Origin of the sequence: Vreelandella massiliensis (assembly GCF_900155385.1) — a bacterium.
GTDB classification, from domain to species: Bacteria; Pseudomonadota; Gammaproteobacteria; order Pseudomonadales; family Halomonadaceae; genus Vreelandella; species Vreelandella massiliensis.
In genome coordinates, this window is record NZ_LT699745.1 from 1,622,924 (window position 1) to 1,680,594 (window position 57,671).

The 57,671-nt window shown below is 57.6% G+C and carries 49 protein-coding genes and 1 rRNA gene (2 of these 50 running past the window's edge); 20 read left to right on the forward strand and 30 right to left on the reverse strand.

From position 1 onward, the window contains the following. From BQ9846_RS12280 to BQ9846_RS12290, 3 genes are all read left to right on the forward strand, one after another. Positions 1 to 695: the 3' portion of an argininosuccinate synthase gene (locus tag BQ9846_RS12280; protein WP_075881243.1), read on the forward strand. The gene continues 526 nt to the left of window position 1, outside the view; only the last 695 of its 1,221 coding nucleotides appear in the window; the start codon falls outside the window, past its left edge; it ends in the stop codon at positions 693 to 695. A gap of 68 nt (positions 696 to 763) precedes the next feature. Then, entirely contained in the window at positions 764 to 1,099 is a 336-nt protein-coding gene (locus tag BQ9846_RS12285; RefSeq protein ID WP_075881244.1) for an HlyU family transcriptional regulator, read from the forward strand. A gap of 7 nt (positions 1,100 to 1,106) precedes the next feature. Further along, positions 1,107 to 2,252, forward strand: coding sequence for a DUF294 nucleotidyltransferase-like domain-containing protein (locus BQ9846_RS12290; protein WP_075881245.1), 1,146 nt, complete (start codon positions 1,107 to 1,109; stop codon positions 2,250 to 2,252). Here the strand turns inward: BQ9846_RS12290 and BQ9846_RS12295 are convergent. From BQ9846_RS12295 to msrP, 17 genes are all read right to left on the reverse strand, one after another. Next, entirely contained in the window at positions 2,221 to 4,953 is a 2,733-nt protein-coding gene (locus BQ9846_RS12295; RefSeq protein ID WP_075881246.1) for a sensor histidine kinase, read from the reverse strand. The two genes, BQ9846_RS12290 and BQ9846_RS12295, sit on opposite strands and share 32 nt — an antisense overlap. Positions 4,954 to 4,985: 32 nt before the next feature. Further along, on the reverse strand, positions 4,986 to 5,186 hold the full coding sequence (locus BQ9846_RS12300) for a hypothetical protein (RefSeq protein ID WP_075881247.1): 201 nt from the start codon (positions 5,184 to 5,186) through the stop codon (positions 4,986 to 4,988). Beyond that, positions 5,183 to 7,240, reverse strand: a complete 2,058-nt coding sequence (locus BQ9846_RS12305) for a 3'-5' exonuclease (protein WP_075881248.1) — start codon at positions 7,238 to 7,240, stop codon at positions 5,183 to 5,185. Before BQ9846_RS12305 ends, BQ9846_RS12300 begins: the two co-directional genes overlap by 4 nt. Continuing rightward, complete coding sequence (locus tag BQ9846_RS12310; RefSeq protein WP_075881249.1) at positions 7,237 to 7,611, reverse strand: response regulator transcription factor; 375 nt, start codon at positions 7,609 to 7,611, stop codon at positions 7,237 to 7,239. Before BQ9846_RS12310 ends, BQ9846_RS12305 begins: the two co-directional genes overlap by 4 nt. A 146-nt stretch (positions 7,612 to 7,757) precedes the next feature. Continuing rightward, positions 7,758 to 8,837 (reverse strand): carboxysome shell carbonic anhydrase, encoded by a 1,080-nt coding sequence (locus BQ9846_RS12315; protein ID WP_075881250.1) that lies wholly within the window; start codon positions 8,835 to 8,837, stop codon positions 7,758 to 7,760. A gap of 19 nt (positions 8,838 to 8,856) precedes the next feature. Then, positions 8,857 to 9,495, reverse strand: coding sequence for an endonuclease III (gene nth / locus BQ9846_RS12320; RefSeq protein WP_075881251.1), 639 nt, complete (start codon positions 9,493 to 9,495; stop codon positions 8,857 to 8,859). A gap of 61 nt (positions 9,496 to 9,556) precedes the next feature. Further along, the gene (locus tag BQ9846_RS12325; protein ID WP_075881252.1) at positions 9,557 to 10,258 is read right to left on the reverse strand and encodes an electron transport complex subunit E; all 702 of its coding nucleotides are present in this window, start codon (positions 10,256 to 10,258) and stop codon (positions 9,557 to 9,559) included. Next, entirely contained in the window at positions 10,255 to 10,905 is a 651-nt protein-coding gene (gene rsxG / locus BQ9846_RS12330; protein ID WP_075881253.1) for an electron transport complex subunit RsxG, read from the reverse strand. The genes BQ9846_RS12325 and rsxG overlap by 4 nt, the downstream gene beginning before the upstream one ends. After that, positions 10,902 to 11,951, reverse strand: a complete 1,050-nt coding sequence (locus BQ9846_RS12335; RefSeq protein ID WP_075881254.1) for an RnfABCDGE type electron transport complex subunit D — start codon at positions 11,949 to 11,951, stop codon at positions 10,902 to 10,904. Before BQ9846_RS12335 ends, rsxG begins: the two co-directional genes overlap by 4 nt. Before the next feature lie 40 nt (positions 11,952 to 11,991). Beyond that, the gene (gene rsxC, locus BQ9846_RS12340) at positions 11,992 to 13,656 is read right to left on the reverse strand and encodes an electron transport complex subunit RsxC (protein WP_075881255.1); all 1,665 of its coding nucleotides are present in this window, start codon (positions 13,654 to 13,656) and stop codon (positions 11,992 to 11,994) included. After that, a complete protein-coding gene (rsxB, locus tag BQ9846_RS12345) occupies positions 13,640 to 14,248 on the reverse strand; it encodes an electron transport complex subunit RsxB (protein ID WP_075881256.1) in 609 nt (202 codons plus the stop codon). Before rsxB ends, rsxC begins: the two co-directional genes overlap by 17 nt. Positions 14,249 to 14,279: 31 nt before the next feature. Then, a complete protein-coding gene (rsxA, locus tag BQ9846_RS12350) occupies positions 14,280 to 14,861 on the reverse strand; it encodes an electron transport complex subunit RsxA (protein ID WP_075881257.1) in 582 nt (193 codons plus the stop codon). A 5-nt stretch (positions 14,862 to 14,866) separates the two neighbouring features. Then, positions 14,867 to 16,903 (reverse strand): methionine--tRNA ligase, encoded by a 2,037-nt coding sequence (metG, locus tag BQ9846_RS12355; RefSeq protein ID WP_075881258.1) that lies wholly within the window; start codon positions 16,901 to 16,903, stop codon positions 14,867 to 14,869. A gap of 92 nt (positions 16,904 to 16,995) precedes the next feature. Then, entirely contained in the window at positions 16,996 to 17,277 is a 282-nt protein-coding gene (locus BQ9846_RS12360; RefSeq protein ID WP_075881259.1) for a hypothetical protein, read from the reverse strand. Between the two features lie 264 nt (positions 17,278 to 17,541). Next, positions 17,542 to 19,075, reverse strand: a 16S ribosomal RNA gene (locus tag BQ9846_RS12365). Between the two features lie 273 nt (positions 19,076 to 19,348). Next, the gene (locus tag BQ9846_RS12370; RefSeq protein ID WP_075881260.1) at positions 19,349 to 19,948 is read right to left on the reverse strand and encodes a protein-methionine-sulfoxide reductase heme-binding subunit MsrQ; all 600 of its coding nucleotides are present in this window, start codon (positions 19,946 to 19,948) and stop codon (positions 19,349 to 19,351) included. A 29-nt stretch (positions 19,949 to 19,977) separates the two neighbouring features. Beyond that, complete coding sequence (gene msrP, locus BQ9846_RS12375) at positions 19,978 to 20,946, reverse strand: protein-methionine-sulfoxide reductase catalytic subunit MsrP (protein WP_075881261.1); 969 nt, start codon at positions 20,944 to 20,946, stop codon at positions 19,978 to 19,980. 248 nt (positions 20,947 to 21,194) lie between these two features. Between msrP and BQ9846_RS12380 the strand changes: the two genes are divergently transcribed. Beyond that, the gene (locus tag BQ9846_RS12380) at positions 21,195 to 22,193 is read left to right on the forward strand and encodes a cytochrome-c peroxidase (RefSeq protein ID WP_075881262.1); all 999 of its coding nucleotides are present in this window, start codon (positions 21,195 to 21,197) and stop codon (positions 22,191 to 22,193) included. Positions 22,194 to 22,316: 123 nt separating this feature from the next. On the opposite strand, the gene BQ9846_RS12385 is transcribed toward BQ9846_RS12380, so the two are convergent. Then, positions 22,317 to 23,291, reverse strand: coding sequence for a calcium/sodium antiporter (locus BQ9846_RS12385; RefSeq protein ID WP_075881263.1), 975 nt, complete (start codon positions 23,289 to 23,291; stop codon positions 22,317 to 22,319). Positions 23,292 to 23,541: 250 nt separating this feature from the next. Between BQ9846_RS12385 and BQ9846_RS12390 the strand changes: the two genes are divergently transcribed. From BQ9846_RS12390 to BQ9846_RS12425, 8 genes are all read left to right on the forward strand, one after another. After that, the gene (locus BQ9846_RS12390) at positions 23,542 to 24,858 is read left to right on the forward strand and encodes a paraquat-inducible protein A (protein WP_235818958.1); all 1,317 of its coding nucleotides are present in this window, start codon (positions 23,542 to 23,544) and stop codon (positions 24,856 to 24,858) included. After that, on the forward strand, positions 24,851 to 26,530 hold the full coding sequence (pqiB, locus tag BQ9846_RS12395; protein ID WP_075881264.1) for an intermembrane transport protein PqiB: 1,680 nt from the start codon (positions 24,851 to 24,853) through the stop codon (positions 26,528 to 26,530). The genes BQ9846_RS12390 and pqiB overlap by 8 nt, the downstream gene beginning before the upstream one ends. Before the next feature lie 32 nt (positions 26,531 to 26,562). Then, positions 26,563 to 27,183, forward strand: coding sequence for a PqiC family protein (locus tag BQ9846_RS12400; protein ID WP_075881265.1), 621 nt, complete (start codon positions 26,563 to 26,565; stop codon positions 27,181 to 27,183). 161 nt (positions 27,184 to 27,344) lie between these two features. Continuing rightward, positions 27,345 to 28,595: a DEAD/DEAH box helicase gene (locus BQ9846_RS12405; RefSeq protein ID WP_075881266.1), complete on the forward strand. Its 1,251-nt coding sequence runs from the start codon at positions 27,345 to 27,347 to the stop codon at positions 28,593 to 28,595. 89 nt (positions 28,596 to 28,684) lie between these two features. Next, entirely contained in the window at positions 28,685 to 29,188 is a 504-nt protein-coding gene (locus BQ9846_RS12410) for a hypothetical protein (RefSeq protein ID WP_075881267.1), read from the forward strand. Positions 29,189 to 29,197: 9 nt separating this feature from the next. Beyond that, positions 29,198 to 30,397 (forward strand): MFS transporter, encoded by a 1,200-nt coding sequence (locus tag BQ9846_RS12415; RefSeq protein WP_075881268.1) that lies wholly within the window; start codon positions 29,198 to 29,200, stop codon positions 30,395 to 30,397. A gap of 34 nt (positions 30,398 to 30,431) precedes the next feature. Next, positions 30,432 to 31,502: an asparaginase gene (locus BQ9846_RS12420; RefSeq protein ID WP_075881269.1), complete on the forward strand. Its 1,071-nt coding sequence runs from the start codon at positions 30,432 to 30,434 to the stop codon at positions 31,500 to 31,502. A 134-nt stretch (positions 31,503 to 31,636) separates the two neighbouring features. Continuing rightward, positions 31,637 to 31,876 (forward strand): DUF2789 domain-containing protein, encoded by a 240-nt coding sequence (locus tag BQ9846_RS12425; RefSeq protein WP_075881270.1) that lies wholly within the window; start codon positions 31,637 to 31,639, stop codon positions 31,874 to 31,876. Positions 31,877 to 31,957: 81 nt separating this feature from the next. On the opposite strand, the gene BQ9846_RS12430 is transcribed toward BQ9846_RS12425, so the two are convergent. Further along, on the reverse strand, positions 31,958 to 32,389 hold the full coding sequence (locus BQ9846_RS12430; RefSeq protein WP_075881271.1) for an SRPBCC family protein: 432 nt from the start codon (positions 32,387 to 32,389) through the stop codon (positions 31,958 to 31,960). A gap of 107 nt (positions 32,390 to 32,496) precedes the next feature. Continuing rightward, entirely contained in the window at positions 32,497 to 33,909 is a 1,413-nt protein-coding gene (gene trhP / locus BQ9846_RS12435; protein ID WP_075881272.1) for a prephenate-dependent tRNA uridine(34) hydroxylase TrhP, read from the reverse strand. Between the two features lie 150 nt (positions 33,910 to 34,059). Between trhP and queC the strand changes: the two genes are divergently transcribed. Together queC and BQ9846_RS12445 are read left to right on the forward strand one after the other, a co-directional pair. Next, the gene (queC, locus tag BQ9846_RS12440) at positions 34,060 to 34,749 is read left to right on the forward strand and encodes a 7-cyano-7-deazaguanine synthase QueC (protein ID WP_075881273.1); all 690 of its coding nucleotides are present in this window, start codon (positions 34,060 to 34,062) and stop codon (positions 34,747 to 34,749) included. Next, positions 34,749 to 35,033 carry a YkgJ family cysteine cluster protein gene (locus BQ9846_RS12445; RefSeq protein WP_075881274.1) on the forward strand — a complete coding sequence of 95 codons (285 nt, stop codon included), beginning with the start codon at positions 34,749 to 34,751 and terminating at the stop codon, positions 35,031 to 35,033. Before queC ends, BQ9846_RS12445 begins: the two co-directional genes overlap by 1 nt. Positions 35,034 to 35,075: 42 nt before the next feature. On the opposite strand, the gene BQ9846_RS12450 is transcribed toward BQ9846_RS12445, so the two are convergent. Then, positions 35,076 to 38,975 carry an ATP-binding protein gene (locus BQ9846_RS12450; RefSeq protein ID WP_075881275.1) on the reverse strand — a complete coding sequence of 1,300 codons (3,900 nt, stop codon included), beginning with the start codon at positions 38,973 to 38,975 and terminating at the stop codon, positions 35,076 to 35,078. Positions 38,976 to 39,005: 30 nt separating this feature from the next. Beyond that, positions 39,006 to 39,662, reverse strand: coding sequence for a MiaE family protein (locus tag BQ9846_RS12455; protein ID WP_075881276.1), 657 nt, complete (start codon positions 39,660 to 39,662; stop codon positions 39,006 to 39,008). Between the two features lie 447 nt (positions 39,663 to 40,109). Here BQ9846_RS12455 and acnB point away from each other — a divergent pair, with 447 nt between their 5' ends. From acnB to BQ9846_RS12470, 3 genes are all read left to right on the forward strand, one after another. After that, the gene (gene acnB / locus BQ9846_RS12460; protein ID WP_075881277.1) at positions 40,110 to 42,713 is read left to right on the forward strand and encodes a bifunctional aconitate hydratase 2/2-methylisocitrate dehydratase; all 2,604 of its coding nucleotides are present in this window, start codon (positions 40,110 to 40,112) and stop codon (positions 42,711 to 42,713) included. 168 nt (positions 42,714 to 42,881) lie between these two features. Then, on the forward strand, positions 42,882 to 43,394 hold the full coding sequence (gene rraA, locus BQ9846_RS12465; RefSeq protein ID WP_075881278.1) for a ribonuclease E activity regulator RraA: 513 nt from the start codon (positions 42,882 to 42,884) through the stop codon (positions 43,392 to 43,394). A 78-nt stretch (positions 43,395 to 43,472) separates the two neighbouring features. Then, positions 43,473 to 45,356, forward strand: coding sequence for a glycerophosphodiester phosphodiesterase family protein (locus BQ9846_RS12470; RefSeq protein WP_075881279.1), 1,884 nt, complete (start codon positions 43,473 to 43,475; stop codon positions 45,354 to 45,356). A gap of 9 nt (positions 45,357 to 45,365) precedes the next feature. Here the strand turns inward: BQ9846_RS12470 and ggt are convergent, their stop codons facing one another. Beyond that, positions 45,366 to 47,162 (reverse strand): gamma-glutamyltransferase, encoded by a 1,797-nt coding sequence (gene ggt / locus BQ9846_RS12475; RefSeq protein ID WP_075881280.1) that lies wholly within the window; start codon positions 47,160 to 47,162, stop codon positions 45,366 to 45,368. A 135-nt stretch (positions 47,163 to 47,297) separates the two neighbouring features. Then, positions 47,298 to 49,670, reverse strand: a complete 2,373-nt coding sequence (ppsA, locus tag BQ9846_RS12480) for a phosphoenolpyruvate synthase (RefSeq protein ID WP_075881750.1) — start codon at positions 49,668 to 49,670, stop codon at positions 47,298 to 47,300. A gap of 231 nt (positions 49,671 to 49,901) precedes the next feature. Between ppsA and ppsR the strand changes: the two genes are divergently transcribed. Next, positions 49,902 to 50,735: a posphoenolpyruvate synthetase regulatory kinase/phosphorylase PpsR gene (gene ppsR, locus BQ9846_RS12485; protein ID WP_075881281.1), complete on the forward strand. Its 834-nt coding sequence runs from the start codon at positions 49,902 to 49,904 to the stop codon at positions 50,733 to 50,735. A gap of 22 nt (positions 50,736 to 50,757) precedes the next feature. On the opposite strand, the gene BQ9846_RS12490 is transcribed toward ppsR, so the two are convergent. The 4 genes from BQ9846_RS12490 to BQ9846_RS12505 all read right to left on the reverse strand — a co-directional run bounded on the left by BQ9846_RS12490 (position 50,758) and on the right by BQ9846_RS12505 (position 53,632). After that, positions 50,758 to 51,336 (reverse strand): hypoxanthine-guanine phosphoribosyltransferase, encoded by a 579-nt coding sequence (locus tag BQ9846_RS12490; protein ID WP_075881282.1) that lies wholly within the window; start codon positions 51,334 to 51,336, stop codon positions 50,758 to 50,760. A gap of 30 nt (positions 51,337 to 51,366) precedes the next feature. Further along, a complete protein-coding gene (gene nagZ / locus BQ9846_RS12495) occupies positions 51,367 to 52,386 on the reverse strand; it encodes a beta-N-acetylhexosaminidase (RefSeq protein WP_075881283.1) in 1,020 nt (339 codons plus the stop codon). Between the two features lie 72 nt (positions 52,387 to 52,458). Continuing rightward, positions 52,459 to 52,977 carry a L,D-transpeptidase gene (locus BQ9846_RS12500; RefSeq protein WP_075881284.1) on the reverse strand — a complete coding sequence of 173 codons (519 nt, stop codon included), beginning with the start codon at positions 52,975 to 52,977 and terminating at the stop codon, positions 52,459 to 52,461. Next, positions 52,955 to 53,632 carry a TetR/AcrR family transcriptional regulator gene (locus BQ9846_RS12505; protein ID WP_075881285.1) on the reverse strand — a complete coding sequence of 226 codons (678 nt, stop codon included), beginning with the start codon at positions 53,630 to 53,632 and terminating at the stop codon, positions 52,955 to 52,957. Before BQ9846_RS12505 ends, BQ9846_RS12500 begins: the two co-directional genes overlap by 23 nt. Before the next feature lie 341 nt (positions 53,633 to 53,973). Between BQ9846_RS12505 and lexA the strand changes: the two genes are divergently transcribed. Beyond that, positions 53,974 to 54,642 carry a transcriptional repressor LexA gene (gene lexA, locus BQ9846_RS12510; protein WP_075881286.1) on the forward strand — a complete coding sequence of 223 codons (669 nt, stop codon included), beginning with the start codon at positions 53,974 to 53,976 and terminating at the stop codon, positions 54,640 to 54,642. Positions 54,643 to 54,652: 10 nt separating this feature from the next. On the opposite strand, the gene BQ9846_RS12515 is transcribed toward lexA, so the two are convergent. Continuing rightward, positions 54,653 to 55,324 (reverse strand): energy-coupling factor ABC transporter permease, encoded by a 672-nt coding sequence (locus BQ9846_RS12515; RefSeq protein ID WP_075881287.1) that lies wholly within the window; start codon positions 55,322 to 55,324, stop codon positions 54,653 to 54,655. 20 nt (positions 55,325 to 55,344) lie between these two features. Beyond that, complete coding sequence (gene purU, locus BQ9846_RS12520) at positions 55,345 to 56,214, reverse strand: formyltetrahydrofolate deformylase (protein ID WP_075881288.1); 870 nt, start codon at positions 56,212 to 56,214, stop codon at positions 55,345 to 55,347. A 262-nt stretch (positions 56,215 to 56,476) separates the two neighbouring features. On the opposite strand from purU, the gene BQ9846_RS12525 reads away from it, so the two are divergent. Then, a protein-coding gene (locus BQ9846_RS12525) for a ribonuclease J (RefSeq protein ID WP_075881289.1) crosses the window boundary here: on the forward strand, positions 56,477 to 57,671 show its 5' portion. Its footprint extends 386 nt past the window's final position; only the first 1,195 of its 1,581 coding nucleotides appear in the window; the start codon lies at positions 56,477 to 56,479; its stop codon lies off the right edge, out of view.

The following is a 57,671-nucleotide window of genomic DNA, read 5'->3' on the forward strand; positions in this document are numbered from 1 at the left end:
AATCCCCCTACTCCATGGATGCCAATCTGCTGCACATCTCCTACGAGGGCGGCATTCTGGAAGATCCGTGGGCCGAAGCCGAGGAGGACATGTGGCGTTGGAGTGTCTCGCCAGAAGCCGCGCCGGATACACCCACCTATATCGAGCTCACCTTTGACCAGGGCGACATCGTGGCCATCGACGGCCAAGCAATGAAGCCCCACGCAGTGCTGGAAAAGCTCAACAAGCTCGGTGGCGACAACGGCATCGGCCGCTTGGATATCGTTGAGAACCGCTACGTGGGCATGAAGTCCCGCGGCTGCTACGAAACGCCGGGGGGCACGATCATGCTGCGCGCCCACCGCGCGATTGAGTCCTTGACGCTTGACCGCGAAGAGGCGCACCTGAAAGACGAGTTGATGCCGAAGTACGCCAAGGTGATCTACAACGGCTACTGGTGGAGCCCCGAGCGGCGCATGCTGCAAGCCGCCATCGACGAAACGCAGAAAAACGTTAACGGGGTGGTGCGCATGAAGCTCTACAAAGGCAGCGCGACGGTCGTGGGGCGTAAGTCCGACGATTCGCTGTTTGACGAGTCGATCGCCACCTTTGAAGACGATGCCGGCGCTTACGATCAAAAAGACGCGGAAGGCTTTATTAAGCTCAACGCGCTGCGTCTGCGTATTGCCGCGGGTAAAGGCCGTAAGCAAAGCTGATATAAAAACGCCTGGCCGCAAGGCGAGCGGCAGCCCTCGGGCTGCCGCATGGCGTATAAGGAGCCTTTATGCTGAAAAAGCTATTTGCCGGCCTGTTTGGCGGTGACAAAACAGAGCACGGTAGCCGCGCCCAAGCGGCAGAGGCGGTGGAGTATAACGGCTATGTGATCATCTCCGAACCGGATGACCAGAGCGGCCAATACCGCGTTAGCGGGATTATTCGTCAGCGCCTGGACGATGGTGACGTCCGCGAGCACCGCTTTGAGCGCTCCGATATGCTGCCAAGCCGCGAAGGCTGCGATGAGATGATGGTGGCCAAGGCGAAGCGCTATATCGACGAAGTGGGCGAGGCGATGTTCGAGCCCGACCCGCGGCAAACATCTTCCGACGCCTCCGACAGATAGGTCTACCGTGCGCTGGATTCATCGCTTCTCGCCGTGGCGACGCCTGTTTGACCATGCGCATCCTTCCGCTGTGACCGAGCTTTTCGCGCCGCTAAAGGATGTACTCGACGCGGCGCCGTCAGCCGAAAGCCCGCTCACCCATGCCTACCAGTGGCAGCAGCGCCTGGTGGAGACGCTTTCGCGCTACGATTTGCCCGCCTGGCGAATGGCGCAGCTGATTAGCGACCATAACGCCTGGCTTTACCGCCATGCCATTAGCCGCTCCCTGGAAGAGATGCAGAGCCAGGGCTGGGGCCCCCCGCCAGCGGATTACTGCGTGCTGATTCTAGGGTCTGGCGCTCGCGATGAGAGTCTGCTGGGGCCGGATCAGGACAATGCGTTGATCATCGAGGATTATCCCGATAGCCGCCACGTGGAAATCGACGGTTACTTTCAAGCCCTGGGCGAACGCTTTACCCAGCGTTTGGCCGAGGCGGGGATTCCGCTCTGCCAGGGGCATGTGATGGCGCGCTGGCCGATGTGGCGCAAACGCCTCGGCGAGTGGCGTGCGCAATTGGATTTGTGGACCCAGGAGCGCCGGGTCAAGCGCGTGCAGCAGACCAATATCCTACTGGACTTCACGCCCGTTGCCGGGGAGGCGCGCTTGGCGCAAACGCTATCACAAAGCGCGGCGGATATTGTGCCTAAGCGTGCGCTCTTTATGGATGAGATGGCCGCGCTGCTCGACGAGCTGCCGGTGGCGCTGGATCGCCTGGGGCGTTTGAAAGGCAGCGTCGAGGAAGCGCCTTATGCCGATGCGATCAACCTCAAGCGCCAAGGCTTGATGCCGCTTGTCAGTGCCGTACGGCTTTTAAGCCTTCATGCCGGCGTGAGTGAGGTGAGTACCCGCAAGCGCTTGCAAGCCCTGGGGCATCACAGCGCCAGCGGGCTGACGCGCGGGCAAGCCGAGGAACTCGTGGCCATACTCGAGCGGTTGCAGCAGCTAACGCTAGATCAGCAGCGCCACAATCTTGCGCTTGGCCAAGTGGCCGACGGCTGGGTGGATAGCGCTCGGCTGCGCGATGATCAAACACACATGCTGAAGTACGATCTTAAGCAGATTCGCCACTGCGTGAGTCATGTTAAGTCTCGGGTGCGTGCGGGAGCTCCATGACCAAGCAGGCGCCGCCGAGCGTGGCGCCTTCATCGACCCACAAACGCCCGCCTAAATGGGCGACAATGCCTCGGCTAATGGGTAGCCCCAGCCCACTGCCCTTGGGGCGTCCGCGCTTGGCGCTATCGCTCGACTGCTCGATCTGGTGAAACTTCTCGAATACCCGCTCGCGTTCATTGGCGCTAATGCCGGGGCCGTTATCTTCGACGCTAAGGCGGTAGTTCTTTTTGTGCCGGTAAAGGCGCAGCAACACCTGCGGGTCGTCATGGTCGGCGAACTTACCCGCGTTATCCAGTAAGTTGATAATAACCTGCTCAAGGCGGTCTGGGTCGCCGACAATCATTGCGGGTGTGGCCTCAATGTTGACGTCCAGCGTCACCCCGCGCTTCTCTTGCAAACGCGAGATGGCATCGACGCTATGCTTGGCGAGCGCGGCGAGGTCGAGGGTTTCGGGGTTGAGCGTCAAGCGGCCGCTTTCCAGACGTGCCAGGTCGAGAATTTCTTCGATTAAGCGCGAGAGACGCTGGCTTTCATGCACGATAACACCCAGAAAGTGGCGGCGCTTCTCATCGGTGAGCGTCTCGCCGTCGCGCAGAATTTCGGCGAAAGCGCGGATCGAGGTGAGCGGCGTACGCAGCTCATGGCTCACCATGGCCACAAACTCATCCTTTAGCCGGTCGAGTTCGCGCAGGCGCTCATTGGCCGTGCGCAACTCTTCCCCTATACGGGCAAGCTCCTGGGATTTCTGCTTGAGCTCGCGGTTGTACTCCAGCGTCTGAGACGTGGTATCGAGAATGCTCAAAATTGACTCGAGATCGAGCGCTTCACCGCGCACTACCGAGTTAATCAGCACGCGCGCCGAGGCGCTACCGAGCGACCCCGCCAGTGCCTGCTCGGCCCGGGTGATTAACTCGGTGGTGGCCGGCTCGTTAGTGGCGCTATCGCTTTCCGGCACTTTAGCAAAAACGCGCTGAGTGGCCGTTGCCCCCAAATAACGCTCAAGGAGCTCGCGCAGTTCGCCCTGGGTAGTTTGGCCGCGCCAGAGCGATGTGGTTTGCAGGTTGGGGTGCAGGGCTTGCGTGAACAGCGCGGCTTGGGTTTGTTCCAGCGGCGTCTGCCGGGTGAACAGCGAGACGCCGACCAGTAAGCCCACGTTAGCCAGCATGCTCCACAACAGTGAATGGGTATAAATGTCCCACCCCTCTAGGCCGAACAGCGCGTAAGGCGTGAGCCAGGCGATACTCCCGGGGCCTTCGGTGAGAAGTGTCGCGCTTAGCCAGCCGGACTGTGCAAACCCTGGCAGCAGCAGCGTGTAGCCCCAGACGGCAAAGCCAGCAATGAGCCCAAGCGTTGCCCCTTGGCGGGTAGCCCCGCGCCAATAAAGCCCCAGCAGCAGGGCCGGCGCGAGCTGGGCGGCGCCGGCGAAAGAGACAAGCCCAATGGTGACGAGGCTATAGGAGTCACCAATCAACGCATGGTAGAGGTAGCCCAGCAGCAGAATCAGCACGATCGCGATACGGCGGATACCCAATAGCCAGCCCGCCAGCCGCCCTTGGTGACTGATATGCAGGTGTTTGATCCGTAGCAGTAACGGCATGACGAGTTGGTTGCTCACCATGGTGGAGAGCGCGATGGTTTCGACAATCACCATGCCGGTGGCGGCGGAGAGCCCGCCGATAAACACAAACAGCGGCAGCGCATCAATGCCGGCGAGCAAGGGGAGCGTCAGTACAAAACTATCGGGGTTGCCGGCCGCGTCCCCGAGCAGTAAGCCAGCCATGGCAATAGGGATAACAAAGAGGTTGATCAGCAGCATGTAGAGCGGGAACAGCCAGCTGGCGCGCTTGAGGTGGCGCTCATCGACGTTCTCGACCACCAGTACCTGAAATTGGCGGGGCAGGGTGATAAAAGCCAAGAATGCCAAGACCAGCATGCCTACCCAGCCGGTGGCACCCCCCGGCACGCTCTCCAAGCTCATTAGGTTTTCAAGCTCGGGCGTGAGCGCGACTTGGCGAAACAGATCCCCTGGACCGGCGAATAAGCCGAAAACCACAAATAGCCCCACGGCGAGAAACGCCGCCAGCTTGACCAAGGACTCCAGGGCGATCGCCGCGACCATACCTTCATGCCGCTCGCTGGCATCAAGGTGGCGAGTGCCGAAGAGAATAATGAAAACGGCAAGGACCAGGGCGACCCAGAAGGATTTATCCACCCAGAAGCTCTCATTGGTCAAGGTGGTGTCTGCGCTATCGGGGTAGTTGATCAGTATCGCGTGGCTGACGGTGATCGCTTTAAGCTGCAGGGCGATATACGGTGTGATGGTGATCAGCGCCATCAGGGCGACCAGTGCGCCTAGGCCGGTGCTTTTGCCGTAGCGTGCGCTGACAAAGTCGGCAATCGAGGTGATGCGCTCGCGGGCGGCAATGCGCACCATTTTGCGTAGCAGAAAGGGCGCGGCCAGCATTGCCAGAGTGGGGCCGAGGTAAATCAGCAAGAAGCTCGGCCCATGCGCCGCCGCGCGCCCCACGCTGCCGTAAAACGTCCAGGCGGTGCAGTAAACCGCAATCGAAAGCGCGTAGACCGTCGGCGAGCTAATGACCGTGCGGCCCGCCTCTGCGCGCCGATCACCCCACGCCGCCACCACGAAAAGCAGGGCCAGATAGCCAAAGGCGGCGGTGAGGATAATCGGGTCAGTGCGCATTGGCGCGGCTCCTCAACGGCAGTAGGCAAGCGTCAGTGCTTGGCGGGGCGCTCCATGAGCCAGGCGGCGAGTCCAATCACCAGCGCCCAAGCGCCAAACAGATAAAGCGCCAGGCTTGCCGTGCCGGGAAGGTGGTTAACCACCACCAGCAGCGGCGGGCAAAACAGCAGCAGGGCCAGAAGGATTAGCGCGATCAGGCGCGCATGGTGACGCGAGTCTTGGGTAGGGGTCATGCGCTGCCATCCTCTTTATCAAAGGCGTTGGACTGTAGTGCCAATAGCTTTTCAAGGGTGTCGATACCCCGGGCTTCCAGGCGCGGAAGCAGCGCAAGCCAAAGCTCCGCAGTGACCCGTGCGTCGCCCAGCGCCGTGTGTCGTGTGCCGGGGGGGAAGGTCAGGTCGTATCGCTTGGCCAGGCTGTCGAGGTCGTGGCCATCGATGGCTTCATCCAGCGCGCGGGAAATCAGCAGCGTATCCAGCACCGGAAGGTCGAAATCAACGCCGTGATGGCTGATCGCGAGCATATCAAACGAGGCATTGTGCGCGAGCAGTACCGCATCGCTGACGTACTGGCGAAACCGCGTGAGGACAATATCCAGCGGTGGCGCCCCCTCAACGTCGGCGTCGGTCAGCCCGTGAATCGCCGTGCTCTCTGGGGGGATTGGGCGTTTGGGGTCGACTTTTTGGTCAAATACTTCGCTTGCCAGCAGGCGTGCGTTGACCACGCGGCAGGCGCCCACGCTGATCACGGTATCTCCGCGACGCAGCTCAAGCCCGGTGGTTTCGGTGTCAAAGGCGACGACTTCCAGGCTTCGCAGTGAACGATGCGCGAGCTCCTCGTCGGGTGCGGGTAAATCGGCGATGCCAAAATCGTGGAATTCGGGCCGCGGTGGGGTCGCTTCGCGGGGGGCGCCGACACGCTCCGTGGCGGGGAGAGGCATGCGAATACGCGCGTAGCCGCTGTTTTCGTCGGCCAGGCTCCAGATGTCACTGGCGTGCTGGCGCAGGACGTCGGCGGCGGTCGGCGAGAGAGGAAGGCTCTCGAGTGTTTTCTGTCGCCACTGCGCGAGCTCACGCTCAGGCAGGGGCTTGCCGCGCCAGATAAAGTCGAGATAGACGCGCTTATTGCCAAGACAGACCTCACCTTCAAAGCCGTTATCCGGCAGATAAGCGTTGAGGTGCTGAACCAGCGAGGCCAAAAGCGCAATCAAGGCCGGCGCGTCCCCCTTGAACCAGGCTGGCATGCCGATGGGAGTGATCAGGCGGTGCTCGGGGTCAAGGCGCTCGTCCAGCGCCTGCCAGAAGTCATTCGACCACATCGGGGTTAAGCGCTCGCCCTGATGCTGCATATCATCGAGTAGCGTGCCAATACGCGCGACGCTATCACCAAGCGTTGCCCCCTCTTCCTCGATCACACGCTCAAGGCGGTCGCGCAGGGAGTCGGTCGCCTCGCCGCGTTGGCGAAGCTGAATCAGGGCATCGGCAGCGCTGGTTAGGCTCGCCGTATGCTGACGCAGAGGCGTTAACATGGCGGCGAGTTCCGCGCGCACGCCCATTTCGCTCGACCAGGAGGCCGTGGCATCGGTGAACGTCAGCAACGCCTCGCCGTCGCTACCCGGCACGCGGCGAAGGATGATTTTTAGCCAGCGCTCATCGCACGGCGCGAGTAGCTCGCGCGGTGAGCCGTCGTAGGGGAGCTGGGAAAGCGCGTGTTCCAGGCTGGGGCTTGGCAGCAAGGTCTCGAGCCGCTTGCCAAGACCCAAGCCGTCATGGTTTGAGAAAAAATCTTCCGCCGCCTGATTGAAGAGCATGACGCGACGGTGGTGGTCGCACAGCAGCAGCGGGGTTTCCAATACTTGCAGCAGGGTTTCCAGCTCTTGGCGGATGCGTGCCGCGCTGCGGGCGCCTTCGGCGTGCGCCGTGGCTAAACGCGCGCGGTCGTTACGCCAGCTTTCATGCACCCGCCGAAGGTCGGGACCCAAGCCTTTCAACCAGCCTTCGGGCGGATGCTCGTCGCGGGCGTCGGGGTTGGCGACCAAGCGTGCAAGCTGCACTTGCAGATGGCGAAGGGGGGTAAACAGCATACGCTCAAGCAATAGGCCAACAAGAAAAATCGTACCGCCGCCCGAGAAGCTCCCCAGCCACAGTACGATGCGCTGCCAGCCTTCTGGGTTGAGATGGGTGTCGAGCCAGCCGGCGAAAATCGCACCGCCCAGCAGGCTCACACCGCTTAGCAGCAGCCAAAGGCCAATCAGTCGCTGGCGCTTGGGTAGCCCGCGACGTTTCATGAGGGGGCCTCGTTTAGCAGCCCTTTGACTTTTTCGACCAGCGTTTGGGTCGAAAAGGGTTTGGTGATGTAGTCATCGGCCCCTAGCGCCATGCCCTTTTCACGCTCCACCTCACGGCCGTGGGCCGTGAGCATGATAATGGGCAAACGCTCGGTTTCCGGCTGAGCGCGAAGCTGCTCAAGCACATCGAAACCGCTGATACCCGGTAGGCTAATATCGAGCAAAATTAAATCGGGCTGGGCGCTTTTAACGCTTTCTAAGGCTTGTTCGCCGTCCTCGGCCGTCGTGACCTCAAACCCCGCCTGCTCCATCAAAAACTCTAATGACAGAACGATATTGGGCTCGTCATCGACTACCAACACATTGGCCATGTCGCTCTCCCGGGATGCTATGTTTTATTGTTAAGTCGTACGCTCGCAAAGGCAGTGCGTTATTGCTGTTATAGGGTTAAGTGTATGAGGGGGAGCGCATTCGGCCAAGACGACCTTGGCCGAATGCGGCTAAAGTCGCCCGCGCGTTAGCGGCGGGGGCTGAGCGTATGTAGCTCTCGTGTGGGCCAATGCACAACGGCGGTATGGCGATGCATCTTGGCGGCCAATTCGGGGTGCTGCTGGGTAATCACACCCTCGGCAAAGTCAGAGAGAAAGTGCGATTTGAGCTCAGCGCGTGCTCTATCGACGCCGTTTTGGTGGTAGGGCGTCGAGGCAAGCAGCATAAAACCGTCGTCTGGGATACGCCCACTGCGCATGTTGGCTTCGATGATCGCCGCGGCGGTGCCAATCGGCTTGGCAAGGTCGGGCTCGTAAGGGCCGATAATCAGTGCGGTATTGGGAAGATGCAAAAAATCGAACCCACGCCCAATGCAGATGACCCATTCACGGTGCTCGATGTCGAGCTCACGGGTAGCGCCTTCCAGCGCTGTCACGTGGGCGAGGTTGCCTTCTAGCAGCGGGAGCACGTCGCGGCGAATATCGGCCGGCATATCCGGGCAGACATCCGCCAGGGCGGCGGCTAAGTCGTCACGTGAGTGGCCAATCCAGGTGCTGATATCCAGCGTTTTGTCATTTTCGCCGTGCAGAATCAGCGCGTCTCGGTCCGTCTCAAAGCCGCACACCAGCGGATAGACGTGGTGTCGTTCGTGGCCAAAGAGCGCATCGGCCTGCTCGGCGAGGCGGTAGGCGTGGGCCTTCGCGGCCTCGACATCACACTGAAAACCGGCGCAACCGCGACGCCGCTCGCCGCGTGAAAAGTGATAGGTGATCATCATCAACGAGGCGCTGCCGCGTTTCGCCGCTGAGGTCACGGCCTCGCTGACAAGCTCACCGAGATAGGGCCAGCCGAGGTGGAAAATGCCCCCGAGGTTGCGAAACGGGGTAATAATCCCGAGCGGCGTCCGCGTGGCATGGGGGATATGGATGCGCCCGTCCATGCACTTCATCACCAAAATGTTCGTGGGGTGTTTCGCCAGGTAGCGCTCGCGCGCAAGCCAAGCACCGGGGCTGCCGAAGTGTTTGGCATGCTGGTGCGATAGGGCAAGCAGCGCGTCGATGCGCTGCTCTATAGGTTGGTCGTGCAGCAGTCGGGCGGGGCTAGGCACGCTCACTCCTTGTGGTGGGTCAGGCGATGTCGGTTTTATCTTGATATTCGCACAAATCCTCGATAATGCAGCTACCGCAGCGGGGTTTACGGGCCACACAGGTATAGCGGCCGTGCAGAATCAGCCAGTGGTGGGCGTCTTGCTTGAATTCACGCGGCACGTGGCGCAAAAGCTTTTTTTCGACTTCCACCACATCTTTGCCCTTAGCGATGCCGGTACGGTTGGCAACGCGAAATATGTGCGTGTCCACGGCGATGGTGGGCTGGCCAAAAGCGGTGTTCAAGATCACGTTGGCGGTCTTGCGCCCCACGCCGGGCAGGGCTTCCAGTGCCTTGCGCGTTTTGGGGACCTCGCCGTCATGTTGCTCCACCAAAATATGGCAGGTTTTCATCAGGTTTTCGGCCTTGGTGTTATAAAGCCCGATGGTCTTGATGTGCTCTTTGAGCCCATCGATCCCCAGATCAATGATCGCCTGCGGTGTGTTCGCCACCGGAAAGAGCCGCGCGGTGGCCTTATTGACGCCCACATCCGTGGCCTGGGCGGAGAGCAAAACGGCGGCGAGTAGCTCAAAGGGGGTGGACCAGTTGAGTTCGGTGGTTGGCTGCGGATTTTCTGCCTTGAGGCGAGCAAAAATCGCGTAGCGTTTTTGTGCGTTCATAATGTCCTATGGGCGATTGGCCAGGTTCTATTGGTCGTCGACTCTCTGCGCTGTTGGTCTGCTACTTGATCGTGCCCGTTACGCGCACCCGCCGTTCGGGCTTCGGGGCGGCCTCGATGGGCTTGGCACGTGCGGCGCTGGCCTGATCGATGGCGTTTTTCAGCGCGATGAGCAGGCCCGCGACAAAAAAGGCGCCGGGTGGCAGCAGGAAAAACAGAAATTGGTAGTCGGCGAATAGGATGATTTCCCAGCGGCTGGCGCCGGTGCCAAACAGTAGCTCCATGTCGCTGAACAGCGTGCCTTGTCCGAGACTCTCGCGTAGCGCCCCCAGCACGATCAGTACCGCGGCGAAGCCTAACCCCATCATTAGACCATCCACGGCGGCGGCAAGCGGTGGATGGCGCGAGGCGAAGGCGTCCGCACGACCTAAAATCGCGCAGTTGGTGACGATCAGCGGAATAAAAATACCCAGCACCTGATAGAGCGGATACGCATAGGCAGCCATCAAAAGCTCCGCGCAGGTGACAAAAGCCGCGATGATCATCACGAACGCCGGTAGACGCACGCTACCGGGTACTTGATGGCGCAGCAGCGAGACCGCGCTACTCGACCCCACTAGCACTAGCAGCGTGGCGATGGCAAGCCCCAGTGCGTTCACGACACTGTTGCTAACGGCAAGCAGCGGGCAAAGACCCAGCAGTTGCACCAGTGCGGGGTTGTTGCGCCACAGGCCCTCGCGGGCGAGGTCAGAAAACAGGCTCATAATGCAGACTCCTCTACGTCTTCCCGGTCACTCACGCCAGGCAGCGGGGTGCGGTCGGCATACCGCAGCGCTTGATGCACGGCGTTCACGATGGCGCGAGGGGTGATCGTCGCGCCGGTGAAAGCCTCAAATTCACCGCCCTCCTTTTTGACCGCCCAGCCGCTCGTCGGCAAACTTTCCAGTCGCAAGCCGTTGAAGGTGGTGATCCAGTCGCTGCGGCGGCGTTCGATGTTATCGCCAAGCCCCGGTGTTTCTTGATGCGCCGTCACGCGTACGCCACTTATGCGCTGCTGGTCATCGATCCCCACCAGGAGGCGGATTTCACCGCTGTAGCCTTCACGGGTCACCACCGGCAGAATCACGACGTTTTTGTCTGCGCTTCGCACCGACCAGCCCTGTGTCGGCGCGCGATGACCGAGCGCCTGCGGCTCAGGGAGGGGGAAGGCGCCTTCAAGAATGCGCGGGAGAGGCACGTCCGCGAGTGCCGGCGGCAGCACTTCGCGCAGCTGCTGATGCTGATACACCTGAACATTGGTGGCGATACGCTCGGCGGTGAGCGCGCGAATCAGGCCGACGCTTCCGGCGGTGACCAGGGCAAAGGCCCCGAGCGCGAGCGCTCCCTGCTTGATGGCCGCGTGCAGGTTCATGCCTCACCTTCCGGGGGTCGCTGGCCGCGCACCGCTTGGGTGTGCCCCATGACGCGCGGGTCGCTGTAGAGATCCAAAAGCGGCACGCACAGGTTCATTAATAGCACGGCGAAGGCTACCGCATCGGGGTAGGCGCCGAAGGTGCGAATCAGCATGACCAGCGTGCCGATACCCGCGCCATAAATGAGCTTGCCACGACGGCTGGTGGCGGCCGATACCGGGTCGGTGGCAATAAAAAAAGCGCCAAAAATAGCCGCCCCGGTCAAAAGGTGAAAGCTCGGTGAGGCAAAGTGGCTAGGATCGCCGGCATAAAAAAGCGCACTGAAAAGCGTCATGCTGCCCAGCATCGCCACCGGTATATGCCAGCTAATAATCCGCTTGTAGAGCAGCACGCCCCCGCCTAGTAGCCACGCCCAGCCGGCGTGCTGCCAGGCATCCAGCGTGCCCGCTGGTAACGGCTCGGCGGCCCAAAACTCGCTGGCCAGCACGGCCTCGCCTTTGTGCTTGAAGGCATCCAATGGCGTGGCGCCGCTGAGGGCATCGAGCTCGCTTGCAGGCAACATGCCCGCGACCTGGAGCCACAGCGTGTCGGGTAACAGCGCCTGCGGCGGTGCCCAAAGGGTCATGTAAGTGGGAAACGACACCAACAGCAGCGCGTAGCCCACCATGGCCGGATTAAAAGGGTTTTGCCCCAGCCCACCGTAGAGTTGCTTGGCGACCACCACGGCGGCGACCATGCCGACACCAATAAGCCACCAGGGGCTGGCCGGCGGCAGTGCGACGCCTAGCAGCACGGCGGTGACCAAGGCGCTGGCATCGTTCAACGCCGGGCGCAGCGGGCGATGGCGCAGACGGAGTACTCCCGCTTCCAAGGCCAAACCAAACAGGGCCGCAAGGGCGATATTGGTGAGCACGCCAACACCAAAGTAGACCGTCATCACCACGATGCCCGGTAGCATGGCGAATAGCACCCAACGCATCAGATTTGGGGTGCTGGACGGCGCCTGAGCCGAGGCGGGTGTCGCGCTGTGGTGGAGAAAGCTCATCGCGGAAAACTCATGGTAGTGTGACTCATGGCGAGGTACTTCAAGAGGCGCTCTCCTCACGGGCAGCGTGCAGCTTGGCATCGGCGGCTTTGAGGTTTTCCTGGGCCGTGGCGAGCTGCGTTTCCAGGTCCGTGAGGTCTTGATGCGGGTCCTGTTCGGCGGCGCGGGCGAGGGTTTTTTCCGCTTTGCGCACGGCGGCTTTGGCGGCGGTTTGCGCGATACGCAGGCTGCGCAAATCCGCTTGGGCACTAGCCCCGTCGTTTAGGCCCGTTTGCGCGGGGCGCTTGGCCTTGGCAAGACGCGCTTCGCGCCGGGCCTGTTTTTCTGCTTCCTCGCGGGCCAGGCGCGCTTGGCGGAACTCAAAGCGGTGTTTGGCGTGCTCGGCTTTCGCGGCTTCGATGCGCTTAAGGCGTAGGCGCGCTTTGGCCTCGCGGTAATCCTCTACCAGCGGGATGTGGCTGGGGCAGACATAACTGCAGGCGCCGCACTCGATGCAGTCGAAAAGATGGTAGCGCGTAAGGCGCTCGTCATCCCCCGCGCGGGCGTACCAGTGCAGCAGCTGCGGCAGCAGGGATACCGGGCAGACTGTTTCGCAGGCACCGCAGCGAATGCAAGGCGACTCTGGCGGCGGGGTGGGGAGCTCATCCTTTGTTGCGGCAATCAGGCAGTTGGTGGTTTTGCCCACCGGTACGTCCAGATTCGCGAGCGCCTCACCCATCATCGGCCCGCCGTGAATCACCTGGCTGAGTTGCGTGGCGTTTAAACCCGCATGTTCCAATAGCTCACGAATGGGCGTGCCGATACGCACGCGGTAGTTGCCGGGGCGCTCCAAAGCGTCGCCGGTAAGCGTGACAATCCGAGAGGTCAGGGGGGCGCCGTCGCGCACGGCGTGGAGTGCCGCCAAAAGCGTGCCGGGGTTGTGGCAGAGCACGCCCACATCGGCGGGCAGGCCTTCGCTTGGCACTTCACGACCAAGCAACTTTTGAATCAGCTGGCGCTCGCCCCCGCTGGGGTAGCGGGTTTCGATCACCCGTATTTCGATGGGGTGTGGTGGGCTTTTCGGCAGCGCCGCTTCAAGCGCGGCCAGGGCCTCGGGCTTGTTATCCTCGATACCGATGATAATCCGCGCGGCGCCGGCAAGTGTGGCCATAAGCTGCGCGCCTTCGAGCACGTCATGTGCAAAGTGGCGCAGGGTGATGTCGTCGGCGGTGATGTAGGGTTCGCACTCGGCGGCGTTGACGATCAGCGTATCCAGCGCGTGGCGCTCGCGCACCCGGGCTTTCACCTGAGTGGGGAAGCCCGCGCCGCCTAGCCCGACAAGGCCGCTCGCATCCAGTCTTGCAAGTAGTTCGTCATGGCCTGCCGTACGCCAATCCAGTGGCTCAAAGCGGGTCTCGGCATCGTCGCCGTCGCTTTCGATGACGATCTGAGCGTCGTTTATGGCCACCACGGTACCACTGATGCTCGCATGTAGGGCGCTTGAGATCATGCCGTCGGGCTTGGCGATCAGCGCACCTCGGCGTAACGTATCGCCGACTTGCACGCAGGCAACGGCGGGACGGCCGCTGTGTTGGTTGAGCGGTAGTATCACGCGCCGGGGCAGAGGGGCGTCGCTTAAGGGGCGATCGGTTGAGCGTGCCTTGCGCTCAGGGGGATAAATACCGCCGGGAAAATCGCGTTTGTGAGCGTCAAGTGCGGACGACATGCGGCGGCTCCTCGGTACGGTCGCTGGCAATGATATCGGCGGTGGAGGCACTCACGACCGGTTGCCACCGAGTGAGCGGTGCGCTTCGGGGGAGCATGTCGATGCAGTCAACCGGGCAGGGAGCCACGCACAGATCGCAACCGGTACACTCATCCTCGATCACCGTGTGCATGAGCTTGGCGGCACCAATAATGGCATCCACCGGGCAGGCCTGAAGGCACTTGGTGCAACCGATGCACTCCTCCTCACGGATAAACGCGACCCGCTCCTCGGCGTGGGCTTCGCCGTCTAACGGCTCGGGCTCGCGCCCCAACAGGTCCGCTAGCTCAGCAATGGTGGTCTCGCCGCCGGGCGGGCACTTGTTGATGGCGTCGCCTTGGTTGATGGCCTCGGCGTAGGGGCGACACCCCGGGTAGCCGCACTGGCCGCACTGGGTTTGCGGGAGCAGCGCGTCGATCTTGTCGACCAGCGGGTTGCCTTCCACCTTGAAGCGCTCGCTCACAAACCCCAACAGCGCACCAAAGCCGATGCCCATGCCAGCCAGCACGGCAACGGCGGTGAGCATTGACATCAGCGTGTTGGATTCCAGCATGGCGGCATCCTCGCGGAAGGCATAAACAGTGTCAGAGCTGAACGAGGCCGGAAAAGCCGAGAAACGCCAGCGACATCAGGCTTGCGCTGATCATTGCAATGGCCGCGCCCTGAAAAGGCTTGGGAATATCGGCGCCGCTTAAGCGCTCGCGCAGCGCGGCAAACAGCACCAGGATGAGCGAGAACCCGAGTGCCGCGCCCAAGCCGTAAAGCGTGGTGTGAAAAAAACTCAGCTTGCGATTGAGCGATAACAGCGCCACGCCCAGCACCGCGCAGTTGGTGGTGATCAGCGGCAGAAAGATGCCCAGCACCTGGTGCAAAAGCGGGCTTATGTAGCGCACCATGACCTCGGTGAACTGCACGACCGCCGCGATCACCACGATAAAGCTGATAGTGCGCAGGTAGGTCACGTCCAGCGGCACCAGCACGCCGTGATAAACCACAAAGCTCGCCGCCGAGGCGAGCGTAAGCACAAAGGTCGTTGCCGCCGACATGCCGACCGCGGACTCCAGCTTATTGGAGACGCCCATAAACGGGCAGAGCCCCAAAAACTGGACCAGCACAAAATTGTTCACCAGCGCGGTGCCGATCAGGATGACGAACAGCTCGCTCATGCGGTTTAGGTGACCCGCTGCCCCGGCTCGGCGCCGGCGTCCGGCGAGAGCAGATAAATGCCGTCGTTATTGGCACTGGCGAGCACCATGCCTTCGGAGATGCCAAAGCGCATCTTGCGCGGGGCGAGGTTGGCCACCATCACCGTGAGCCGGCCCTCCAACGCCTCTGGGGCGTAGGAGGAGCGAATGCCGGAAAAGACGTTGCGCGTCTCGCCCCCGAGATCCAGCGTCAGCTGTAACAGCTTGTCGGCGCCTTCGACGTACTGCGCCTTGGCGATACGGGCAATGCGCAGATCCACCTTGATGAAGTCGTCGAAGCTGATTTCAGGGGCAATGGGGTCATCGGCGAGCGCCCCTTTGGGCGCGTCTTTAAGTTTCTGCTCTTCCACTAAATCCTCCTTGGAGGCGTCGATCATGGCGTCGATTTTGTCGCGCTCAACGCGGGTCATCAGCGGCTTGAACTTGTTGATGGTGTGCCCCGTCAGCACGTCGTGGCGGCTGTGCCAGTCGAGGGTATCCACGTTCAAGAATGCTCGGGCTTGCTCGGCCATGGCCGGAACCACCGGCGCGAGGTAGACCATGAGTTGGCGGAACAGGTTGATACCCACCGAGCAGATATCCAGCACCTCTTGCTCGCGACCCTCTTGCTTGGCCAGCACCCACGGCTCGGCGTCGGCGATGTAGGTGTTGGCTTCGTCGGCGAGCTCCATGATGTGGCGCATCGCGCGACTGAACTCGCGGGCTTCATAATCTGCGGCGATCGCATCGCCGGCGGCGATAAAACGCGCCAGCATCTGCGGCTCGGCGCAGCGGGACGCCAGCGTGCCGCCCCCGAGTTTTTTCACGAAGCCGGCGCAGCGGCTGGCGATATTAATGACCTTGCCCACCAGGTCGCTGTTCACTCTCGCGGCGAAGTCGTCCAGGTTCAGGTCGAGATCGTCCACCTTGGAGGTGAGCTTGGCGGCGAAGTAGTAGCGCAGGTACTCGGGGTTGAGGTGGTCGGCGTAGGTGGCGGCCTTGATGAAGGTGCCGCGCGATTTTGACATCTTGGCGCCGTCGACGGTGACAAAGCCGTGGCAGTTGACCGCCGTGGGCGTGCGGAAATCGGCGCCGTGCAGCATGGCGGGCCAAAACAGGGCGTGGAAGTAGACGATGTCCTTGCCGATAAAGTGATACACCTCGGCATCGCTGTCTGGCTGCCAGAAGCTATCGAAGTTGATATTGTCGCGCTCGCACAGGTTTTTAAAACTGGCGAGGTAGCCAATCGGCGCGTCGAGCCAAACGTAAAAATACTTGCCCGGCGCATCGGGAATTTCAAAACCGAAATAGGGCGCATCGCGGGAGATATCCCACTCGTTGAAGCCTGATTCAAACCACTCCATGAGTTTGTTGCGGATCTGCGGCTGTACGTGACCGTCATTGATCCACTGCTGCAGGAATTCGGCGAAATCGGGCAGCTTGAAAAAGTAGTGGGTGGAGCTGCGCACTTCCGGCGTGGCGCCAGAGATCGCCGAGACAGGGTTAATCAGCTCCGCCGGCGTGTAGGTGGCGCCGCACTTTTCGCAGTTATCGCCGTATTGGTCGTCGGCCTTGCACTTTGGGCAAGTGCCTTTGATGAAGCGGTCGGCAAGAAATAGCCCCTTCTGCGGGTCGAACATCTGTTCAATGTCGCGGGTAGCGATATGGCCCTTGTCGCGCAGCCGGGTATAGATCAGCTCGCTGAAGTGGCGGTTCTCGTCGGAGTGAGTGGAGTGGTAGTTGTCGAAGTTGACGCCAAAGCGGGCGAAGTCGGCTTGGTGATCGCGGGAGACGCGTTCGATCAGCGCTTCCGAGGTGATGCCCTCCTGCTCGGCGCGCAGCATGATCGCCGTCCCATGGGCGTCGTCGGCGCAGACGTAGTAGCACTGCTGGCCACGGCTTTTCTGGAAGCGCACCCAGATATCGGTCTGAATGTACTCTAAGAGGTGACCGAGGTGGATGTCGCCGTTGGCGTAGGGGAGGGCGCTTGTGACCAGAATCTTGCGCGTGGCGGTATGAGACATGGGTAATGATACTTCCGTTGACGTCAGCAGACTGTAATCAAAGACGGCGAAGCAGACGCTTCGCCGGTGAAAAGATAAAAGATAAGGCGCCGTTAGTAGAGCGCCTGCTCCTCAAGCACGACTTCGCGCAGCAGGGCCAAAAAGAGCCGGTCGGCTTCAGAGTGCTCGGCCGGATCTTCGGGGATATGCACACTGGTGGTGTCAGATATCTCATTGGCCACCCGTGCCATTACTTCCGGCGAGCTGCCGTTGGCGAACTCTTTACGCGCCACTTCAAGCGACTGCTCAAGAATTTTGGGGTCTTGCAAAAGCTTACGAATGAAGCCTTGCAGTTCGTTGATAATACGTGTTTTTTGAATTTCTGACGCAGACATAAAGGTTCTCCTTAAAGGCCCAGCGTGCCCTTACCCATCAATGCGTTGACCATAGCATTTTTTATCGCCTACGACATGATCGACGCGCGTTTGCTGTCTACAAAGATAGCAGGCTTATAGCTTGAGTCGCCCAGCCTTGTGTTTTACCGGGTTGGCGTATTGCGCAAGCCAGTAGGGCCTTAAGTGCGCGGGTACCGTGGCCAGGCGCGCTTGAATGATCAGGTAATTCATTGTGAGCGCTTACCGCGAGGATGACGCATCGGTTAAGGAGGTGATCCAGCCGCAGGTTCCCCTACGGCTACCTTGTTACGACTTCACCCCAGTCATGAACCACACCGTGGTGATCGCCCTCTTGCGTTAGGCTAACCACTTCTGGTGCAGTCCACTCCCATGGTGTGACGGGCGGTGTGTACAAGGCCCGGGAACGTATTCACCGTGGCATTCTGATCCACGATTACTAGCGATTCCGACTTCACGGAGTCGAGTTGCAGACTCCGATCCGGACTGAGACCGGCTTTAAGGGATTCGCTGACTCTCGCGAGTTCGCCGCCCTTTGTACCGGCCATTGTAGCACGTGTGTAGCCCTACCCGTAAGGGCCATGATGACTTGACGTCGTCCCCACCTTCCTCCGGTTTGTCACCGGCAGTCTCCCTAGAGTTCCCGACCGAATCGCTGGCAAATAGGGACAAGGGTTGCGCTCGTTACGGGACTTAACCCAACATTTCACAACACGAGCTGACGACAGCCATGCAGCACCTGTCTCTGCGTTCCCGAAGGCACCCCGGAATCTCTTCCGGGTTCGCAGGATGTCAAGGGTAGGTAAGGTTCTTCGCGTTGCATCGAATTAAACCACATGCTCCACCGCTTGTGCGGGCCCCCGTCAATTCATTTGAGTTTTAACCTTGCGGCCGTACTCCCCAGGCGGTCGACTTATCGCGTTAACTTCGCCACAAAGTGCTCAAGGCACCCAACGGCTGGTCGACATCGTTTACGGCGTGGACTACCAGGGTATCTAATCCTGTTTGCTACCCACGCTTTCGCACCTCAGCGTCAGTGTCAGTCCAGAAGGCCGCCTTCGCCACTGGTATTCCTCCCGATCTCTACGCATTTCACCGCTACACCGGGAATTCTACCTTCCTCTCCTGCACTCTAGCTTAACAGTTCCGGATGCCGTTCCCAGGTTGAGCCCGGGGCTTTCACAACCGGCTTATTAAGCCGCCTACGCGCGCTTTACGCCCAGTAATTCCGATTAACGCTTGCACCCTCCGTATTACCGCGGCTGCTGGCACGGAGTTAGCCGGTGCTTCTTCTGCGAGTGATGTCTTTCCTAACGGGTATTAACCATTAGGCGTTCTTCCTCGCTGAAAGTGCTTTACAACCCGAGGGCCTTCTTCACACACGCGGCATGGCTGGATCAGGGTTGCCCCCATTGTCCAATATTCCCCACTGCTGCCTCCCGTAGGAGTTCGGGCCGTGTCTCAGTCCCGATGTGGCTGATCATCCTCTCAGACCAGCTACGGATCGTCGCCTTGGTGAGCCATTACCTCACCAACCAGCTAATCCGGCATAGGCTCATCCGATAGCGCGAGGCCGAAACCCCGCTTTCTCCCGTAGGACGTATGCGGTATTAGCCTGGGTTTCCCCAGGTTATCCCCCACTACCGGGCAGATTCCTATGCGTTACTCACCCGTCCGCCGCTCGTCAGCATCTAGCAAGCTAGATCTGTTACCGCTCGACTTGCATGTGTTAGGCCTGCCGCCAGCGTTCAATCTGAGCCATGATCAAACTCTTCAGTTTAAAATCATACAGTTCTTGCCTGCCCGAAGGCAGAAGCGAACCAATCTTGGCTCAAGGTTCAAACGAATTCAGTCAAATTGACATTTGACGAGTCGCTTGCCTTGATAATAGGTGACTTGTCACCCTCATCGGCAAGCGCCCACATGAATTACCTGATCAAATTCTTAAAGAGCTTCAAAAAGGCAGAACGCTCTGCCCTCTCGATGGATGCGTATCATACTAGCTTTTCGATCCAGGTCAAGGCCTGCTAGCGATTTTCGCTTTTTCAATTAGCTATTGACGATGCACTATCGCATCAACCAGCCGGAATCCAAGAAGTCCAAGGAAAATGGCGGCAAAGGTGGTAGGAAGCAAATAGTCAGCACGCGTAAGCACCCATAGATGATAGATGCCCAGCCCTGCTGAAACATAAATAAGACGATGTAACCAATGCCAGGCAGACCATCCCATTTTTTGTGGGGCCCAACGAAAAGACGTCAGCGCGAGCGGAACTAGAAGTAGCCAAGCCAGTACGCCGTATCGAACGTATTCCAACTCCCACATATCATGCCAAATCCAACGCCATGCCCAATATTGATCCCAACCGACCCACGTCAGCATATGCATTGTGAGCCAAAACAAAGCCCACAACCCTATCTGCCTGCGTGCAATCATGATTCCGACCCACCCTGTAAGGCGAAAGGCAGGGCTAAACGCAATGGTCGCAAGCAAAAGTATTAACCCTGTTCGCCCCGTAAAGTGAAGCACCGTTTCTGCAGGATTAACGCCTAAGCCATCCGATAGCCACAGCCATCCTAACCAACAGCCAGGAAGAATGCCTGCCAGCAGAACCAATAGCCGAAAAAGCACGATTTTCGCTTTCGCATCTATCATAGATAAAGCACTTTTAGTCGTAATAGCGATCAGTAGTGGCTCTGTAAGTCCATTCCATCATAGAGATGAGCAACTTCATCTTCATAACCGTTAAACATCATCGTTTCCCGCCGGCCCGGCTCTCCTATACGCCGCTCTCGCGCCTGCGACCATCGGGGATGGTCTACGTTGGGATTAACATTAGCGAAGAAACCATACTCTTCAGGGTTTTTTTCCTCCCAAGAAGTTGTGGGCTTTTGCTCAAGTGCTCGAATGGCTTTTACGGACTTAATGCTTTTGAAGCCATATTTCCAAGGCACCACCAAGCGCATCGGCGCGCCATTTTGATTGGGCATTTTTTCACCGTACATCCCCACGGCAATCATGGTTAACGGATGCATGGCCTCATCTATACGCAAAGCCTCGCGGTAAGGCCATTCAATGATTGAACGGCGTTGACCACGCAAATTTTCGGGATCGTAAATGGCTTCAAACTCAATATATTTAGCCTTTGAAGTTGGATCATGATGCTTTAAAAGATCACGCAGCGGAAAACCTAACCAAGGGATCACCATCGACCAGGCTTCAACGCAACGAAGACGGTAGATTCGCTCCTCCAGACTGAAGCGTTGCAAAATGTCTTCAAAGGCGATATCACCGGTTTTATTGAACTCCCCCTCTATTCGCACGCTCCAGGGGTCCGTAGGCAATTTATGGGCATACACTTCTGGATCACTCTTTCGTGTTCCAAATTCATAAAAATTGTTATAAGAGGTCGCATCGCCGTAATCGGTGATCTCTTCATCGCCGGCAAAATCCTCACGCGGCATATCCTCCGTTAACTGTTTCTTGAAGGCTTCAGACCAGGCTTCTGCTTTGGCAGGCATGAGCAACCCTGAAGGTAGCATCGATGCAGCTCCAAGCGCCGCTCCTTGACGAAGAAAGCGTCTGCGTTTTTCAAAGAGCCTTTTGGGCGTTACTTCTGATTCGGAAATAGCAGGATAGCGGTAACGAGACATTTCACTCGGCTCCTCTGATAAAGCTTTTCGATACCCGTGAGCTATATTTTTTATCTAGACGATAACGCTAGCACGTTAAACTCGTTTGCGATAAGGCAAAAACTGATACAGCTCAATGTAGGCACTTATCCGACTAATTCACTAGGTTGATTTTTATCGTCTCTTCAACCTTACTAGTTAAGTAGAGCTACGCTACATACCACCCTCCGCGCGAGAGGGGCCGTGAATAGCAAGAAAGGGGACGTTTTATGAAAAAGCACCATGCCGTCAAAAAAATATTGCCAGCTCTAATAGCAAGTTCTGCCCTCTTACCAGCGGGTGTCGCCATTGCTGAAGATGGCCTTGAGGATTACCGCGCTCGTTTCGAGCCACTGCCCTATTTCCCCCCTATGCCTGCGGATAACTCCTTGAGCCCTGAAAAGGTTGAGCTCGGCAACATGCTCTTTTTCGAGCCAAGGATTTCCTCCAGTGGCGTTATCAGCTGTGCAACTTGCCATAACCCTGCATTAGGCTGGTCAGACCGTATTCCCCGTGCCACAGGACACGATGGCCAAGTCGGTGAACGTAATACGCCGACCGTTCTGAACAGTGGCTTTTTGGAAGCTCAATTCTGGGATGGTCGCGCACCCGATCTAGAAGCCCAGGCCCTCGGCCCCATTGAAGCAGGCGTCGAAATGGCAATGGATCTAGAAGATGCGCTTGAGCGATTAAATGAATTTGACCTCTATCAGCGCAAGTTTGAGGAGGCATTCCCTGGGGAGGAAAATCCCATTAATGCCGATAACCTCGCACAGTCGCTTGCCTCATTCCAGCGGACACTGAATACGCCGCACTCACCGTTTGATCGCTACTTGCGTGGTGACATGGAGGCGATCAGTGACGAGGCGAAAGATGGCATGGTCGCTTTTGTTGATAATGGCTGCGTTGCTTGCCACCGCGGCCCAGCCCTGACGGATAGCCAATTCCACGCTATTCAAGTCCCCGGCTCAACGGACCTAGGTCGCTACACCGTTACCGAAGAAGAAAGCGATAAGTATCGCTTCAGGACGCCAACGCTACGCAATGTTGCCGTCACTTATCCCTACATGAATAACGGTGCCACTGAGACATTGGAAGAAGCCATATCCATCATGGGTGAAGAAATGCTGGGTCGTGAACTTGAAGAAGGAACTATCAACGACATCACTGCCTTCTTGCATACATTAACAGGTGAGATGCCAGATTTTGATGTACCCGCCCTTCCCTAACGAGCCATAAACCACGCTTTTGAACACAAGCTTTTGAACACAAGCTTTTGAACACAAGCTTTTGAACAACAATAGGCCAGCTAGTCATAGCTGGCCTACTTTTTTGCCTCTAAAAAGCAGGCATCAAGCGCCTATAACCAGCGACACCATGTACGCCGTGTAGGCAACAAAAAGAATGAGTAATACCCCCCCCTCTAACCGGTTAATACGCCGGGGGCGCCCACGCCAAGAAAAGGCAAACAGAACCATTAATAGTGTCATCACGGTCATCACCACCCAATCACGAGATAAAACCTCGCTACCAGTCTGAATCGGGGTAATAACACCCGCCAGCCCCACGACGCCCAGTGTATTAAATAAATTGGAGCCAACAACGTTGCCTAGCACCATGTCGTGCTCTTTGCGTCTTAACGCGCTAATGGACGAGGCAAGCTCTGGCAGCGAGGTGCCAATGGCCACTACGGTAAGACCAATAATAAGTTCACTGACGCCGAAAGCCAGGGCAATTTCAACCGCCCCCCACACCAGAAACCTGGAACTCGCCACCAGGAGCGCAAGACCTACCAGCGTCCATGCTATCGCTTTGCCGCGTGACATAGGATGACTTTCTAACGTAGCGGCAACTTCCTCCACCAGAGCATCATTTTGTTCACCGCGTGACTTCACTATGCTGATGGTCATAAAGGCCAAAAGCACCAACAGCAAAATAACGGCCTCCCACCGCGCTACAAACCCATCCCACAACATCAGGCCTGTGAGCAGCGTAACGGCAAAAAGCACCGGCATCTCTTTACGGATAACGCTAGAGTGCACCGCAAGCGGCGCCAACAGCGCAACAAACCCTAACACCAGACCAATATTGGCAATGTTGGAGCCATAGGCATTCCCCACCGCCAAACCCGGACTCCCTTGCCATGCGGCTAAAACAGAAACTGTCATTTCGGGTGCAGAAGTGCCGAAGCCAATCACCAACATACCAATAAGAAGCGGGGACAACCCTAACCAGCGCGAGGTCGCCGCCGCCCCCTCAATAAATTTTTCAGCGCTCCAAATGAGCAGTATCAATCCTCCAATGACGGAGAGTATGGGCAGCAACATGTTATTTCCTTAAGTGGCAGCAAGCACAATGACGCGAGCATCCTTGTGCAAGCGCGCATTTGGGTCAAGTGCTTCATGCTGTTTTTACTTAGGCTTGACTCACCTGTGTAGGGCGTCATATTAGCAGCATGCATGGCAAAAACTGATGAGGCGCTCATTGCGTAACATACCTCCGGATACTTCACGCTTCCCTGAAAAATACGCCGCTATTTTTCGTGCCGTGCCTGATCGATTGGCAAAACAGCGGTTATTGACACCGCCTATCTCGGACGTTGACCACGCACCGCCTGAAGCACGCACTCAGCGCCGACGCCTAAGAGCCTGCCATGAATGCGACTGGGTCAGTGCACTCCCCCCTCTCAAGCCCGGTGAAAAGGCCAACTGTCCACGTTGTGGCTATACGCTGGTAAGGCGTCATCGCTATCCAGCGCAACGCAGTATGGCGCTGGCGATTACCGCTCTGATAGCACTAATCGCCGCTATTTCTTTTCCGTTTGTGAGCTTTAATGTTAGTGGCGTAAGCAACCGCATTGAGTTAACACAAACAGCCACCACGCTGATTGGCTTTGACCAGCCGCTCGTTGCCATTGCCGTTATCATGACCATTGTAGTGCTACCTGCCGTTTACTTAATGGGCGTGATATGGCTTCAATTTGGCTTACTGAGAGACAGCCCCTTGCCATTTAGTCGCGACATCGCACGTTCGTTATCCCACTTAGCACCGTGGCTGATGGCCGATGTATTCATTATTGGTGCGCTGGTTAGCCTTATTAAAATCGCCAGCATGGCCCAGGTAGAGCTTGGCGTTTCTTTTTGGGCTTTCTGTGCATTTGCGGTATTACTCATTGCCACCACCCAGTCGCTTGATGCCGACTGGATGTGGTTTTCACTCGATGATGGTGAGCCACTCGCTCCAAAAGGCACACGTACAGCAACCACTGCGGCTGCGCAAAATTTGGCCGGATGCCACACGTGCGGCTTGATCAACCCAATGCCTGCGCAAGCCAAAAAAGCACGCTGCATACGCTGTCATGAACCCCTCCACAACCGCATACCCCATAGCTTGCAGCGAACATGGGCTCTCATTATCGCCGCGACGGTCATGTATATTCCTGCTAACCTTTACCCCATAATGATCACCACGAGCCTTGGCGACTCCTCTCCCTCTACGATTATTGGCGGTGTGGTTGAGCTCGCTCAGATGGGCTCATGGCCAATTGCGGCCGTGATTTTTATCGCGAGCGTGATCGTTCCGGTCGGCAAACTGGTAGCCCTGGTGTGGCTTTGCCTAGTGGTGGCTCGCAGCAATGAAATTAACGCCCGCAAACGCACCGTTCTGTATCGCATCACCGAATTCATCGGCCGCTGGTCGATGGTCGATGTTTTTGTTGTGGCCATTCTCGTCGCGTTGATACGCGCGGGCTCTCTGATGTCGATCACACCTGGCCCCGCAGCACTCGCTTTTGGCGCCGTAGTGGTTCTTACCATGCTGGCTGCCATGACGTTTGACCCACGACTTATTTGGGACACACCACCCCCGCGTTACTCAGGAAATGTTGATGACTAACGAGAACTCAACACAAAAGACCAAGGATGAGACGAACCTGCACCGCGCCAAACCCACGCCACAGGCGCGGCTGTCGCCCATCTGGATCATTCCTCTCGTTGCTATTGTCATTGGCCTGTGGCTGGTCTACGACAACTACACAAGCCGCGGCACGCTAATCACCCTTACCACGGAAAACGCAGAAGGGATCGAGGCCGGTAAAACCCTGATTCGCAGCCGCAGTGTCGAGGTTGGCCGGGTAGAAAGCGTTCAGCTTTCAGACGACTTGTCTCATGCAGTCATCACCGCGCGTATTAATCAAAACGCCGAAGCCATGCTCAATGAAGAGAGCCGTTTCTGGGTCGTCAAACCACGTATTGGGCGCGAAGGCATTAGCGGCCTTAACACCGTTTTATCAGGCGCCTATATCCAGCTTGAGCCCGGCAACAGCAATCAACCCAAACGAGAATTTAATGTTAGCGATACACCGCCTGTCGCCTCCGCTGGCATGGCGGGATTACAACTTAGACTGGTCAGTCAACTAGGTAATTCGCTGAACGTTGGCGACCCTGTTGCGTATCAAGGCTATACCGTTGGTCGCGTGGAAGAGGCAAACTTCAACGCTAGAGAGCGCACCATGCACCATCAAATCTTTATCGAAGAGCCCTATGCCAAGTTGGTCACCGATAGCACACGCTTCTGGGTGTCTAGCGGCGTCGATTTTCAACTTGACGCCGACGGTGTGAGCGTCAATCTGGCCTCTCTTGAAACCCTGCTTGGCGGTGGAGCAACGTTTGGCGTCCCTGAAGACCTACCCATGGGGGAACCCGTGGATGCCAATACCCGCTTCAGTCTCTATGCCGATGAACAGAGCGCTCGGGAAGGCACCTTTAACCGCTATTTGGAGTACGTACTATTAGTGGATGAATCCGTGCGTGGCTTGAGCAAAGGCGCACCGGTGGAGTTTCGTGGCGTACGCGTCGGAACGGTTGCCGCAGTACCGTGGAATTTCACCGCGCCACAGCCCGATTCCCGGGCGCGTTTTGCTATTCCCGTGCTTATCCGTATTGAACCACAGCGTTTGGGTATCGAAAGCGCTGATATTGATTTAGAGGAGTGGGATGAGCGTTTTCAGCGCATGTTCAACACTGGCCTTCGCGCCTCTCTAAAAAGCGGCAATTTGCTTACGGGCGCGCTATTTGTCGACCTTAACTTCCAGCGTGATCGCCAGGATGGGTACCAACAAGAGACATTTGCCGGCCACACCGTTTTCCCCACAGTGGCGGGAGATTTTGCGCAAATCCAGGCACAAATCACTGCCTTGTTGGACAAACTTAACGGGCTTGAGGTTGAACCCCTGCTAGCGGGATTAAACCGAAATTTAGAGGCCTCGGAAGCCGTGCTAGAAGAAATAAACACGCTCTCGCAGTCTCTAAATCAGCTATTGACTGACCCCGATACGCAAGCCGTCAGTGGCAATATCAATACGACGCTGAACGCGTTACGCAAGACGCTAGAAGGTTTGTCGCCTAACTCGCCGGCTTATCAAGAGCTTATCTCTACTGCCGATCGAATAGACCGAGTGCTCCGGGATTTACAACCGCTGACGCGAACACTGAATGAAAATCCGCGGGCACTTTTATTCGATAATATCGATACTCAAGACCCCATTCCTCGTGCACCCCGTGATTAAGGCAAGCGTTCGAAAGGGCTAAGGAAATGAAGATGGATAAGGAAAAAAAACCCCAAAGGACACAATGCACTCAACCGGCGTTACTGGCTCTACTTCTCAGCCTGTTGTTGAGTGCTTGTGCAGGCAGTGTTTCACCTTCTACACGTTATGTGCTTCCGAGCACACAGACGCCAAGCTCGCCTCAAACACCTAAGGCTGAGCTGATGAGTATTAGCGCGGTGCGTTTAGCGCACTATCTCGACGTTGAGGGTATTATCATGCAACTCGACGATATCGAAATGCGCGAAGCGCGCGAACACCAATGGGCAGAAGGCCTAAACCGCCAGTTAGCGCGCAACTTACGCGATGATCTTGCTGCTATATTGGACGAGGTACAGGTGGTCAGCAGTAATGCGGGGAGTGAAGACGCTCTCACCTTACGGCTAGATGTCGATGAATTTCATGGCCGTTACGATGGCTACGCCGTAGTGAGCGGGCAATGGCAGTTGCGCGATGGACAAAATAAATTATTGCACCTAGACCGCTTTCAAGTACAAACAGCGTTAGAAACCGACGGTTACCCCGCGCTTGTGAGAGCGCTTAGCCAAAGTTGGACGAGTGTCGCAGACGACATTGCCAACACGCTGATCCAAAGAGGCTATGTACCCCAGTAGCCTCTCGTAAAGCCCCATGCTGGCCCTGTAGGAATCATGCTTTCAGTGTTTCCAGCATGTTATGATGATAGGCGGTTTGAGACTGCCCTCCCCTTATAGACGCTGAGAGCTCAGCGTTACCACTTCAATAGCGTAGCCACTTTTAGCTGCGCGGAGACACTATGCACGCTTCTTCCGCTTTATCCTTTTCTGAGTTATCTCTCTCAGAAGACCTATTAAAAGCCGTGAAAGCCAAGGGCTATACCCACCCTAGCCCGATCCAATCTCAGGCAATTCCCATTATTCTTGAAGGCCGCGATTTGCTCGCCAGTGCACAAACCGGCACCGGCAAAACGGCGGGGTTCACACTACCGCTGCTACAACGCCTCAGCCAGACGCCCAAACGTCGGAAACATGCCATTCGCGCGTTGGTGCTGACACCAACGCGCGAACTCGCCGCGCAAGTGGCCAAAAGTGTCCAAGATTACGGGCGTTACTTACCCCTGACATCGCTGGTAATTTTCGGTGGCGTCGGTCAACAACCCCAAGTCGACGCCCTGAAGCAAGGCGTTGATGTGTTAATTGCTACGCCAGGACGCCTGCTTGACCTGCATCAGCAGGGGCACGTTGATCTCTCGCAAATTGAGACGCTGATATTGGATGAAGCCGATCGCATGCTCGACATGGGCTTTATCCACGACATTAAGCGCTTGCTACGCTTGTTACCCAAACAGCGTCAGAATCTGCTTTTTTCGGCGACATTCTCCAATGAAATCCAAACGCTGGCACAGCAGCTCCTCAACGACCCTGCCTTCATCGAAGTCGCACCACGCAACACCACGGCCGAAAGAGTCGAGCAGTCGGTGTATCGGGTTGACCGGGATAAAAAACGGGAATTACTCGCTCACCTCATTGAGAAGCATCGCTGGTTTCAAGTCCTGGTTTTTACGCGCACAAAACATGGCGCCAATCGCTTAGCAGAACAGCTTTCAAAGCAATCCATCCCCGCAATGGCCATCCATGGCAACAAAAGCCAAGGCGCGCGGACGCGGGCACTCGACTCTTTTAAAAGTGGCGACTTACAAGTTCTTGTCGCCACCGATATTGCCGCGCGCGGGCTCGACATCCATGATTTACCCCACGTGGTCAACTTTGATTTACCCAACGTCGCCGAAGATTACGTGCACCGCATTGGGCGCACAGGCCGTGCAGGCCGGGCTGGCGAGGCGGTATCGCTTGTATGCATTGATGAAAATAGCTTGCTGAAAAACATTGAGCGCCTAATCAAACAGCCACTCACGCATCATACCGAGCCTGGGTTTGAACCCGACCCTAACGCAACGCCACAGCCCATTGAGAACGGCCGCAGGCAGCAGCGCGCCCCGCGGCAACGCAAGCCGAACACGCAACCCAAAAGGCGTACAGGACGCTAGCCTTGTGGCTAGCCCTTGTATAAGGAATATGCGATGGTGTCGTTTACATTCCTTTTAATAATGCTATATCACCACAGTGGGAGTGAATAATGGCGTCGTCTCAACTCATGGCGGAGTATCGCCGCTGGCTCACGTTTCAACGCCAGGAGCAGCTAAGCCGCGAACACCAGGGCATTGAGCAGCGCGTAGCGCAGGCAAGAGTTAGCGCAGCACAAGTCGCCCAAGCCTATCGCAGCATGGCCGAAAAAGCCGCCACCGAGGGCGCCTGCTACCGCACACTATTTCTACGAAGTCTCGACAACCAAGACTCGCTGGTGTGCGAGGGCTGGCTCTTTATCAGGCGCATGTTAAGCGAAGGGAGTCAAACGCGTGTGCGCGCCACGCTTTTAGAGACGTTTACGCTCGAAGACGGCATTATGCAGCCCGGTGATAAGCCGGCAAGAAAAGTGACGTTGGAAATTTATGATCGCTTGCAAATGGGGAAAGGCATGCGTACCAGCCCAAGGGTTGACGCTGGCGAAGCGGCTGAAGGCTATCACTTCCTCACGCTAATGGATGCTGTGCGGGGCGACTTACGCCCGCACATGAAATAGCCGGCGCCTATGTTTTCGCGACGCTCGCTGATTTTTTTACTGTTGATGGTGGTGGTTGGGCTCAACCTGCGTCCGGCGATGTCATCGGTTGCACCTTTGCTCACGCGCCTTCAGGAAACAGCGGGACTCACGGCAGCACAGGCGGGCCTGCTCACCACCCTGCCCGTCCTATTTCTGGGCTTGACGGCTCCGCTTGCGCCACTACTTGCCCTGCGTTTAGGCAGTGAACGTGCGCTAAGCACGGCGCTTATCATACTTGCCACCGGCCTAATATTACGCGGGCTGCCACTGCCGGGGGCACTGTTCATCGGCTCCGCCATGGCTGGAGGTGCGATTGGCTTAGGCGGTACGTTACTGCCGGCGCTGGTAAAACGTGAGCTACCGGCTAGCGCCGACTTGGTAACCGGACTTTATACCATGGCACTTTGTCTCGGCGGTGCGCTTGGCGCTGGGCTGAGTGTGCCTCTTACGGCGCTATTGGGCAGTTGGCAAGCTAGCCTCATGAGCTGGTCGCTGTTAGCCCTCGTCGCACTATTGCTGTGGCATTTCAGTATGCCTAGCCAACCCTCGGGCACCATCACCCAGCCAGAAGCCAGTGGGTTAATGAAACTATTAGGCCAACCGCTCACTTGGTATGTAATGCTCTTCATGGGGCTACAGTCCTCGATGGCCTATGTGGTGTTTGGCTGGCTCCCTTCGCTTCTGGTCAGCCGCGGTTATACGGAAGCCGCTGCCGGGTGGACGATGGCGGTCTCCATTATGTTCCAGCTGGTATCGGCACTCACCGCGCCATGGCTTGCTCGCCTTGGACGAGACCAGCGGCCAGCGCTTCTATTCGTTCAGTGCCTCACTGCTTCAGGGCTCTGGCTCTTACTGATGGCCCCTATGGCGTGGAAGTGGCCAGGCGCTATTCTATTAGGATTGGGCCAAGGGGGAAGTTTCAGTCTTGCTTTGAGCCTGCTGGTATTGCGCACGGCTAATTCACGCCTTGCCGGGCAGCTCTCCGGCTTGGTACAAGGCGGGGGATATACGCTCGCCTCGATGGGACCCTTTCTCGTGGGATTACAGCTTCAAGCAGGCGCAACAACCGCGACCATTACCTGGATGCTCATTACCATTCTCGCCCTATGCAGCGGATTTGCGCTCTTTGCCGGTCGTAACCTCCGGCTGGATAACCTCCATGGCCAGCTAATCGTGCAACGCTATTAGCCCGCGCTACGCCTATCAAACGGGAGTTTTTACCATGAGCATATCCTCTCCTTTAGCCGACTGCGCCCCCTCTGAAGAGCGCATCTTGATTATCTATACCGGCGGTACTATTGGCATGGAAGTCTCGTCGAAAGGCCTACTCCCGGCGGGACATTTCGATAAACGCCTCGACCAAGCGCTGACCCAGCTGTCGCTACCCGAACGCGGGCGCCTTCCGGTGTTTGATCTTATGAGCTACCCGACCCCGATCGATTCCAGTACTGCCACACCCGCTAACTGGCAGCAGATTGCGACTGATATCGACACTCGACTGAGTGATTATCGCGGGTTCGTGATACTCCACGGCACTGATACCTTAAGCTGGACCGCCGCCAGCCTCGCCTATCAGTTGCAAGGGATAGATAGGCCTGTGGTGGTGACCGGCGCCATGCAGCCACTTGGGGTTGCAAATAGCGATGCGCTCGAAAACATACAAGGCGCGTTGCACTTTGCGGCACAGCCCGCCCTACAAGAAGTGGCCATTTATTTCGCGGGGCAGCTATTCAGGGGGGTACGAGCCGTAAAGCAGCACACTGAAGCGCCAGAAGCCTTCGCGAGTCCCAACTACCCCCGGCTAGGCGCGCGCGTCGAAGAGGATTTTGTCTATTACCCAAGCCGGGGCCTGCCCCACCAACAGCGCGGCGCCCCTCGCTTTGAGCTGCCTAGCTACTCGCACCTTGCCCAAGGTGAGGTGATCAGGGTAACGCTTTGGCCGGGCATGGCCGCTTGGCAACTGGCAGCGTGGTTGAACGATGACCGCGTGCGAGGAGCCCTGCTGGAACTCTGGGGAGCGGGCAATATCGCCAATGACCCTGATATCTTAGCGGCTATCGCAGCGGCAAGCGGAGAAGGCAAGCTGATCGCGGCCATTAGCCAAGCGCCTCAAGGCAGTGTTCACCTCGGGGCGTATGCTGCCGGACACGAACTCGTTGAAGCGGGCGTCCTTTCGGGCGATGGCATGACGCCTGAAGCGGCCTATACCAAGCTTATCCATTTACTTGCCCAGCCCCTCACGGAGGCTGAACGACGTCAACAGTTCGTCACTTCATTAGTCGGCGAACGATGACCGCAAAAATGTTGCGTTGGGCGGTCAACATAGTCGTTAAATAGTGTAACCATAGTGGCATAAACGCATAAAAACGCTATGGTGAGAGTAACGATGGATGACACGTTATCGACTGTATCGAAAGGAGAAAACGGATGGAAAAACCGGTTCATCACTTTAGCGAACTGTTTGAACAGCTAGGACTCGCCAACGATGCGGCCTCGATTGAGCGCTTTATCGAACGGCACTCCCCCCTGCCAGAAGAAATGGCCCTCGCGGATGCGCCTTGCTGGAATGAAGGACAAGCCGATTTCTTACGCGAAGCGATTGATGAAGATGCCGATTGGGCCGAGGTCGTGGATCATTTAGACGTCTCCATGCATAAAGGCCAATAGGCTTGCTGTAGACAATAAGCCCTCAAGAAACGCAAATTGACTGAGGCAACTCGCGCTAAGTGATAGGTTTAACCTCATCACTTAGCGCTTTTCATTCTCTGCATTTAGCCTTGCTTCCACACGCTCCAGTATTTGCCGGCTCACCTTCCCTACTAGGGGGTTGGCGGCCTTGTTAACTGCCTTTTCTACCAGCCGATTGCGAATCTCGTAAGTTAAAGTGAGCGAGACTTCCGTACCATTCGGCACGGGCCGAAGCTGATACCGCCCTTGGTTTTTCACACCGTCAAGCGACTTCCACGCCAGCACCTCAGGCGCTTTGGCCTCGGTGACTTCGACGTCAAACGTCCAATCCATACCGACGGCACGCACATACCAGCGATAACGATCATCGCCTAGGGGGTCAATACGCTGAATCAGATCAGAGTAGTCAGCAAAATCCTCCACCCGCCGCAGTAGGGCAAACACTCTATCAGGGGTGGCGGTCAGGATTTCACTGTGTTGAATCGTTGCCATAAGATTATCTCGTGTTTGGCGGAGGTTCAGCGCACACTGGCCGGCTTTGTGACTCTATCTAGCGCAGCACCTCTATTGAGTCGACAGGGCATTCATCTATGCGGCGCTCATTTCAAATCACGCATCAACAAGGCAAACTCGATACGCTCGGGTGAGATGGCATCGCCCGGCACAGGAATACGCACCACATGACCGGAGCCTGGCGCCACACCCACTGACTCTCCGCGCTTATTCTGAATATACGCCAGCACAAAACGGCGATTGCCACCGGGTAGCATCAGCTCTACGCCATCGCCCACTTCAAAACGGTTTTTTACTTCAATCTCAAGCTCACCACGCTCGGGATCATAGCCAATCACCTCTCCAACAAACTGCTGATGCACGCCGATCGAGTTGCCTTGTTGGTAATTCTGGTATTCGTCGTGAACATGGCGGCGATAGAACCCTTCCGTATAGCCGCGATTGGCCAAATTATCGAGCTCATCCATTAAGCGCATATCAAAGGGGCGCCCCGCCACCGCATCATCAATGGCGCGTCGATACACTTGCGCCGTACGCGCCACGTAATAGTGGGACTTGGTACGCCCCTCAATTTTCAGTGACGTTACCCCCATACGGGCCAGCTCCGGTACATGCTGAACCGCGCGCAAATCTTTGGAGTTCATGATATAGGTGCCGTGCTCATCTTCGAAGACCGGCATCAACTCCCCTGGACGCGTGCGATCTTCAATCAACGCGGAGAGCTCGTCTTGTCCTTCAACTCCCCCGGCGGTGGCGGTTGTCTCGGTGACACTGCCACTGCCTGCCGCGATTAACCCACCCTCTCCGGGAGTCCACACTCCGCTTGCCGTATGGGCGCGAGCGGAGTTAGCCGGCACAATATCCCCGGTCTCATCCTGAGCGGCGGCAACGGTGTTGTATTTCCAGCGGCACGCGTTAGTGCACGTTCCTTGGTTGGGGTCGCGGTGATTAAAGTAGCCTGAAAGCAGGCAGCGGCCTGAATACGCGATGCAGAGCGCCCCGTGAACAAAGGTCTCGATTTCTAGATCCGGGCACTGCTCGCGGATCTCCGCGATCTCTGCAAGCGATAACTCGCGCGACAGGATAATGCGGCTAATGCCTTGTTGCTGCCAAAATTTTGCCGCGGCCCAGTTGACCACGTTGGACTGTACCGACAGATGTATCACCTGATCCGGCCAGCGCTCGCGAATCATCATGATCAAGCCGGGATCAGACATGATCAGCGCATCCGGTCCCGCTTCGATTACCGGTTCCATATCGCGAAGATAGGTTTTCAGTTTACTATTATGCGGCGCGATGTTGGAGGCGACGTAAAATTGTTTGCCGCGCGCATGCGCGTAGGCAATGCCTTTATGCAAGTTATCAATTTTGAAGTCGTTGTTACGGACCCGCAGCGAGTAGCGCGGCTGCCCCGCATAAACCGCGTCCGCTCCATAGGCGAAGGCGTACCGCATGTTTTTAAAGGTACCGGCGGGCGAGAGTAGTTCAGGCGCTTTCATCGATCATATCCCCTCAAAAGAGGGGGCGAATAGTACCAAGCTGTCCATTCACTGACTAGGCAACCCTGCCTGGCCAGATATCCGGGCATTGCGTACACTTTCCGCTTCCCAAAGCGGGCCCCATAAACTCTCCGGCCAAGAGACGCCGATATGCCTCACTCCTCTGAAAGTACCGCCGTCATCTACTCCGGTGGCCTGGACTCCTATACCGTTCTCCATCGCGCTCTACGCGAGGGACTCAACGTTCACGCGTTATCCTTTGATTACGGTCAGCGCCATCGTCGCGAGCTTGATGTGGCAACGCACGTTTGCCAGGCGCTTTCGTTACCGCATCAGGTGGTCGATATCCGCGCTATCCACGGCCTGATGGACAGCTCCGCGCTGACCAACTCCCAATACGACATCCCCAGCGATGATTACGCTAGTGAGACTCTAGCCGCGACGGTCGTTCCCAACCGCAATATGGTGCTGCTATCGCTTGCCATTGCTAACGCCGTGAATATCGGGGCCACGCGGGTGGATTACGGCGCTCATGGAGGAGATCACGTGCTATACCCGGATTGTCGTCCTGCGTTTGTCGATGCCATGAACCAGGTCGCGGGTATTGCTAACTTCACGCCGGTCACGATCCACGCGCCTTATCTTTATGCCAGCAAGGCGGATATTGTGCGCGACGGGCTCGCCATGGGGTTGGATTACGCCCACACCTGGACGTGCTACGAGGGCAAAACGCTGGCGTGCGGGGTGTGTGGTAGTTGCCGTGAACGCCTTGCCGCGTTTGCGCAAAACAGCGTTCAAGACCCCCTGCCGTATGCCTTATCCTCTCCTGGCAACTCCTGATGAACGCACTCATTCAAACCGATCAAGCCCACGCGGGTTGCCGCCCTGGCTGCGGCGCCTGCTGTATCGCGCCTTCAATCACCACGCCCATACCGGGAATGCCTAACGGCAAACCGGCTGGGGTGCGCTGCGTGCAACTGGATGAAAATAACTTGTGCCGGTTATTTGGCGACACCACGCGGCCGGCGGTATGCACACGATTCACCTTTGATGCCGCACTTTGCGGCGACAAGCGCGAAGACGCTCTCGCCGCGCTTACCGAACTCGAAGGCGCGACAGGCTAACACTCTCCTTGCACTTACCTTGCAATAGGGCGTAAGCGCTACTCACTCGCTCTCCAAACTCTCCGTTGCTAAGCGACGGTCGAGCAAACTCACCCAACGCACCAATACGGGCGCATCGCTATGGCTGACTTCGCTGAGCAAACGCCGGAAAGTGTCACGGGCAGCCTGATCGCCGGGCGCAATATGCGTTAACCAAAACTCCAACGCGGCTAACTCTTGGTGACGATTGCCGTGCTCCCGGGCCTGCGCAATCGCCAGGCTCGCTAGCGCCTTGACCTCATGAGGCGTGTGCCCTAAACGCTGACGCACGCGTGCTAAGTGAGTCGCTAACTCGGGTAAAAATAGCGTGGCGCGTTCGCGGGCAATTACCAAGCATTGATCGAGATAGTCTTCCGCTGCTTTCCACTCGCCCAAGGCCATACACGCATCGGCGTACCACAGCACTGGCCGTTGGTAACGGTCGCGTCCATTCAGCTCGGCCATTTGATCAAGGCTCTCCTCAATCTTCTGCAAACCGCCCCGGTCACCGCCTAGTGCTTGCTGCCAACCCAAAATGGCTTGGGCTGAAATTTGCCAGAGCTGCAGATCGGGCGTGCCGGTCATGGCTGCCGCCCGCTCTGCATGACGTGTAGCCAAATGCACATGTCCAAGCTGGCGATAAAGCGCCGAGGCAAACATCAAGGCCATGGCCAGCGTCCCCGGGTGACCAATTTTCTCCGCCAGCCGAATGGCCGCAGAGACTTGGTGTTCGGCGCGCTGATAATCACCGCGCAAACAGAGTGCCCAGCCCTGAAAGCACGCAGCCGTGACTTGCGGATGATCCGAGAAGGGAAGCCACTCGATCATCATCGATGCGTTGAGAGGATCAATCTCATCGAGATGGTCATGCGCTTGCTGAATCCGCCCCGCCCAGTACTCGCAATGCGCGCGGGCGTAATCGGCCAAACGCTGATAACGTGGATCTTCCAATTTCGCGGCAATATCGGCCAATGTCGAGGCGAGTGCGAAGGCATCTGCATGGGCGTAACGCTGACTGCGACCTACCCAAAGTCCCCACTTCACCAAAAAGATCTGCTCCAAATCCTCTGGCTCGTCGGTACTCTCCTGATCAGTGCGACGCAGAAGCTCGCGGGCGCGGACAAAGCTTTCATGCGCCGTTGGTGAGCCGTGGCCCTCCAGGGCGAAGGCTGCCTGGCCCCGCACGGTCAGCAAGCTGACCTCGCGTTCGGCCTGATGGTCAACATGGCGCAGGCTGGCAAGGCCAAAGTCAGCCATGCGGAGTGCCGTGCGGTTCGCGCTCACTTTTAGCGCCTCACGCGCGGCAAGCTCAAAGTAGCGCGCACCACGGGCGTAGTGCCCGCTTCGGCGCAGGTGTGTGGCAAAATCCCCGGGGTGGCGACTGATCCACATGGGGAAGCGCTCTTCAATGAGGCTCACCACTTGCTGGTGGAGCTTGACCCGCACATCCCGAGGACACGAAAGGTAAGCAGCTTCTTGTAGCAGCTGGTGGCTAAACTGATACTCGGCATAATCGCCCTCTTTCTCAACCGGCTCGACGATTTCAAGCTGACGCATATGCTCAAGCGCTTGGTGTAGCGCGGGAAGCTCAACGCCACTGCACTCAGCAAGGAAATCTAATCGAAAGCGTTTCCCCAGAACGGCCGCTATATGTGCGAGATGGCGATCCTGCTCTAGCTGATCGATACGGCTAGCAAGCAGTCCCAACAGCCCTTTGGGCAAATCATCGAACTGAATGGTACGCCCCTCGCGACGGTCCATATCAAGCCGCCGGCAAATCTCCTGCATGTAAAGCGGCACGCCATCGCAGCGCTCGGTAATTTGATTGCGCAGCCGAGGGCTAAGATGAATACGGTAGCGGCGCGACAACTGCGAGAGTAGCCGCGACGACTGCAGCGCATCCAAGCGCCCGAGCGTGATCTGCTGATCCCAGTGCAGTTTGACCGGTAGCGCCTCGCGGCCATGATGGCTTGCCACCAGCATAAAGGCGGTGTTGATGGGCAAGCGCGCCTGTAGGCCGGATAGCACTTTAAACGAAGGCTCATCCAGCCACTGCAAGTCATCCAGCATTAATACCAAGGTGCGCTCTGCCGCCTGCCGCTCGATCAAGCGATGCAGCAGGCTTACCACCAGCTCTACGGCCTCACCGTTTTGCGTTAGCTGGGTGATCTCTTGAACGTCACGCACGCCTAGCGCTTCCTCCAACAAGCGTTGGCGGGCGTCGTCGAGCTCCGGCATACCCAGGCGGGCTTGCAGCGCTTTCACCAAGTCGGTATCGGGTTCGGCATCGAGATACCACGCCATCAGCGTGCGGGCCACGCCATACGGCTCCAACACGGACAGACGGGTAGCGGGCTGCCAGCAAATTGCGGCGTCGCGACTAAGCTCCAACTGGCGAAATCCCACCATCAGTGCGGATTTCCCCATACCGGAAGGCCCACGCACAAGCACGCTCTGGCGCAAACCGATACCTGCGCGTGCCAGCGCGTCGCGAAGCGTACGCAGCGCGGTTTCACGCCCAACCAAACTCGGCGGCATGGCATCGCGCCCGCCTTCATTTTTACCTAGCGCCAACGCACGCAGGCGCACGCGACCATCGCTTGCTACCAAGCGCGACGCTAGCCGCGGCTGCAGATCAAGAGCGGGCGGCATATGCTGACTCGCCTCTTGGGAGATCACAAGCTCGCTCCCCTCCGCTGCGCTCATTAACTCGAGCGAAACCTGCGTGACCTGCCCAAGCGGGTCGGCCAGTTGACGCTCGGGCAAATACACCACGCGACCACTGTGCAGCCCTGCCGCGAGTTCAAAACGGGGTGGTTCACCTTCCCCCGTCCACTGACGCTCACACTCTTGCGGCAAGGCGTGGCGGCAATGCTCATAGAGCGCGACCAGTTCCGCGAGCTGATGCGCTGGGCCGTGAGTACCAAAGCAAGCTAGCCCCAGCCCTCCCGTAGCGCCGGGCAACCAGAACCCGCCTAAATGGTGACACTGCTGTTCCAGCCAGCGCAATAACTCTAACTGCAACGCCAGGCAACTACGGGTCGCTCCCCGGTCTTGCCAATCGCCCTGCAAACGCAAACGTATGGCCATGACCGAGAGCTGCCGAAGTTCGATCTCATCCTCGCGCAGAGGCTTACTATCGGCCGCCAACGTGCGTGAATAAGCTCCTTGTGGACTGATCATACGGGGATCGTGATGGCCATCCGACCAGTAGTTGGCAAGCTGTAAAAAACTGGGCTCTGGTTGCTGGCCCGACAGCGCCAATAGCTGCAAGTAGCTATTATACTGTTCGTGAGCGGCGGCGAGCTGATCCTTCTCCGCCAGCTGCTTCACCAGCCTCTCATGGAAAGGCCCGTAACCGGAAAAGCGACTTACCAAGGTTTCCAGCATGACATCCGGCATATCGGTATGCGCATCAAGCACCTGCTCGGCAAAACGAATCACCCGCTGGCGCCACTCGTTACGCACCTGGACCAGCCAACGCTGGAACTCGGCGCAGTTGGTTAGCTGCAGTTCTTCGATCAAATCGCCCTGATAACACGCCAGTACATCGTCAAGCGTTGACAGGTCACGCGGGCCTTCGAGCAAACGTTGCAGCTCGTGCAGATCCACTTGCCAGCAAGAGGGAAGGTGAAAGGCGATCGTTTGGCGGGAAACGCTAAGCACCTGCTCGGCTTTATCCCCCAGCGACTGACGCAGGCAGTGCAATGCGTGCCGCAGATTCGTGCGTCCCGAGGACAATCCCTGGTCCGGCCAGAGAAGCTCGGCAAGCGCTGCGCGATTCACCGGCTGGCGGTGAAGGAGCAGGTACACCAGCAACGCTTTCACTTTGTCATAGCTAAAGTGGGTCAGCACATCTTCGCCCTGGGTGAGAGAGAAGTGGCCGAAAAGGACCAGCTGATCAGACTCAGAAACATCGCGCATGGTACACATCCTGCCTAGGCGAATGGCGGGTTACGCCGGGACACCGCTATGAAAACGAAACACCGTATCAGGCGACATAATTAACGCTTGTTCACGCGCCACGAAAAACGCGATGCGCTCATCAATGCAGGCCTCGGTTTGCTGACGGGCTAGCAGAAGGTAATCCTCGAAATGACGCCCCTCGGATTTCACCAGCGTACGGTAAAACTTAGCCAGCTCGGTATCTAAATAGGGAATCAAACAGGCAAAACGCTCACAGCTACGCGCTTCAATTAAGGCACCAATAATCAGCACATCAATCAACCGTTCGGGTTCATTGGGCCGTACATGCCGGCGTAGTCCTTCGGCATAACGCGAGGCGGTGATATGCCGGTACGCGACGCCGCGCTTCTCCATTAGATTGACCACCTGCTCGAAGTGCAGAAGCTCCTCGCGCGCGAGCTGCGACATTTTGCTCAGCAGTAACGGTTGATCGACATACCGGTAGAGCAGACTCATCGCCGTTGAGGCGGCTTTCTTTTCACACTGCGCATGGTCGATCAGCAGTAGCTCCGGGTTTTCCAGTGCCCAAGCCAACCAGGCGCTGGGTGTAGGGCAAGCCAGGAAGTCCAGCAGGCTTTCGGGCAGCAAATCATCCGCCGTTAGGGAATGATCCGCCTGGTTTAATTCAGCGGCAGATATCGACATAACTTCGGTACTCAAACGACTTTATCACTATTGTACAAGACGTGTATCTGAAACGTCAGCGCTGTGCAACCGCAAACGACAGACGCGAGAGGTAATACACTCTTGATTATTGCGTCATGCTTAATCGCGACATGGTAACGCGGCGGCACTAGAATCACATCTCTTAGGCTAAGCCCACTTTCATCCTGCCATCATTATTACAAAAAGGGTTGTCGCGAAATACTTTCACTCGCATTACTTTTCCCCGTGCTTTCACAAAAGTACTTTCACCAAAGTACAAGGGCATTCCCTGCCCGCTCACTTAACATTGTCGACAGTTTACCGTAGAATCTCGGCCACCTAACCAAGCGCTGTTTGTCAAGCGTATATCGTGTGTCTGGCCAGTGCGCTGCTAGCACATCGCAGCTCCCAGCCAGCCATCATAAAGCAAAATGAGAGGGCCCCAACGTGCTTGAAGCTTACCGCCAACATGTAGAGGAACGCGCTGCTGAGGGCGTCCCACCCAAACCCCTGACCGCTGAGCAGGTTGCTGATCTTGTCGAGTTATTGAAAAACCCACCGGCGGGTGAAGAAGAGTTCATTCTGGACTTGATCACCAACCGCGTTCCCCCCGGCGTTGACGAAGCGGCTTACGTTAAAGCGGGCTTTCTCACCGCCATCGCCAAAGGCGAAACCACTTCTCCGCTGATTGACAAGATTCATGCGGTGAAGCTACTCGGCACCATGCAGGGTGGCTACAACATCGTTTCCCTGGTCGAGCTTTTGGACAATGACGAACTTGCCAAAGAAGTCGGCGAACAGCTCAAGCACACCCTGCTGATGTTTGATGCCTTCCACGACGTGGAAGAGCGTGCCAAAAACGGCAATACCGTCGCGAAGGACGTTATTCAGTCTTGGGCTGACGCGGAGTGGTTCCTCTCCAAGCCGGCGCTAGAAGAGAAGATCACCCTGACCGTGTTTAAGGTCCCGGGTGAGACCAATACCGATGACCTTTCCCCGGCACCGGACGCCTGGTCGCGCCCGGATATTCCGCTGCACGCCCGCGCCATGCTGAAAAACGAGCGCGACGGCATTGAGCCGGTTGAGCCCGGCAAAGTGGGCCCGCTCAAGCAGATCGAGGAAGTGAAAGCGAAAGGCTTCCCGGTGGCTTATGTAGGCGACGTCGTGGGCACCGGCTCCTCGCGCAAGTCCGCGACCAACTCCGTGCTGTGGTTCTTCGGTGACGATATCCCGAACGTCCCCAACAAGCGCGCCGGCGGCTTCTGCTTTGGCGGCAAGATCGCGCCGATTTTCTTCAACACCATGGAAGACTCGGGCGCCCTGCCGGTCGAAATGGATGTTACCCACCTTGAGATGGGCGACGTTATCGACGTTTACCCCTATGAAGGTAAAGTGTGCAAGCACGGCACCGACGAGGTTGTCACGACTTTCGAGCTCAAGACACAGCTAATCCTCGACGAAGTTCGCGCTGGCGGTCGTATTCCGCTAATTATCGGGCGCGGTCTAACCGGCAAGGCGCGCGAATCGCTTGGCCTTGAGCCGTCTGACGTTTTCCGCTTGCCAGAACAGCCGGTCGATACCGGCAAAGGTTACACGCTGGCGCAGAAAATGGTCGGCAAGGCCTGTGGCATGGAAGGTGTTCGCCCCGGTATGTACTGCGAGCCGAAAATGACCACCGTGGGCTCTCAGGACACGACCGGCCCCATGACCCGCGACGAGCTCAAGGATCTTGCGTGCCTCGGTTTCCAGGCCGACCTGGTGATGCAGTCGTTCTGTCACACAGCGGCTTACCCGAAGCCGGTTGACGTCGATACCCACCACACCCTGCCCGACTTCATCATGAACCGTGGCGGTGTATCACTACGCCCGGGTGACGGTATTATCCACAGCTGGCTAAACCGCATGCTGCTGCCTGACACAGTCGGCACCGGTGGCGACTCGCACACCCGCTTCCCGCTGGGCATCTCCTTCCCGGCCGGCTCCGGCCTCGTGGCTTTCGCCGCGGCTACCGGCGTCATGCCGCTGGACATGCCGGAGTCCGTGCTGGTCCGCTTTAAAGGCAAGCGCCAGCCGGGCGTTACCCTGCGCGATCTGGTTCATGCCATTCCGCTCTACGGCATCAAACAGGGCCTATTGACGGTAGAGAAATCGGGCAAGAAAAACGCTTTCTCCGGTCGCGTTCTGGAAATTGAAGGCTTGGAAGACCTGACCGTCGAGCAGGCATTCGAGCTTTCTGATGCCTCTGCAGAGCGCTCCGCGGCGGGCTGTACCATTACGCTAAGCGAAGAGAGCGTAAGCGAGTACCTCAAGTCCAATATCACCCTTCTGAAGTGGATGATCGCCAATGGTTACGGCGACGAGCGCACCATCAGCCGCCGCATCGAAGGCATGGAAGCGTGGCTGGCTAACCCGAGCCTGATGCGCGCCGACAAGGATGCCGATTACGCCGAAGTGATCGAAATCGACCTAAGTGAAATCAAGGAGCCGATCCTCTGCGCCCCCAACGACCCGGATGATGCCCGCCTGCTCTCCGACGTCGCCGGCGAAAAGATCGATGAAGTTTTCATCGGCTCGTGCATGACCAACATTGGCCACTTCCGCGCCGCGGGCAAGCTGCTTGAAAAACAGCCGGCCGGCAGCCTGAAGACGCGCCTATGGCTTGCGCCGCCCACCAAGATGGACCAGCATCAGCTGACCGAAGAGGGTTACTACGGTATCTACGGCCGTGCTGGCGCGCGCATGGAAATGCCGGGCTGCTCGCTGTGCATGGGTAACCAGGCCAGGGTCGCGGCGAAGTCCACGGTGGTGTCGACCTCCACACGTAACTTCCCCAACCGCCTTGGCGATGGCGCCGATGTCTACTTGGCTTCCGCTGAACTGGCGGCGGTTGCCGCGGTGGAAGGCCGCCTGCCCAGCGTCGAGGAGTACCAGCGCTACATGGGCGAGTTCGACGCCATGGCCGGTGAAATCTATCGCTACATGAACTTCCACGAAATCGAGGAGTATCAAAAAATGGCCTCGAACGTGATTCCGGTGGAACAGCAAGCATAAGCGCCCCCACCTGACCAACATCGCCGATGCTCGCACCATCGCAGAAGCCACTGTCACGCTTCTGAGCCGATGACCGAACGCCCCGTTTCTGCTTAAGCAGCCGGGGCGTTTTTTTAACCACTTCTTACCGTGTGACCCGTCTTTTTCGACAGACCAAAAGGAGCTCTTATGGGCCTATCTACGCACATACCTTCGGACGATATCGTGACACCCGATATTTGCGATCGCTACCCCGAGGTCGCCGCCGTCGAGCCGCTTTTCGCCAACTTCGGCGGCCTGGACGCTTTCGGCGGTCCGGTACGCACGATCAAGTGCTTTGAAGACAACTCCATGGTGAAACAAGCCGTCGCCGAACCGGGAAATGGGGCGGTGCTGGTGGTTGATGCAGGTGGCTCGTACCGCTGCGCGATGCTCGGTGACATGCTCGCCGAACAGGCCGTCCAAAACGGCTGGGCGGGCGTCATCATGTACGGCTGCGTGCGCGATGTGGATATCCTCGCCACTCTTTCCCTTGGCGTGCAGGCGCTGGGCAGTCACCCGCGCAAAAGCGAAAAACGCGGTGAAGGGCAGCGCGAGGTAGCCGTGACGTTTGGCGGCATCACTATCGAACCGGGCCAGTGGCTCTACGCCGACAACAATGGCATCGTCATCGCCAAAGAGCGTTTGGAGCTACCTGCTTAAGGTACTCAACTTGCCAGCGGTGGCGCTCCAGTGCCACCCTGGTGGATAGCCCTAAGCATTGAGACGCATGTCTTGCCTATGCAGCCACTAAAAACGCTCGGAAGATTACTGCTGAGAACGTTGCGGGACCATCTTCGCCCGCTCATCGCGTTTCACCTCTTTTTTACCCTGCTCGCTTCTACCCTTCTCCTACCCGCCGTTTTCTGGGCGCTACACACGCTGCTCGCGCGACTCAATCGGGTCGTTGTCACCACCGAAGACCTTGTCACGCTGCTCTTTAGTCCGTTAGGGCTGGCGGTATCGCTGGTGGCGCTGGGGCTTACCTTTATCGTGCTTTATTGGCAGCAGGCGGGCATGCTGCACGTGGCGATTCGACCCCGCGATAATCACTACCGCTTGGCATTGGACGCCTTGTGGCTAAGCACCCGGCGCTTGCCTGCGCTTACCGGCTTGGTGGTGCTTCAGGTAGGGGCGCACATCCTTCTGGTAGCGCCTTTTATGTTCGCTTTAGCGTGGCTTTACGATGTTTGGCTCGGCGGGCTGGACACCTATTACCTGCAGCGCGTCAAACCCGCGGTGCTATGGTATTTCATTGCCTCAGCGCTACCGCTATTCGGGGTGTGGGCGTGGCTGGCGGCCTGGCTCTATTTACGCTGGGTTTTGGCGCTCCCCCTGGTAGCACTCGAAAACATTTCGCCATTGCACGCGCTGAAACGCAGCGTTGTGCATACCCGTGGCTGGCATCGTTCTATCGGCACGGCGGTACTGATTGTGCTGTTGAGCGTTATTGTGCTGCCGATTATCACCACGCTGCTTTTTGACCAACTGTTCACGCCGCTGCTGTGGTGGCTGCCGGAGCATAATGCCGTGCTCATGCCGGCGATGTTGGCGTATCTAACCGGGTATGTGCTCGTTACCCTAGCGATCACCTTCCTGGGTATTGCCGTTAATGCCATGCTCTCGGCCTGTTTATACATGCAACTGGCCCACCGCTCTGCGCATGCCTCTCCGCCACAAGCCTCTCACCCAGGTCGCCTCGCCTGGATGGCGGAGCTTGGCGTGCTGCTATTTGCCGGGTTACAGGCATGGTGGATACTCAATAGTTTCGAGCTCTCCGACGACATCGAGATTATTGCCCACCGCGGCAGTTCCATGGTGGCCCCCGAAAACACCATGGCAGCCATTGATCAAGCGGTGATCGACGGCGCCGACGCCATTGAAATCGATGTTCGCTTAACCGCCGATAAGCACGTCATGCTCTATCACGACCGCACAATGGCTCGCTTAGCGGGTGACCCGCGCGAGTTTGGCGATTTAACACGTGATGAGTTAGCCCGCTTCGATGTCGGCAGCTGGTTTGGCGATGCCTTTCAGGGTGAGCCCATTCCCGGCTTGGACGAAGCCTTGCGTGCCATGCGGGGTAAGGCCAGTTTGATGATCGAAATGAAGCCACTCCCCGGTCAAAGCCGGCAACTCGCTGATGCCGTGATTGAGGTGCTGTTTGAGGAAAGCGAGCAACGCATCGCCTGCTGGGCACAACAAGCAGCGCCCTTGGAGGCTTACGCTCGCTGCGGCTTCCCTAATGCGTTTGCCGACATGAGCGCGGCAACGATGACACCATCGCTTCTGCGCTACTTAAAAGCGCAGGCGCCCGCCCTGCGCACGACACTTTTGGCTCAGCTTATTCTTCCCGGCACCCTCAATAGGCGCGAATTTGACGCACTGGGCCTGCGCCATAACCGCATCACGGAACAGGAAGTACGCTTAGCGCTTTTATACGATTACGAAATTCACGCCTGGACGGTGAATAGCCGTGCACGGATGTCAACGTTGATCGATATGGGCGTCGATGCGATTATCACCGACTATCCCGATCAGTTAGCCGAGCTACTCGCCGACCGTCACGAACTCAGCGACGGCGGCCTCATGCTAGTCAAACTGCGCAATTGGTTACGCCAGTGAAGGGTCCGCTCAATCGCCCATGACCACCCCTTCGCGGCGTGGGTCGGCACCACCGAAAAGCGAGCCATCTTCTTGGCGCATAATCACCTGCAGCCCGCTGGTCAGTTCGCGCTCGTTGACATCATGGCCGTACGCTTCCAGCTTGTTGAGGGTTGGGTCAGGAAAGCGATCCTTCTCGACAAAAACTCCCTCGCCAAGCGTAATGGCGTGGGGAAGCGTGAGTGCTTCTTGCGCATTTAAGCCCCAATCCCGCAGTGCTACCAACGTACGGGCGGTGTAGTGAATAATCGCTGCTCCGCCGGGAGATCCCAGACTCCCCAACAAGGCTCCACTGTCGCGCTCAAAAATGAGCGTTGGGCTCATGCTGGAGCGCGGCCGCTTGCCCGCTTCAACGCGATTGGCCACCGGTTCGCCTTCCACTTCAGGTACAAAAGAGAAATCGGTGAGCTGATTGTTAAGCAGATAGCCACCCGCAAGGCCGGTGCCGCCGTCGGTGAGAATACGCGAACCAAACGCCTGCTCAATCGACGAGGTCATCGCGACCGCCTGCCCATCGGCGTCCACAATACTGATATGACTGGTGCCGTATTCCGGCTGGGAAGGCGCCAGCGCCCAACTAGTCACCAGCTCACCTGGATGACCCGGTTCCGCGCTACCCCCCATGCTTTCATTGGAAGCCACCAGAGCAGCCCGCTTGGCCAAGTACTCAGGCGCAAGCATGCTATCCCACTCACCGCCTGGCGCTTCGACAAAGGCGGGATCGGCGATATAGCGGTTGCGATCGGCAAAGGCGAGACGGGATACTTCTAAAAATTGATGCAACCAACCCGCACTTGGCGCCCCGTTATCAAGCGGTGCTTCTTGCATGGGCTGGTGATCCAGCATTCCGAGTATCTGCATGATGGTTAAGTGCCCCGACGAAGGCGGAGGAAAGCCACACACCTCCCATTGGCGCCAGGGGGTACACAAAGGCGCGCGCTCCAAGGCGTCGTATGCTGCCATATCTTCCAGGCTCAGTTTGCCGGGTCGTTCACGGTGCGAGCTCACCCGCTCGACCACGTCTTCCGCGACCGTTCCCGCGTAGAAGGCATCGCTACCCTCCTTGGCGATTTGGCGCAAAACTTCCGCCAATGCCGGATTTTTCAGCACCGTTCCTACGGGGAGCGCTGAATCCTTATCTTGGTAATAAAACGCTTGTGCCTGCGGATCTTTTCGCAGCGCGTCATCAGATGCGAGACTTTCGTGCAAACGCGGACTAACCGCGAATCCTGCTTCTGCCAAGGAAATCGCTGGGCTGAAAAGCACCTCCCAGTCTAATGCTCCATGCGCTTCATGCGCTTGTTTAAGCATTTTCAATGTGCCCGGCACGCCTACCGACAGCCCGCTTGCCACTGCCTCCATAAACGCTAAAGGCTCACCTTCCTCATCGAGAAAAAGGGTTTCATCGACTGCCGCTGGCGCTTTCTCCCGGCCATCGAAAGCCTGGACGTCGGTGCCGTCGTAATGCATAAGAAAGCTGCCACCGCCGATACCGCTGGACTGGGGCTCGACCAGCGTCAGCACCATCTGTACCGCCACAGCGGCGTCTATGGCATTACCTCCCGCTTTGAGCACCTGATAACCCGCATCTGCCGCGAGCGGATTGGCCGCCGCCACAGCAAACGCTTCTGCCTCCCAACCTGGCTTCTCTTCAAACCCAGAGGCGATTTCCGGTGAGATGGCGGGGGCTTCATAGCGAAAGCCGGCGGCAGTGAGTGGCAACAACAAACACCCTAGCGGCAAGACACGTTTTAAGCGAGGTAACATAAACGCTCCTATTGGGTTCTCTTCATTGCGTCTCACTGTACCTTAGACCAAAACGCCCGGCACTGGGCCGGGCGTATGCAACAGATTCGTGTCAAACAGCGCTGTAGCGCATAGAAAATGGTGCTTCCACCATTTTTAGGCGATTTTTTCTCCAGCGAGCATAAACCAGGTTTCGAGTACGGCATCGGGGTTGAGCGAAACCGAGTCGATCCCCTGCTCCATCAACCACTTCGCCAGGTCGGGGTGATCCGATGGCCCTTGCCCACAAATACCTACGTACTTGCCCTGGGCTTTACATGCCTGAATCGCCATCGACAGCAGTTTTTTCACCGCTTCGTTACGCTCGTCGAAAAGATGCGCCACGATGCCCGAGTCACGATCCAAGCCCAGGGTCAGCTGAGTTAAATCGTTAGAGCCGATGGAGAAGCCGTCAAAGTACTGCAAGAACTCATCCGCCAGCAGCGCATTGGCTGGAAGCTCGCACATCATGATGACCTTTAATCCCCAGTCGCCACGCTTCAGTCCATTGGCGGCCAACAGATCAACCACTTCGCGCGCTTCTTCGGTAGTGCGCACAAAGGGCACCATGATTTCGATGTTATCGAGCCCCATCACTTCACGCACGCGCTTGAGCGCACGGCACTCAAGTTCAAAACAGGGCCGGAACGCTTCGGAAATATAGCGTGAAGCACCACGGAAACCGAGCATCGGGTTCTCTTCGCCGGGCTCGTAAAGCTTACCGCCAATCAGGTTTTCGTACTCATTGGACTTGAAGTCCGAAAGGCGAACAATCACGCGCTGGGGATAGAACGAGGCCGCCAGCGTCGAGATGCCCTCGACCAGCTTATCGACGTAAAAGTTGACCGGGTCGTCGTAACCCGCCGTGCGCAAATCAATAATTTGCTGCAGATCGGACGGCAGGGTGTCGTACTCAAGCAGCGCTTTGGGATGAACGCCAATCATCCGATTAATAATAAACTCTAGGCGCGCCAAGCCAACGCCGGCATTGGGCAGGCTGGCAAAGCTGAAAGCGCGATCCGGGTTACCGATGTTCATCATGATTTTGAACGGAATGTCCGGCATTGCATCGACGCTTGTGACGTTGCGATCGAACGCTAAAAGCCCCTCGTAAACATGGCCAGCGTCGCCTTCGGCGCAGGAAACGGTCACATCGCTACCTTCGTTGAGGAGCTCCGTGGCGTCGCCACAGCCCACCACGGCCGGTATGCCTAGCTCGCGGGCGATGATCGCCGCGTGGCAGGTGCGCCCGCCACGGTTGGTAACGATCGCTGAGGCGCGCTTCATGATCGGTTCCCAGTCCGGGTCGGTCATGTCAGTGACCAGGATGTCACCATCGTGGATCTTGTCCATGTCATCGGGACTAAGCACCACCTTGACCGTACCGCTGCCAATGCGCTGGCCGATCGCGCGACCGGTCACCAGGGTGCGCCCCTTCTCTTTCAAGTTGAAGCGCTCAAGCTTACCGCCTTCCTGCTGAGAGACCACGGTCTCGGGACGCGCCTGAACGATATAGAGCTTGCCATCGTCGCCATCGAGCGCCCACTCGATGTCCATCGGCCGCTGGTAGTGAGCTTCAATGGTCATGGCCTGGCGTGCAAGATCCATGACTTGTTCGTCGGTGATGCAGAAACGGCCGCGGTCTTTGAGCGGCACATCGACGGTTTCCACCGACTTACCTGCGCTTGCGTCTTCACCGTAAACCATCTTGATCAGTTTAGAGCCGAGATTACGGCGTAGCACTGCTGGTCGCCCCGCCGCCAGCGTCGGTTTGTGCACGTAGAATTCGTCCGGGTTTACCGCGCCCTGAACCACGGTCTCGCCCAGCCCCCAGGACGCGGTCACAAACACCGCATCGCGGTAGCCGGACTCGGTATCCAGGGTAAACATTACCCCAGCCGCACCGGTTTCCGAGCGCACCATTTTTTGAATACCGGCGGAGAGGGCGACGTTCTCGTGGGCATAGCCCCGATGAACGCGGTAGGAGATCGCACGGTCATTGAACAGCGAAGCGAACACCTCGTGCACCGCACGCTTGATATTGTCAAAGCCTTCGATGTTTAGGAAAGTCTCTTGCTGACCCGCAAAGGAGGCGTCGGGAAGGTCTTCCGCGGTGGCCGAGCTGCGTACGGCAACTTTTAGCTGAGGGTGGCGCGTTTGCAGCTGCTCGTAGGCTTCACGCAGCGCGGCTTCGAAGGTAGGCGGCAGCGGCGTGTCGATAATCCACTGGCGGATGTTACGCCCGGCTTCGGTTAACGCTTTGACATCATCCACGTCCAAGCGCTTTAGCGTGTCGTTGATGCGCTCGTTGAGGCCTTCGTGAGAGAGGAATTCACGGTAGGCATGCGCGGTGGTTGCAAAGCCGCCGGGAACAGTGACACCAACTTCGGACAGGTTAGAGATCATCTCGCCCAGCGAGGCGTTTTTACCGCCTACGCGCTCGACATCATCCATCCCCAACTGATCAAACCACAGAATGTACTCTTCCACGCAACCCCCTCGCATTTAAACATCCGTACGGCAAGCAAGCCGCCACTGATTGACGCTGCTACCCTAACACCGGTCTATGGTATTCGCCATTGGTCTAACAGCGAAGGGAGTGGAGGATATTTACAACATACGCCAGTTTTCGCCCGGTTATGTAGTCAGCCACTCATATTGCTAGCGGCTGCATAACGCTCGACAATAGCCGCTACTTTTTGACAGCTGAGGCGCATCAACATGACACGCACCGCGTTTTTTATCTCTGACGGCACCGGCATCACGGCCGAGAGCTTGGGTCGCAGCCTCTTGGCACAGTTTGAGAATGTCGATATCAACATGCTAACCAAGCCCTACATCGACACCTTGGAGAAAGCTCATGCGCTGGTAGAAGTGATTGAAGCAACCGCCAATCGCGATGGCGAGCGCCCTATCATCATCGATACCATCGTCGATCAGAATATTCGCGACGTTATTCGCCAAGCATCAGGATTCAAGGTCGATATCTTCTCTACTTTTTTAGAGCCACTGGAGCAGGAACTCGATACGCACTCCTCTTACAGCGTTGGGCGCACACACTCGATCGGCAGCGACGACGTGTACATGGACCGCATCCACTCGGTTCACTTTGCGTTGGATAACGACGATGGCGCGCGAACGCATCAATACGATAAGGCCGATATCATCTTGGTCGGAGTGTCACGCTGTGGCAAAACCCCCACATCGCTCTATCTGGCGCTACAGTTCGGCATTCGCGCGGCGAACTATCCGCTCACCGAAGACGATCAGGATGAGGATGGCGTGCTTAAGCTGCCCAAAGCGTTGGCGCCTTATCGGCATAAACTCTTTGGTTTGACCATCGACGCCCGCCGGCTGGCCGCGATTCGTAATGAACGCCGCCCCAATAGCCGCTATAGCTCGATGGATCAGTGCTTGCAGGAAGTGGAACAGGCCGAGTCGCTCTACCGCTCGATGCATATTCCCTACATCGACACGACGCGCTTCTCGGTAGAAGAGATTTCGACCCGCATGATTGCTGAGACCGGGTTAGCGCGGCGTTTTTCACCGCGCTAACGGACCCACCAGGCGCAATCCTTTAAAGACCTTTAGGGGCAAAAATGCCCGGGGCATTGCGCCAATAGCCTTTGTAATCCATGCCAAAACCAAAGACGAAACGATCCGCGACTTCTAGCCCGCAGTAATCGGCCTTAAGCCCGGGCACTGCCTTGCGGTCGTGTTGTTTATCCACCAGCACGGCAGTACTGATGCTCGCGGCTTGCGCTTCCTTGCAGTACTCCAAGATAGCAGCGAGCGTTGATCCTTCATCCAAAATATCGTCCACAATAACAACGTGGCGACCCGCCATAGGCACTTCGGGTGAGACGCGCCAAAACAGCTCGCCACCCCGCAGTTCGCTGCGATAGCGCGTGGCGTGGATATAGTCGACTTCCAGCGGAAAACCCAGGCGCGTCAGCAGATGCCCGGTGGTAATCAAGCCGCCGTTCATCACGCAGTAGAACACCGGCAGTTTATCCCCGAGATCCCGATTAATTTCCTCCGCCATGCGGTCAAGCGCGTGCTCCACCTGCTCTTGCGTGATCAAGCAGTCAGCGTCGTCCATTAACTCGCGCATGGAGTCGAGCGATGCAAGCGCGTCTTTATCTAGCTTAGCCATGTCTTACTTCCGAAAGTCATAAAGAAAAATTTAGCAGTACTCACTGGCTAGCGCTTCTAGCTGTGCGTGAGTACGACGCCAACGCCCCAGGGCGCTGAGCGCATCGAGATCGGGTCGCGCACGCGCGTAGCGTAATTTCGCCGGTCGCTTGGCACTGATATCGGCGCAGGCTTTGACCACTTCAAGCGCCGCATCGCGGTCGTTGCATACCAGCAGCATATCGCAACCGGCTTGTAGGGCCGCTTGCGCCCGTTGTGCCGGAGCCCCCACCTCTTGGGCGCCTGCCATGCTTAAATCATCGGAGAAAATACAGCCCTTAAAGCCGAGCGATTCTCGTAGCATGCCCAGCCAACTGGGTGAAAAACCCGCGGGTCGATGATCAAAAGCGCGGTAAATCACATGCGCAGGCATGATGCCATCCAAGTCGGCAGCAAGCCGCGCAAAGGGGATCAGGTCGTGCTGCTTGATAGCGTCCAGCGGGCGCTCGTCGACGGGGAGAGCGAGGTGCGAATCCTCCGCGACGCTGCCATGACCGGGGAAGTGCTTGCCGACCGCTGCCATGCCTGCCTCATGGAGGCCATAAATAAAGGCTTCGCCCAGGTCACTCACCTGCTCGGGGTCGGCGCCAAAACTGCGGTCTCCAATGACGCTCGATAGGCCCACGTCGATATCCAGCACCGGCGCAAAGCTGATATCGATCCCGCAAGCCGCCATCTCCATGCCCAATAGCCAACCGGCGTCTTTCGCCAACGCCTTGCCTTCTGCATACCCTGCTTGGTAGCGCTTCCCTATCGCAGCCATGGGCGGCAGGCGTGTCACGCCCTCTTTGAGGCGCTGGACGCGCCCACCCTCCTGATCCACCGCGATCAGAAGCCCTGGCCGTTCGCGGCGGATGGCATCGCAGAGCGCTCGCGCTTGATGAGCACTTTCGACGTTACGCGCAAACAAAATGACGCCGCCCACGCCAGGCGCTTGCAACAGCTTGCGCTCCTCGCGGGTCAAGGAGAGCCCGTCAAGGTCAATCATTACCGGGCCAAAAGGGTGCGACATGGCGAAAGATCCTGAAAAAAGGAGCGCTAATTCTAGACAAACACTCGGCACATGCAACCGTTCGCTACCGCGCTAACCATGCAGCCACACGGGCGTTCCCGGCGGGGCGTGGTCAAATACGTAGCAAAGGTCGTCACGACGCAGGCGAATACAGCCATGAGACCGCGCTTGCCCCATGGGCTCACTCTCCGGTGTTCCATGCAGATAAATATAGCGCCTCTGGGAATCAACGCGCCCACCACGGTTGAAACCTGGCTCTAAGCCGCAAAGCCACAGGATGCGGCTCAGTATCCAGTCGCGCTCAGGGTGCTGCTGCCCCAGCGTGGCCGTGTAGACTTCCCCTGTCCAGCGGCGGCCACGAAATACCGCGTTTGCCGGTGCCTGCCCCCCTATCGCGGCACGCACGTAGTGCCAACCGTGAGGCGTTTTTCCGCTCCCTTCTTCCTGGCCAATCCCGGCTTTTGCCGTCGACACCTGGCAGGAAAAAACCGTTTCGCTCCCCTTCCAGAGAGTCAGCGTCTGACACCCCGTATCAATCTCTAGCCAATAGGCGTGTGCTGGTGGCAACTCACTGAGTTTTGGGGTTCGCATATACCTCCTCATCGACGCTGGGCGGAAGCGGCGCGTTCATCGCGGCCACCACGACGGGACGTAACCGCCTGACAAGCGCGCGCACGGTAACGTGCTCTTGATAATCCTTTTCCGCGATATCGCGCAAGGCATCCAACCCCGAAAGGGTAAAAATGACCGTCCCCAACATGAAGTGCAAACGCCAAAAGCGCTCGGCATCGGGAAGCTCTGGCGTTGCCTGACGCACCAGTTCCGTAAAGCGCGTAAACACCTCGCCATACTCGTCTTGGATAAAGCGCCGCAGGTGCCCTTGAGCCTGGCTATAAGCCAGTCCAAGCAAACGCATAAACACCTTCAAACTATTGCGCTCGGCAGGCACGGCAAGCACCGTGGTGGCCATGGTCTCCAATAGCTCTTCCAGGGGAATCACCTGCCCCTCGTAGCGCTTCTCCAGCTCATCAAGGGCGGAATGAAAGCGCTGCGTAAAGGGGTCAAGGTAGCGCGAGAACACGGCTTGAATCAGGGCTTTTTTGGAGCCGAAGTGATAGTTCACCGCAGCTAAATTAACCCGGGCTTTGCTGGTAATGTTGCGCAGCGATGTTTCCGCAAAACCGCGCTCGGCAAACAGCACTTCGGCGGTATCAAGTATCCGTGTCACCGTATCAGACTGAGCCATGATCGCTCCAAAAAACGAGTGTTTTAAACATGGCCAAATAGTACGCCAAGCTCATTCGAGGCTCAATGCTTGATGCAGCAAGTGCTTTTCGCAGCACAGCCTGATAGGGATCAAACGACCTTCTACCAAAATGAGAAAAAATGCACATAATGGATGTACTGGACAGAGCAACATACTGTATGCTTAATCACACAGTAACCGCATACCGGTTTCATTCGAGCATAGGACGGAATCAATTCGCTCGGTAAGCGCATAAACGAAAAGCGTATGTGGAATAACACCAAGCAACCTACTCGGTATTGACGTTATCGCAGCATTCACACGTCAAAAAGGAGCTAACGATGTCGCGGCCTTTAACTGCTCGCCAGCAGAACGTATATGACTTCATTGTCAAAACCATGGGAGAGTTCGGCTATCCGCCGACGCGCGCCGAGATCGCCAAAGCGCTGGGGTTTCGCTCTCCTAACGCGGCTGAAGAGCACTTGCGCGCGCTAGAGCGCAAAGGCGCCATTCGCATTATCCGCAACACCTCCCGCGGCATCCGCCTGCCCGCGCCGGAAACCACCGATGTCAGCGATCTCGCCCCGGAGAATAACGCTGAAAACACGCCGAACGGTTTGCCGGTCATTGGCGAAGTCGCGGCAGGAAGCCCAGTCTTAGCGGCCGAGCACATTGATCGCTACTGCCCCCTGCCGCCGGAGTACTTCACGCCCAAAGCCGACTACCTGCTCCGCGTTCGCGGGCTCTCGATGAAGGACGTAGGCATATTGGAAGGCGATCTGCTAGCGGTGCACCGTACCGAGCGTGTGCGCGATGGACAAATCGTGGTTGCCCGTATTGAGGATGAAGTGACCGTCAAACGCTTTAAGCGCCAAGGCCACCAGGTTCAACTACTCGCGGAGAACGCCGAGTTTGAGCCTATTGAAATAGACCTGCGCACCCAGGCTCTCGAGATCGAGGGAGTTGGCGTTGGGGTGATTCGTGGCGGCAATGGCCAAGCCTTGGGGTGAAATCGAATAGTTATTGCAGATCGATATAGCGGTGGTCATTAAACGTGGCCACCCAACTTGGGTGATACACCATCAACACGCTTAACAGCATCCCGGTAAGAAAGGCTTCAGACGGCATCAGCAAGGGTAAAAAGCGGGCATACTCCCTAGCCAAATGAACCGCTTCAGGATCGGTACCCGCGGTAACAATGAGGCCCACGGCGGTTAGCCCACCCCCCAATGTCGCCAGTGCCGCGCCGAAAAAACCGCAAACAAACAGAAATATCATTAGATTATCTGGCAGCTTACGATCCACGAAGCGCCAGATAACGCCTACCACCAAGGCAGGGACGATCCCGGTGACGAGCACATTCGCTCCGAGCAAAGCCCAATCATTGCGGCCGACTACCACCATCGCCACGTTAATCATCACATTGCTGATCAAGGCGAGAGGCGCTTTGAAAACCAGCGTCATAAGCGCCGCGAAAACCAGATGTAGGGTCAACCAATCGACCGCTTGAGCGCGTAGCTGCCACATCAACACCACCGCTAAGGTAGCGGCCATCCAACGATGCTGCAGCCCCGTATCCACGAACAGAGGCTGCCACGGCCGCAGTGCCACAACACGCGCTAGCACGGCCAGCGAAATAGCCCCACACAGCCATAATGCCCAAGGCGCCAGCACACTTTCCGCGAATGACATAGCTACCTCAACCGTCGGAATTAGCTAAATACCACCGTCTTATTGCCGTGAATCAGCACCCGATCTTCTAAGTGCCAGCGCAAGCCCCGGGCGAGTACCGCTTTTTCTACATCGCGCCCAAAGCGTACTAAATCAGTGGGTGTATGACAGTGACTCACGCGATGGATGTCTTGTTCAATAATTGGCCCTGCATCGAGCTCTTCGGTCACATAGTGGCAAGTAGCGCCAATCAGTTTCACGCCGCGCTCGTAGGCCTGATGGTACGGCTTGGCTCCGGCGAAGGAGGGCAAGAAGCTATGGTGAATATTGATCACGCGGCCACGGTAACGCTGACATAGCGCCGGTGGCAAAATCTGCATGTAGCGCGCCAGCACCACGCAGTCGGCGTCAAGGGCTTGAATTTGCGCATCGACGGCATCGAAAGCCGGCTGCTTATCCTGCGGGTCAACGGGAATATGGTAATACGGTATCCCGTACCACTCGGTGAGAGAGCGCATGGCATCGTGATTAGAAATCACCCCGACGATGTCACATGCCAACTCTCCCGCTTGCCAACGATAAAGCAGATCCACCAGGCAGTGAGACTCCTTAGAGACCATCAATACAACACGCGGCTTACGCTTAGTATCGGTCAATGCCCACTGCATATTGAACTCTTGGGCTACCGGAGCAAACCCCTCGCGTAGTGCCTGCGCCGTAATACCGAGTGATTCGGCCAAAATTTCATAACGCATGAAAAAACGCCCGGTTTCTAAATCAGAGTGCTGGCTCGCCTCTGTAATAGAGCCCCCCTGCTGGGCGATAAAGCTGGAGACACGCGCCACGATCCCCACCTGATCAGGACAGGAAACCACCAAACGATAAAAGTGTGACTGAGAGAAACTCGACATAATAAACGGACTCTATTAATCAAAACCATCCGCCGCGAGGCGGATAACGCGATTGTCACCCAGCGCAAAAGCGGGAGCATAGCCGACGGCAAAGGGCGCCTCTAACAATAAGGACGATTGTGACACGCCCCCGCAATCCCGTATAGTAAAGGCCCAACTTTCAAGGCTTTTCATCAACATGCAAGCACCGCGCGTACACATTCGTCCTCGTCGTCGCCCCCCGTTGCGCTTACTGCCGCTTGGGGGATGTGGTGAAGTGGGTATGAATTTCACGCTATACGGCTTCGCGCAGCACTGGATCGCCATTGACTGCGGCATGATGATACGTCAAGACTTGCCCAATACCCCGCTGCAAGTTCCCAACCTTGATACGCTCACCACGCTTAATATCACGCCCGAGGCGCTGTTTATTACCCACGGCCACGAAGACCATATTGGCGCGGTCGCTTGGCTGTGGCCACATTGGCAGTGCCCGATCTACGCGACACCACTCGCGGCGGGGCTGTTGCGGCTCAAGTTTGCCGAACATGGGTTAAAACACGATGCCATCAAGGTGGTGGAACCGGGTGAGGCGCTCACATCGGGCCCTTTCACGCTGCGTTATCTCAACCTGACTCACTCCATCCCCGAAAGCTGTGCATTAATGATGCTCGCCGGCGACTATCGCATCCTGCACACCGGGGACTGGAAACTCGATGCCGAGCCGTTGGTGGGCAAGCCGGTCGATGCCGCTCAATTTCGCGCCTTAGCGCCGGTCGATTTAATTGTCGGCGACTCGACCAATGCCCCCATGCCCGGCCACTCCGGCAGTGAAGGGGATGTGGCTCGCGCGTTGGCCAAAACGCTCTCCACCTGCAAGGGGCGCGTGGTGGTGTCGTGCTTTGCCAGCAATGTGGCGCGTATTGTCGCCATCGCCCGCGCGGCCCAACGCTGCGGGCGCCGCATCAGTTTAATGGGCCGTTCGATGGAGCGCATGGTAACGGTCGCGCGTGGCCTTGGGTATTTAGATGAACTGCCGCCGCTGGTACCCGCGCACGATTTGGGGTATTTACCGCCGGAAGAGGTCGTGATTATCGCCACCGGAAGCCAGGGCGAACCCCGCGCGGCACTCCAGCGCTTAGCGCAGGGGCGGCATCCGTTTGTCGATCTCCAGCCGGACGACAGCATTATTTTCTCGGCAAAAGCTATCCCGGGAAATGAGCGTCCTATTGAGCGGCTGAAAAAGCGCTTCACCCAACTCGGCGTGTCGGTTTATGACGAGTTTAACCATCCAGAACTTCACGCCACAGGCCACCCGGCGCATGACGAGCTTTGCACCATGTACCGCTGGGTAAAGCCCAAGCATCTACTACCGGTACACGGCGAGGCGCGCCACCAGCAAGCTCACCAGGCCATCGCCACGGCGCTGGGGATTGAAGCACCCTTGGCACCGCTCAACGGCGATATGGTGCGATTCG

What these genes read in the sequence shown, in the direction of transcription:
- BQ9846_RS12380 (WP_075881262.1), top strand. Translation starts at nt 21,195, where the DNA reads ATGAAAAAGCACCATGCCGTCAAAAAAATATTGCCAGCTCTAATAGCA.
- msrP (WP_075881261.1), bottom strand. Translation starts at nt 20,946, where the DNA reads ATGTCTCGTTACCGCTATCCTGCTATTTCCGAATCAGAAGTAACGCCC.
- BQ9846_RS12385 (WP_075881263.1), bottom strand. Translation starts at nt 23,291, where the DNA reads ATGTTGCTGCCCATACTCTCCGTCATTGGAGGATTGATACTGCTCATT.
- rsxA (WP_075881257.1), bottom strand. Translation starts at nt 14,861, where the DNA reads ATGAGCGAGCTGTTCGTCATCCTGATCGGCACCGCGCTGGTGAACAAT.
- ppsR (WP_075881281.1), top strand. Translation starts at nt 49,902, where the DNA reads ATGACACGCACCGCGTTTTTTATCTCTGACGGCACCGGCATCACGGCC.
- BQ9846_RS12490 (WP_075881282.1), bottom strand. Translation starts at nt 51,336, where the DNA reads ATGGCTAAGCTAGATAAAGACGCGCTTGCATCGCTCGACTCCATGCGC.
- rraA (WP_075881278.1), top strand. Translation starts at nt 42,882, where the DNA reads ATGGGCCTATCTACGCACATACCTTCGGACGATATCGTGACACCCGAT.
- BQ9846_RS12455 (WP_075881276.1), bottom strand. Translation starts at nt 39,662, where the DNA reads ATGTCGATATCTGCCGCTGAATTAAACCAGGCGGATCATTCCCTAACG.
- BQ9846_RS12370 (WP_075881260.1), bottom strand. Translation starts at nt 19,948, where the DNA reads ATGATAGATGCGAAAGCGAAAATCGTGCTTTTTCGGCTATTGGTTCTG.
- lexA (WP_075881286.1), top strand. Translation starts at nt 53,974, where the DNA reads ATGTCGCGGCCTTTAACTGCTCGCCAGCAGAACGTATATGACTTCATT.
- BQ9846_RS12500 (WP_075881284.1), bottom strand. Translation starts at nt 52,977, where the DNA reads ATGCGAACCCCAAAACTCAGTGAGTTGCCACCAGCACACGCCTATTGG.
- pqiB (WP_075881264.1), top strand. Translation starts at nt 24,851, where the DNA reads ATGACTAACGAGAACTCAACACAAAAGACCAAGGATGAGACGAACCTG.
- BQ9846_RS12285 (WP_075881244.1), top strand. Translation starts at nt 764, where the DNA reads ATGCTGAAAAAGCTATTTGCCGGCCTGTTTGGCGGTGACAAAACAGAG.
- BQ9846_RS12515 (WP_075881287.1), bottom strand. Translation starts at nt 55,324, where the DNA reads ATGTCATTCGCGGAAAGTGTGCTGGCGCCTTGGGCATTATGGCTGTGT.
- BQ9846_RS12335 (WP_075881254.1), bottom strand. Translation starts at nt 11,951, where the DNA reads ATGAGCTTTCTCCACCACAGCGCGACACCCGCCTCGGCTCAGGCGCCG.
- BQ9846_RS12445 (WP_075881274.1), top strand. Translation starts at nt 34,749, where the DNA reads ATGAACGCACTCATTCAAACCGATCAAGCCCACGCGGGTTGCCGCCCT.
- BQ9846_RS12420 (WP_075881269.1), top strand. Translation starts at nt 30,432, where the DNA reads ATGAGCATATCCTCTCCTTTAGCCGACTGCGCCCCCTCTGAAGAGCGC.
- rsxC (WP_075881255.1), bottom strand. Translation starts at nt 13,656, where the DNA reads ATGTCGTCCGCACTTGACGCTCACAAACGCGATTTTCCCGGCGGTATT.
- BQ9846_RS12295 (WP_075881246.1), bottom strand. Translation starts at nt 4,953, where the DNA reads ATGCGCACTGACCCGATTATCCTCACCGCCGCCTTTGGCTATCTGGCC.
- ggt (WP_075881280.1), bottom strand. Translation starts at nt 47,162, where the DNA reads ATGTTACCTCGCTTAAAACGTGTCTTGCCGCTAGGGTGTTTGTTGTTG.
- BQ9846_RS12505 (WP_075881285.1), bottom strand. Translation starts at nt 53,632, where the DNA reads ATGGCTCAGTCTGATACGGTGACACGGATACTTGATACCGCCGAAGTG.
- metG (WP_075881258.1), bottom strand. Translation starts at nt 16,903, where the DNA reads ATGTCTCATACCGCCACGCGCAAGATTCTGGTCACAAGCGCCCTCCCC.
- BQ9846_RS12405 (WP_075881266.1), top strand. Translation starts at nt 27,345, where the DNA reads ATGCACGCTTCTTCCGCTTTATCCTTTTCTGAGTTATCTCTCTCAGAA.
- BQ9846_RS12450 (WP_075881275.1), bottom strand. Translation starts at nt 38,975, where the DNA reads ATGCGCGATGTTTCTGAGTCTGATCAGCTGGTCCTTTTCGGCCACTTC.
- BQ9846_RS12415 (WP_075881268.1), top strand. Translation starts at nt 29,198, where the DNA reads ATGTTTTCGCGACGCTCGCTGATTTTTTTACTGTTGATGGTGGTGGTT.
- BQ9846_RS12325 (WP_075881252.1), bottom strand. Translation starts at nt 10,258, where the DNA reads ATGAGCCTGTTTTCTGACCTCGCCCGCGAGGGCCTGTGGCGCAACAAC.
- purU (WP_075881288.1), bottom strand. Translation starts at nt 56,214, where the DNA reads ATGTCGAGTTTCTCTCAGTCACACTTTTATCGTTTGGTGGTTTCCTGT.
- BQ9846_RS12430 (WP_075881271.1), bottom strand. Translation starts at nt 32,389, where the DNA reads ATGGCAACGATTCAACACAGTGAAATCCTGACCGCCACCCCTGATAGA.
- rsxG (WP_075881253.1), bottom strand. Translation starts at nt 10,905, where the DNA reads ATGAACCTGCACGCGGCCATCAAGCAGGGAGCGCTCGCGCTCGGGGCC.
- trhP (WP_075881272.1), bottom strand. Translation starts at nt 33,909, where the DNA reads ATGAAAGCGCCTGAACTACTCTCGCCCGCCGGTACCTTTAAAAACATG.
- rsxB (WP_075881256.1), bottom strand. Translation starts at nt 14,248, where the DNA reads ATGCTGGAATCCAACACGCTGATGTCAATGCTCACCGCCGTTGCCGTG.
- BQ9846_RS12470 (WP_075881279.1), top strand. Translation starts at nt 43,473, where the DNA reads ATGCAGCCACTAAAAACGCTCGGAAGATTACTGCTGAGAACGTTGCGG.
- BQ9846_RS12360 (WP_075881259.1), bottom strand. Translation starts at nt 17,277, where the DNA reads ATGTCTGCGTCAGAAATTCAAAAAACACGTATTATCAACGAACTGCAA.
- nth (WP_075881251.1), bottom strand. Translation starts at nt 9,495, where the DNA reads ATGAACGCACAAAAACGCTACGCGATTTTTGCTCGCCTCAAGGCAGAA.
- BQ9846_RS12300 (WP_075881247.1), bottom strand. Translation starts at nt 5,186, where the DNA reads ATGACCCCTACCCAAGACTCGCGTCACCATGCGCGCCTGATCGCGCTA.
- nagZ (WP_075881283.1), bottom strand. Translation starts at nt 52,386, where the DNA reads ATGTCGCACCCTTTTGGCCCGGTAATGATTGACCTTGACGGGCTCTCC.
- BQ9846_RS12305 (WP_075881248.1), bottom strand. Translation starts at nt 7,240, where the DNA reads ATGAAACGTCGCGGGCTACCCAAGCGCCAGCGACTGATTGGCCTTTGG.
- BQ9846_RS12310 (WP_075881249.1), bottom strand. Translation starts at nt 7,611, where the DNA reads ATGGCCAATGTGTTGGTAGTCGATGACGAGCCCAATATCGTTCTGTCA.
- BQ9846_RS12425 (WP_075881270.1), top strand. Translation starts at nt 31,637, where the DNA reads ATGGAAAAACCGGTTCATCACTTTAGCGAACTGTTTGAACAGCTAGGA.
- BQ9846_RS12400 (WP_075881265.1), top strand. Translation starts at nt 26,563, where the DNA reads ATGGATAAGGAAAAAAAACCCCAAAGGACACAATGCACTCAACCGGCG.
- queC (WP_075881273.1), top strand. Translation starts at nt 34,060, where the DNA reads ATGCCTCACTCCTCTGAAAGTACCGCCGTCATCTACTCCGGTGGCCTG.
- BQ9846_RS12410 (WP_075881267.1), top strand. Translation starts at nt 28,685, where the DNA reads ATGGCGTCGTCTCAACTCATGGCGGAGTATCGCCGCTGGCTCACGTTT.